The organism is Dokdonia sp. R86516 (assembly GCF_044596715.1).
Lineage (GTDB): Bacteria > Bacteroidota > Bacteroidia > Flavobacteriales > Flavobacteriaceae > Dokdonia.
This window is the reverse complement of the sequence record NZ_CP138998.1, coordinates 896,029-953,699: the sequence shown is the minus strand read 5'-3', so window position 1 is coordinate 953,699 and position 57,671 is coordinate 896,029. Positions and strand designations below refer to the sequence as shown.

Genomic DNA, 57,671 nt, shown 5'->3' with positions numbered 1-57,671 from the left:
AAGCTTGTAAAACAGAAAAGCGACTTTGATACTATCAAAGTCGCTTTTCTGTTTATTCTTTATAATAAATTAATCCAGATAATAGATATATCCTACATTAATCCAGAAAATCCAGTCATTTACTTTATTGTCAGGTCTTGGATCAGGGTTAAGCCCATCTACCCAGTTAGAAAAGTAGTAGTGCCATCTCAAATCTAAATTAAGATCACTTAGTACGCTTAGCTTATATCGTGTTCCTATACTTCCAGCGATTGCCCAAGTTGTTCCAGGTCGTGTGTCAACTCCGGTACCAAACTCGCCATCACCTACATTAAAGCCTTCGATTATAGCTGGTCCCGTGTCAAAAGGATCCTGAGTGTAAGGGTTGAGTACTTGTCCAAAAATATTTCCATCAGGTCTCAAATCAGTCGTAGCACTAGGATTATAAGAAACAAAGTGAGCACCAAGACTCACATATGGAGCAAATTTAAAAGCTCCTGCTGCAAAATCTCTTATGCTAAGTGGGTAATATTCTAGATGAGAGCCTATTTCTAAAACGCTAGCTTTTCCTTTGTGATTACGTAGTCTTAAACCACCAAAATCGTTGTCGTCTGTTTCTGGGCCAAAGTTGTCGAGATTCGTAAAATGATAATCAATTTCATTACGAACTTTAAAGTGATCATTAAAATAGGTGTATCGAGAGTAACAGTTACAATCTGCTTGATATGAGAAGTTGAGGTAGTGAACGATACCTACTCCAAATCCTGTATTTCCTATGTTTGTTTCTTGATTTCCACGCTCACCATAGTCAGCTTGAAATGCAACTGGTCCCGTAATAACACCAAGTTCATGCGAAAATCCAAATTGAGCATTTAAGCTCTGATGCGCCATCATAAAAGATAGCAATGCCAATAGTAGGTGCTTGGCTTTCATAAGTTAGGTCGTTTGAGTGTGACAAATATATACAATAATGTCAAACATCGAAATTTCTAAGAATATTCTACATTTTCTGTAAGTTTAATCTTACAAACTAATTTATCCATTGTGATATTCTAAAAAAAATGCACATAAAATCAAGGATACCGTATATTTGTACTCAGTAAAAATTGATTTGTAAAATACATTCTCACAATAGATTAAACTTATGTCAGACAGCATTAAAAAATTTGTCGATTATGTTGCTAAGAGCAACCCGAACGAGCCAGAATTCATGCAGGCCGTTCACGAGGTAGCAGAAACTGTAATACCTTTCATAGAAGAAAATCCTAAATATCAAGGGAAGAAACTTCTTGAGCGTATGGTAGAACCAGAGCGTACGATTATGTTTCGTGTGCCATGGACAGATGATGCTGGAGAGATACAGGTTAATAGAGGTTACCGTGTGGAGTTTAACAGCGCCATTGGTCCTTATAAAGGAGGGCTTCGTTTCCACCCATCTGTAAATCTTAGTATTCTTAAGTTTTTAGGTTTTGAGCAAGTTTTCAAAAACAGCCTTACAACATTACCTATGGGTGGTGGTAAAGGTGGATCTGATTTTAACCCAAAGGGAAAATCTGATTCAGAGGTAATGCGTTTTTGCCAAAGCTTTATGAGCGAGCTTGCTCGTCATATAGGTCCTAATACAGATGTGCCTGCGGGAGACATTGGTGTAGGTGGTCGTGAGATAGGATATATGTTTGGACAGTACAAGAGACTTCGTAATGAGTTTACTGGAGTTCTTACTGGAAAAGGATTATCATACGGTGGCTCATTAATAAGACCAGAGGCAACAGGTTACGGAGACGTTTACTTTGCACAGAGTATGCTTAAAACTAAAGGAGAAACTTTTGAAGGTAAAAAAGTAGCAGTTTCTGGATCAGGAAATGTTGCTCAATACGCTACAGAAAAAGTAACTCAATTGGGTGGTAAAGTAATCACTATGTCAGACTCTGGAGGATATATCGTAGATAACGATGGTATTGATGCAGAGAAGCTTGCATTTATAATGGAACTTAAGAATGTAAAACGTGGCCGCATAAGCGAGTACACAGAAAAGTATACTTCTGCAGAGTACCATGAAGGTAAGAGACCTTGGGGAACAAAAGTAGATGTAGCTTTACCTTGTGCAACTCAGAATGAGCTTGACGGTGATGAAGCAAAAACTTTAGTAGATAACGGATGTATCTGTGTTGCTGAAGGAGCAAACATGCCTTGTACACCAGAAGCAATTGAAGTATTCCACAAAGCAAAAATCTTGTTTTCACCTGGAAAAGCTTCAAACGCAGGAGGAGTTGCTACTTCTGGACTTGAAATGTCACAAAACAGTTTACGTTACAACTGGACGGCAGAAGAGGTAGACGAGAAGCTACACAACATTATGCTTGATATACACGAAGCATGTGTTGAGTACGGTAAAGATGAAGATGGTTACGTAGATTACGTAAAAGGAGCAAACGTTGCCGGATTCGTAAAAGTAGCAGATGCAATGCTAGCACAAGGAGTGGTTTAATTACTGTTTCATATATTTTTTAAAAGGGTAGCTTAGGCTGCCCTTTTTTGTTACGCTTTCGCGAAAGCGTACTTCTAGATAATGTCGTACTAGCATATGTGAGCGCCTCATTTCGATTCATAGTGCAATAATTGTACATTTGATCGTTTTAAATAAATAAGATTTTCTTGCTGTGAACATACGTCTTCTTCTTATTGTATTCTTGGTTTCATCTATTGCGGTGGCACAAGATTTTTCTGAAGATTGGACAGCTCATTTTTCTTATAATCAAACCGTAGGTATCACCTCTGGTAATGATAAGGTGTATGTAGCATCTGAGAATGCGGTTTTTATCTATAATACACTAGACGGCACTACCACAAACAGGACTACGGTAAATGGTCTTTCTGGTAATTTAATCTCTTCTATATATTATAGTGAGAGTTTTGACACCCTTTTCGTGGGTTATGAAAATGGAGTGATAGATGTTATTGTAGGTAACACTTCTGGCGTACTTACGGTTGTAGATATTTTTAATAAACCAGCCATTCCGCCAGATCGCAAGCGTATCAACCACTTTGAAGAATATAATGGGTTTGTCTATATAGCTACAGGCTTTGGTGTGTCACTTTATGATGTAGGTAGGCTTGAGTTTGATGACTCCTATTTTATAGGCAATAATGGAGGGCTTTTAGATATAGGTAGTACTGCTGTTCAAGAACCATATATTTATGCCGCAACCCTAGATGGTGGATTACGTAGGGCACTCGTTGCAAACGATAACCTTATAGACTTTAACAACTGGGAGACAACTCGAAATGGCGCTTTTGAGAAGGTTATAGAATTTGACAATAACATTTACTTACAGGAGGATAATGGTCTTCTAATCTCATCTAACGGGTTAGATTTTTCTGTTTTTAAAAACTTTCCCACTTCCATTATAGATGTGCGATCTAGCGCTGAGAATATTATAGTCACACTCAACGCTAGTGTGTTTTTGTATGATGTAAATGGCACCCAAGTTCAAAATTATGGGGCTATAGCAGATTTCAATCCCAAATATGCCACTGCACTTGTAGAAGATAGCGCTGTGTATATAGGTACATTAGGGTCTGGTGTGGCTCTCTTTGATATCGCAACTCCGGGAGACATAACTCGTTTATTACCTAATGGACCGTTAGAAAATGCACATTTTGACGTAGCAGCAAGTACAGGTTCTGTGTGGTCTGTTTTTGGTGATTATACTGTTTCATACAATCCATTCCCACTTAAAAGGCAGGGGATAAGTCGTTATAGTGAGGCAGAGGGATGGAGTTCTATTCCGCAGGAAGATTTCTTTGGAGCTAGTAATTTTGTACATATTGCTATTAATGATCAAGATCCGTCTCGATTATATGCTAGCTCTTTTAATGGAGGACTTGTGGAAATCATAGATGAAACTCCAAGTATTCTCTATGATGAAAATAATAGTCCGCTTTTACCAGTGGCTACCACGACAAATGATGTGAGAGTAAACGGAGGAGCATTTGATAATGATGGTAATTTCTGGGTGACTAATGCGCGTTCTGTACTAGGTTTACAACGAGTTTCTCCTAGCGGACAGTTTACTCCATTTAATACAGAAGAGATTCTTGCTGGTGAAGATGCAAACTTGGATGCTATTGCTATTACCCCAGATGGTAATATTTTTGTGGGAACAGATAGAAGAGGTGTTATTGGTTTTAATCCAAGTACAAATACATTTGCTCGTCTAGCAGGCGAAGATGGTGCTGGAAACTTACCTATAGATGATATACGATCACTAGCGGTAGATAGAAACGGAGCACTGTGGATAGGCACAAGATTAGGTTTGCGAGTGCTATTTGGTCCTTCACAACTCTTTGAAGATCCTCAGGTAAGTGCAAATGCTATTATAATATTACAAGATGGTATTGCTCAAGAATTGCTTAATGACCAGGTGGTAACAGATATTATTGTAGATGGCGCAAATAATAAGTGGCTTGCTACTGCAGATTCAGGAGTGTTTTATGTGAGTCCGAATGGGCAAGAAACAATTTTTCATTTTACTACAGATAATTCGCCGCTTCCTTCAAATACGGTGCAATCTGTAGCAATTGATCCAGAAACGGGTAGTGTGTACTTTGGTACGATAAGAGGAATGGTAGCTTTTGATGGCTCCTCTACTGCACCAGCCGAAGATCTTGAAGAAGTGCTCGTGTACCCAAACCCGGTAAGGCCTGGGTTTAACGGTAATGTGCGTATAGAAGGGCTTACTGCAAATACTAATGTGAAGATTACAGATCTAGTGGGCAATCTTGTCTATGAAGAAAACACCACGGGGGGAAGCATTGAGTGGGATACAACTGCTTTTGGGCGACATAAGGTTGCATCTGGAGTATACCTCATTATAATAACGGGACCACCAGAAGAGCTGCAAGAAACTACCATTAAGAAAGTCATGATCATTAGATAATGCTAGTAAAAACAGAAGCCATTGTATTTTCTGCTCTTAAATATGGAGAGGCAGATCTCATTGTGAAAGCATTTACACAAAGTAGCGGACTCAAATCTTATCTCATTAGAGGAGTTTTAAAATCAAAGAAAGGTAAGCTTCGAGTTGCCATGTTTCAGCCGCTCACACATTTAGAGATTGAAGCAAATCATAAGGATAAAGGCACTCTAGAAAGTATACGTGAGGCAAAAGTGGTCACTCATTACACGAGTTTACATACGGAAGTGGCAAAAAGTGCCATTGTTTTTTTTATTGCAGATGTACTTAGATCTTCTGTGCAAGAGGAAGAAGAAAACGTTCCTCTCTTTGATTTTATAGTGAACGCTAGCTTATGGCTAGATTTAAATAATACGATTGCAAATTTTCATTTACTATTTCTTTTGAAGCTAAGTGGCTACTTAGGTTTTTATCCAGATGACTCAGAGGTTCAGCATGAGTACTTTAACTTGATAGACGGAATGTTTGAAAATGCTGAGACAAGTATTTACTGCCGTTCTGGGCAGGATATCGAGTTGTTAAAGTTATTCTTGGGCACAAATTTTGATGCATTAGTTTCTATCAAACTAAACCAAAAACAGCGCACCTCTTTTCTCAACATGCTATTACAGTATTATGAGTTACATTTACACGGTTTTAAAAAACCTAGATCACTAGCGGTGCTCAACTCAATTTTCAGCTAAATGCGCATACTTTTTACCCTACTCTTATTAGTAGCTGTCTCTGTACAAGCCCAGAAAATCACGGTGCTTGATGTAGACACGCGCGAACCTATAATAGGAGTTGCTATTTTTAATAAAGATAAGAGTAAGAGTGCCCTCACAGATTTTGACGGGAGAGCAGATGTGACCGCTTTCGCGAAAGCGGAAATCCTTTATTTTCAAGAAGTCGCACATAAAGATGCGCAATACAGCAAAGCTCAGATAATAGCGCTTTCTAATAGAATCTTCTTGAAGCAGAAGGATAATCAGCTTACAGAAATTGTGCTCTCTGCAAGCAAATTTGCACAAAGCCGAAAAAATGTACCGCAAAAAATAGTAGGGATCTCATCTGAAGATATACAGCGCGCAAACCCACAAACAGCAGCAGATTTACTACAGGCAAGTGGCTCTGTATTTGTTCAAAAAAGTCAGCAAGGTGGAGGTAGTCCTTTGATAAGAGGATTCTCTACAAATAGGTTACTCATCACGTTAGATGGCGTTCGTTTTAATACCGCAATCTTTAGAGGTGGAAACGTACAGAATGTAATCTCAATAGATCCATTTACTATAGATCGCACAGAGGTGCTACTAGGTCCAGGGTCCGTAATTTACGGTAGTGATGCCGTGGGAGGAGTAATGAACTTTTATACAAAGCAACCCAAGCTTTCATTTACAGAAGATCACCTAGTTACTGGTACTGCTGTCGCACGTGTAAACACTGCAAATAATGAAAGGACAGGGCATTTTGATATCAATATAGGGAAGCGCAACTGGTCTTTTCTTACTAGTGCAAGCTACTCAGATTATGATGACCAGCGTCAAGGGAAGCATGGCCCAGATGATTATTTACGCACTGATTTTGTAAAAATTATAGATGGTGTAGATACCGCCGTGGTTAATGATAATCCTTTAATACAAGAAGGCTCAGCTTTTAACTCATTAAACTTGATGCAAAAAGTGCGTTTTAGGCCTAACGATACTTGGGATTTTAACCTAGGTCTTATTTATGCCACTACATCAGATTATGATCGTTATGATAGATTAACGAGAAAAAGAGATGGAGAGTTTAGAGCAGCAGAGTGGTTTTATGGTCCGCAACAATGGTTTATGACTAACCTGCAGATTGATAAAGAGGGTTATGGGAGTTTTTATAATCGTGCAAGAGCAACCATAACGTACCAAAACTCTAAGGAAAGTAGAAATGATCGCGATTTTGGCGGAACAGATTTTTTTGAAACAGATGAGAATGTAGATGCTTTTTCTGTAGGCTTAGATTTTACAAAAAACCTGAAGTCAAAGCGCAATAAAGTCTTTTATGGACTAGAGTATGTACACAATAAAGTAGGATCTAATGGTCAAGTAACAGATATCACTACAGGAACTATAAGCAATCAGGCTTCTCGTTATCCAGACGGATCTACATGGCAGTCTCTTGCTGCTTACGGTACTATACAATTAGAACTTACAGAGAAGACACGCCTGCAATCTGGATTGCGTTATAACCACATATTTCTTGCAGCAGACTTTTCTGATAATAATGAGTTTTTTGCACTGCCTTTTGACAAAGCAGATTTAAGTACTGGAAATCTTACAGGAAGCATAGGTGTCACTCATGAAATTTCTAAGGCAGTAAGCCTCAAAGCAAATCTAGGAACAGCGTTTAGAGCACCTAACATTGATGATGTAGGTAAAATATTTGATAGCGAGCCAGGATCTGTAGTCGTGCCTAATCCTAATCTTAAATCTGAGTATGCATACAATGGCGAGCTAGGATTTAATTTCAATTTTTCTAACGCACTAAGGTTGGATGTAAACGGTTATTATACATTGCTAGAGAATGCATTAGTACGTCGTGATTTTGATCTTGATGGCGTGACAGAGATAGCATATCAAGGAGAATTAAGCAATGTACAAGCGATACAGAATGCCTCAAAAGCTGAGGTTTATGGTATAGAAATAGGTGCAGATGCAAAGCTTTCTAAATCTCTAAAGCTTACAGGGCAGTTTAATTATACGAGTGGTGTAGAAAAAGACGAAGATGGTAGTTACATACCTTTTAGGCACGTGGCACCGCTTTTTGGTAATAACCATTTAATATGGACTAGTAATAAATGGACGCTAGATGCTTCGGTGGCATATAGTGGTTCATTTGATTTTGATGAGCTCGCTCCTAGCCAGCAAAGTAACTCACACCTTTATGCACTAGACGGTGATGGTAATCCTTACTCGCCTAGCTGGTATGAACTTAGTTTAGGGAGCCGTTATGTGCTTTCAGATAGTTGGTCTTTTACGGCAAATCTTGATAATATTACAGACCAGCGTTACCGTACATATTCATCTGGAATAGCTGCTGCGGGAAGAAATCTAATACTGGCGGCGACTTATAATTTTTAATGTTACGCTTTCGCGAAAGCGTAAAAAACCATTTAACTACTTGCTTTTACCACCTACTATGATGACAATCTCACCCTTAGGAGGTTTATTTGTGTAATGGGCAAGTACTTCTGTAGCAGTCCCGCGCACGGTTTCCTCATGTAATTTTGTAATCTCTCGAGAGACAGAAACCGGGCGATCCTCTCCAAAATATTCTATAAAATGGCCTAAGGTCTTTACTAGCTTGTGAGGAGACTCATAAATAATCATCGTGCGTGTCTCTTTTTGAAGAGCTAGAAAGCGAGTTTGGCGCCCTTTCTTTACAGGAAGAAAACCTTCAAAAACAAACTTATCATTAGGGAAGCCGCTATTTACAAGTGCAGGTACAAATGCTGTTGCACCTGGTAAACAGTCTACCTCTATACCTGCCTCTACACAAGCTCTAGTAAGTAAAAAACCAGGGTCAGAAATGGCAGGTGTACCTGCGTCACTTATACAAGCTATGGTCTCACCAGCTGCAATGCGTTGTACGATAGCATCTACAGTTTTATGCTCATTGTGCATATGGTGACTCATCATCTGCGTGCCTATTTCGTAATACTTAAGTAGTTTGCCGCTGGTGCGTGTATCTTCTGCAAGAATAAGATCTGCTTCCTTAAGTATGCGAATAGCACGGAAGGTCATATCTTCAAGATTACCAATAGGCGTAGGAACTAAGTAGAGTTTTGACATGCCGCAAAGTTAGTGATTAATGATAGTTTGTAGTTGTAAAACTAGCGATACATGGGTCTCACTTCTTTCCCAAAAAAGTAAGAAGCAAGAAGTAATACTAATGCAACGAGCGTCAAAGTAATATCATGATCTGCCTTGTAGTGGGCGGCAGCTGCGAGAACTACGTCAAAAAATATTCCAGCATAAGCCCACTCCGTAAGCCAGGGTATACCTCGCCACAATAACATGAGGATTGCACATATTTTCAATACCGCTAGCGGTATTACAACGTACGTAGGATAATTAAGAGCCTTAAAAAAACCTTCAACCATCTCTGTATTTCTAAAATACATTTGAGCAGAGTAGAGCATGATAGCACAAATGCCTATTGTGGTGATCCAATAAATAATACGTTGTACTTTCATGGTAAGCTAGTTTTGATTTTAGAATTGAAAAGGAAGCGTTGAACGATGAACTTTTGCGCATTTGTCGCAATCCTTAATCAAAACTTAATATGTTTTACTGTAATCTGTCGTTAACTGCTTTATTTACGAGCAGTGTGAAGTTTTTAAGAATACCTTCCTTCCACAATTTCAAGAAAGCGAGTTTCTTGAGCTTCTTTACCTTCCCAGTTATTATAATCAGGTTTTACCATTTGAGATATAAAAGTGTTAGCTTCTGCTGCAGAGCCAAAAGTTTCTAGTTGGCTTAAAACTCTATTATAGTCAGAGGTGCTTCCAGCGAATAGATGTTTTATGAAGGAGAGCTTGTCGTTAAGTCCAATTTTTAAACCGGTTTTTAAACGGTCATTAAGATTCTTAGGCTTATCATTTGCACTTTCTTTGTTAGAAGTTTCCTTAGGTTCAAAAATGGGCATTTGGCCATATTCATTCCCAATTTCAAAACTATCGGCCTTTCCTACTTCAGGTTGAGGTGGTATGATTGCATCTATTACTTTATCAATATCTGCAGCTTCAGGAGTCATTTCTGGCCACATATCTTTTATTTTTTCAATCACAGGCTCATGTACAGGCTCATCATCATCATTGTATTGAGTGCCATCTGGTCTGTGATGATCGTCTGTTCCTTTTGCTTCGGCATATCTAGCTTGGTTATCTGCTAGTATCTCGGCAGGCGTTCTTGTAGGTGATGGAGTCGTCGTGGTTTGAGTTTCTAGATTAGTTAGTGACGCTTCGCTTGCTGGCGCAAGTTCCTCATTTACCATTACTTCCTCTAGTTCTCTTAGTCCCAAGGTAGGTTTTCCTGCATTTTCAAGTTGTTCTGCATAAGCTAGAACAGTGAGCTTTTCGTGCAGTTTTCTAGTTGTATCTGCCAGTTGTTTATAATCTGCATTGTCGCGTAGTTGTAGAATTTTATGAGCTATGCTTACGAGTTCTGCCTTGATAGTTTTCTTCATAACTTTGAGATATGTGGAGCGGTTTCAACGTAATTTTGATACATTTACCTCTGCCTTAATCATTGGGATTAATAAAACGGAATTATTACCGTTTTGGTCTAGAAAAGTACAAAATGTTTCTCGAAAATACAGTAAATCATAAAGAGCAATTTGGCTGGATTGAAGTCATTTGCGGATCTATGTTCTCTGGTAAAACAGAAGAACTCATCCGTAGGCTCAAACGCGCACAGTTTGCAAAACAAAAAGTTGAAATCTTTAAACCTGCGGTAGACACCCGTTATGATGAGGAAATGGTGGTCTCTCACGACTCAAATGAGATACGATCTACTCCAGTTCCAGCGGCTGCAAACATCCCGATGCTTGCAGATAATTGCGACGTTGTAGGCATAGACGAAGCACAGTTTTTTGACGATGAGATCGTAAAGGTTTGTAATGATCTTGCAAACCGCGGTATACGAGTAATCGTAGCTGGACTTGATATGGATTTTAAAGGAAACCCCTTTGGGCCTATGCCTAACCTTATGGCAACAGCAGAGTATGTGACTAAGGTACACGCAGTATGTACTCGCACAGGTAACCTAGCTCAATATAGCTATAGAAAAGCACAGAGTGAAGATATCGTTATGCTAGGAGAGACCGAGGAGTATGAGCCCTTATCACGTGCAGCATATTATAAAGCTATGCTGAGAGATAGATTACGTAAAATGGATGTTGAAACTCCTGAGGAAATCACAGTAAATAACTCGAGGCAAACCCCTCAAGACCCTAACTAATGGCAATTACACGCTTAGAAATAGATCTAGCTGCTTTACGCCATAACTATTCTTATTTAAGAAAAAAGGTAGCCCCTTCTGTTAAAGTGATGGCAGTAGTAAAGGCATTTGGGTACGGGAGTGATGCCGGAGCTGTGGCTCAAGAATTAGAAATTCAAGGGGTAAATTATTTTGCTGTGGCATACGTTTCAGAAGGCGTCGCCTTGAGAGATGCAGGTATTACAACTCCTATTTTAGTACTGCACCCACAACCAGATAATTTTGAAACGCTGCTAGAGCGCTGTTTGGAGCCTAATATTTATAGCAGGAGAATGCTAGAAATGTTTTCCGCTTTCGCGAAAGCAAAAAAGCAAACAGCATATCCCATTCATCTTAAGTTTAATACAGGACTTAATAGACTAGGTTTTTTAAATACAGATGTGCCATGGATTCTTGACCGCTTAAGCGAAAATATGAGCCTAAAAGTAGCATCGCTCTTCTCACATCTAGTAGCAAGCGAAGATCCCACCGAAGAAGAATTTACCTTAAATCAAATCCTTCAATTTACAAACATCTCAAAAGAACTCTTGCAAGGGCTAGATTATGTGCCATTTATGCATATGACTAACACTTCTGGGGTTATTAATTATCACAGAGCTCATTTTGATTGTGTACGTATAGGTATAGGTTTATACGGATACGGTAATAATAAAGAGGAGACAGAAAATTTAAAGCCTGTAGCTAGATTAAAATCTGTAATCTCACAGATACATCATATTAAAGCTGGGCAAAGTGTAGGATATAATCGTGCTTACAAAGCCACCGAAAATATAATTACCGCTACAATACCTATAGGTCACGCAGATGGTATTTCTAGAGCTTACGGCAATGGCGTAGGTTACGTAACGATTGCGGGAGAAAAAGCTCCTTTTGTTGGAAACGTCTGTATGGATATGATTATGGTAAACGTTACAAACATTGCCTGTGAGGAGGGAGATGATGTAGAGATTTTTGGAACACAAACTGGTGCAGATGCTTTAGCTCAAGAAGTGCAGTCTATCTCTTACGAATTACTTACAATGGTTGGTCAGCGTGTAAAACGTGTCGTTCTCCGAGACTAGTGTTTTTAACATTAAAAAAAATTAACGTTTCTTTAGGCTTTGTTTTTTTTTATTACCTTGCTTAAAAATTAACCTTAAAATACATTAAAATGTTAAAAGAATTTAAAGAGTTTATTATGACGGGTAACGTCATAGATCTTGCTGTCGCTGTTATCCTTGCTGGTGCAATTGGATTAGTAATCAACGGTTTTGTAGGAGATATTATGATGCCTATCGTAGGTCACTTTGCAGGAGGAGTAGACTTTGCAGATCTTAAAGTAGTACTTGATGAGGCTGTTGTAGCAGCAGATGGTACAGTTACTACTGCCGAAAATGCAATTATGTATGGTAAGTGGATCAATGCAATCATAAACTTAGTAATCGTAGGATTTGTATTATTTATGATGGTTAAAGCTTATAACAAAACTAAGAAGCCAGTTGTAGAAGAAGTAGCAGCAGATCCAGGACCATCTGAGATTGATTTATTAAAAGAGATCAGAGATTCTCTTAAGAAGTAATTACTAGTAGCAACCGCTACACTATTATATTCTAACTTAAACCACCTTGTTTATCTAACAAGGTGGTTTTTTTATACAATTAAAACAAAGTTTGATGTATTGTTATATATCTAACTAACTTTTAAGGTTTCAACGGCTTATAAATCGTTAATGCGTGCTAACTTTGACGTTCTATAAAGTTTTCGCGAAAGCGAAGCTCATTTTTAAAACAACCTCTTTAAAACGATACTATGAAAGTAGCGGTAGTAGGAGCCACCGGGATGGTAGGCCAAGTGATGTTAAAAGTTCTTGCAGAACGTGATTTCCCAATTACAGAGTTAATACCTGTAGCCTCAGAGCGCTCTGTAGGTAAAAAGGTTACTTATAAAGACAAGGAGTACACAATTCACTCTATGGAAGATGCCATTGCAGCAAAGCCGCAAATAGCAATCTTCTCTGCTGGAGGAAACACCTCAAAGGAGTTTGCACCTCAGTTTGCAGAGGTAGGTACAACAGTAATAGATAATAGCTCTGCCTGGAGAATGGACCCTACAAAGAAGCTTGTAGTACCAGAAATAAACGCTACCTCACTAACTAAGGAAGATAAAATTATTGCAAACCCCAATTGCTCTACTATACAGATGGTGCTAGCAATGTCTCCTTTACATAGAGAATACGGTATTAAGAGATTAGTCATATCTACTTATCAATCTATTACTGGTACAGGAGTAAAAGCAGTAGAGCAACTAGAAAATGAATATGCGGGTGAAAAAGGTGAGATGGCATACCCATACCCTATTCACCGCAACGCCATACCAGCGTGTGATGTTTTTGAAGAAAATGGATACACAAAGGAAGAACTTAAACTGGTAAACGAAACCCAAAAAATACTAGATGATCGCTCTATAGCTGTTACAGCTACGGCAGTACGTATTCCAGTAGTAGGAGGACATAGTGAATCTGTAAATGTAGAGCTGCGTGCGCCTTTTGAAGAGAAGGACATTCGTAAGGTTCTTAATGAAACTTCTGGAGTAACTGTACAAGACAACCCAGATACAAATACGTACCCTATGCCTATTTATGCAGAGGGTAAAAATGATGTTTTTGTAGGTCGTATACGTCGTGATTACTCACAAGAGAATACGGTTAATATGTGGATTGTGTCTGATAACCTTCGTAAGGGAGCAGCAACAAATGCGGTACAAATAGGTGAGTACCTCGTAGCAAACGGACTGGTGTAAATCCAGCTTTAACATATCTTAGTGTATAAAAAGTCCCTCATCGCGAGGGACTTTTTATATTTGTGATAAATACCTCAAGCATTGAAAAAAATAGACATCACCACCTGGAAACGTAAGAAGCATTTTGAGTTTTTCTTACAATTTGAAGAGCCTTACTTTGGGATCACCTGGCAAGTAGATATGACACTTGCAAAGCAGCGAGCAAAAGAGCAGGGTATCTCACTTTTTGTGTACTACCTGCATAAATCTCTTGAGGCGGCTATGGCTATAGAAAACTTTAGATACCGCATTAGGCCTAATGGAGAGGTGGTGTTGCTAGATACTATAAGCGCTAGCGCTACGCTTATGAGAGACAATGAGACGTTTGGATTTAGTTACATTCCTTACGATGCAGATATGACGGTTTTTACAAAATCTGTAGAGCGTGAGGTGGAGCGTGTAAAGGAATCAGATGAGCTTTTTCCGCCTATTAATACAGATGATGTGATGCATTGCTCTGCCATATCTTGGATGGATTTTACAGCAATCACACATTCAAGACTCTTTAAAGCAAAAGACAGTGTTCCAAAAATTTCTTACGGCCAGATTACTCAAAAAGAGCCAGGAGTTTACACAATGCCTGTTGCCTTATATGTACACCACGGTCTTATAGATGGTTTGCATCTCTCTAGGTATAAGATCAAATTTCAAGAGCTGCTAGACGGTAAAGAGTAGGTCTTGTAATTAAGTGCTGCTCACTTCGTCTAAGGTTAGGAACAATAAAACCAACCATAATGAAATTAGCACACACAATTATAAGAATAGGCCTAGGACTTATGTTATTTGTCTTTGGTCTGAACAAATTTTTCTGGTTTATGCCAGATTTTGAATTTGGTGATAACGTAGGCGCAGCAAATCTTTTTCAGGCATTTACAGATAGTCGTTATATGTGGCCACTTGTGGGAGGGCTTGAAGCGATTATTGGAGTACTATTTATTACTAAAAAAGCATTTCCTGCTGCATTACTAGCGCTCATACCTATTTCGGTAAATATTGTGCTCTTTCACGCAGTGCTTGATCCGCCTAATATTGCGCCAGCTTTACTAGTTGCTATCCTCAATGGTTACTTCATTTATCGCAACTGGTCTTATTACAAAGATTTAGTGTAGGTCGTGCGCACCATAACATATTTATACCCACTTATTTGAGTGGGTTTTTTTATGCTTTCGCGAAAGCGTAATAACTCGTATCTTGAATCTCCATTCAAACACCCACACGTTATGAAAAAACTAGTTCTATTTGCACTGGCTACAACCGCAATAATAAGCTGTAATCAAGACGCCGAAAAACAATCAACATCGATGGCTGTAACTTATACTGAAACAAAAAAAGTAGATACGGTAGACACCTATTTTGGCACAGAAGTGCAAGACCCTTATCGCTGGCTAGAAGACGATCGCAGTGAGGAAACAATGGACTGGGTAAAGCGTGAAAACAACACTACGCAAGACTACCTCAAGAATATTCCTTTTAGAGCAGAGCTTAAAGATAGACTCGCTACTTTATGGAACTATGAGAAAGTAGGTTCCCCTTTTAAAGAAGGTGATTATACATACTTCTATAAAAACGACGGACTCCAAAATCAATATGTAATTTATCGCTACAAAACAGGTGAAGATCCTAGTACAGCTACGGTATTTCTAGATCCAAACACCTTTGCAGAAGATGGTACTATTTCCTTAGGAGGAGCTAGCTTCTCTGAGGATGGATCTATTCTTGCTTATGCCATTTCTGAGGGAGGAAGTGACTGGCGCAAGATTCTGGTAATGGATACAGAGAAAAAAGAAATTGTAGAAGATACCCTAGTAGATGTAAAATTCTCAGGAATGTCTTGGTACAAAAATGAAGGTTTTTATTACTCTAGTTATGATAAGCCTAAGGGCAGCGAACTATCGGCAAAAACAGATCAGCATAAATTATACTATCATAAATTAGGTACAGCACAATCTACAGATAAGCTCATCTTTGGCGGCACAGCTGCAGAGAAACATAGATATGTAGGTGGTAGTGTTACAAAAGATAACCGCTATCTGCTTGTGAGCGCTCGTAGCTCTACCTCTGGAGGAAAGTTATTTATGAAAGATCTTACTAAACCAGGTAGTGACTTTGTAACCATACTTGGTCACGAAGATTCTGATAGCTACGTGATGGAAAACGTAGGAAGCAAGCTTTTTATAGCAACTAATCTTGATGCGCCTAATATGCGTGTTGTAACGGTAGAAGCATCTAACCCTACACCAGAAAACTGGGTAGATTTTATACCAGAAACAGAAAATGTATTGAGCCCAAGTACTGGCGGAGGATCATTTTTTGCACGTTATATGGTAGATGCAGTTTCAAAGGTAAAACAGTATGACTATAGCGGTAAGCTAGTGCGCGATGTAGAATTACCAGGAGTAGGAAGCGTAGGAGGTTTTGGCGCAGAAAAAGATGAAAAAGAACTGTACTATAGTTTTTCAAACTATAAAACGCCAGGGAGCATTTATAAATACGACATCGCATCTGGTACCTCAGAATTATTTATCAAGCCAGATATAGATTTTGACCCAGAAGCTTACGAGAGCAAGCAGGTGTTTTATAACTCAAAAGATGGTACGAAGGTGCCTATGATTATCACATATAAAAAGGGAACTGAGCTCAATGGTAAGAACCCTACTATTTTATATGCTTACGGAGGTTTTAATGTAAGTCTTACTCCTAGCTTTAGCATTGCAAATGCTGTGTGGATGGAGCAAGGTGGAGTGTATGCAGTGCCTAACTTAAGAGGTGGTGGTGAATATGGTAAAAAATGGCACGATGCAGGAACTAAGATGCAAAAGCAAAATGTCTTTGATGATTTTATTGCAGCTGCAGAGTATCTTATTGATAACAAATACACCTCAAAAAAGTACTTAGCAATACGCGGTGGTTCTAACGGAGGTTTGCTTGTAGGAGCAACAATGACACAACGTCCAGATCTTATGCAAGTAGCATTACCAGCAGTAGGTGTAATGGATATGTTACGTTACCACACCTTTACAGCAGGTGCAGGATGGGCATATGATTATGGTACAGCAGAGGATAGTAAAGAAATGTTTGAATATCTCAAAGGGTATTCTCCAGTACACAATGTAAAAGCGGGAACGTCATATCCAGCAACAATGGTTACTACGGGAGATCACGATGATCGTGTAGTACCTGCTCACTCTTTTAAATTTGCGGCAGAGCTTCAAGAAAAGCAAGCAGGAGATGCCCCAGTGCTTATACGTATTGAGACAGACGCTGGTCACGGTGCTGGTACGCCAGTAGCAAAAACCATAGAGCAGTATGCAGATATCTTTGGCTTCACATTATACAATATGGGCTACGAGGTACTACCAGAAAAGGTAGGCAACGTGATGAAAAAGTAACTAGCATAATTAAGACATAAAATACAGATGATGAGTAAACCCACATTTGGAGTTATAGGAGGAGGAAGCTGGGCAACCGCTATTGTAAAAATGCTATGTGAAAACCTAGAAACTGTAGGTTGGTATATGCGCAGTAACTATGCACTTGAGCACATCAAACGCGAAGAGCATAACCCAAGTTACCTAAGCTCTGTAGAGTTTAAGCCAGAACAGCTTAAGTTAAGTAATGATATAAACGAGATTGTTGCTTATGCAGATGTAGTCATCTTTGCAGTGCCATCTGCTTTTATAGGCGGTGAGCTAGCAAAGCTCACGGCTTCTTTAGAAAATAAACTCATTATTTCTGCTATAAAAGGTATAATGCCAGAGAGTGGTAAGCTGGTGGGTGATCACTTTCACAATGTATATAATATACCTTTTGAAAATATAGGCGTTATTGCTGGCCCTTGTCACGCAGAGGAGGTGGCCCTTGAGCGCTTGTCATATCTTACAATAGCTTGCGCAGATAAAGAAAATGCAAAGCTGGTGGCAAAAAACTTATCTAGTGATTATATAAAATGTACCACTAGTGATGACATTATTGGGATTGAGTATGCTGCTACGCTCAAAAATATTTATGCCATCGCGGCTGGTATTGCACACGGTTTAGGCTACGGAGATAACTTTCAAGCGTTGTTAATGAGTAATGCTATACGTGAGATTAAACGTTACGTAAAACGTGCTCATAAGATGAAGCGTGACATTAATGGCTCTGCTTATTTAGGAGATTTATTGGTGACGGGTTATTCTGTCTTTAGCCGTAACAGAATGTTCGGTAATATGATAGGGAAGGGCTACACGGTAAAAAGCGCACAGATGGAAATGTCTATGATAGCCGAAGGCTATTATGCAGCAAAAAGTGCTTTAGAACTTAATGAGTCTCGCGAAAAACAAGCCAAAATCCCAATTATCGAGGCCGTGCATTGTATTCTCTATAAAGGAAAAGATCCTAAGAAGGTATTTAAAAAGCTTACAGAGAAGCTTAATTAAGGTATGAATTGTAAGAACTGTGGCACAATATTAGAAGGAGATTTTTGCAGTAATTGTGGGCAAAAATCCCGTACTGATAGAATAAACGGCACATATGTTCTGCAAGAGATACCTAATAGTTTATTCCAAGTTGACAGAGGTTTTCTTTATACCATAAAGCAACTTTTTACTCGGCCAGGTCATACCATTAGAGAATATATAGAAGGAAAGCGTGTAAACCATTTTAAGCCGATTTCCTTTGTACTGTTACTGGCAACTATATACGTGTTTTCATCTCTGTTACTGGATAAAACTACAGTGATGGGACAAGCCATTTCAGTATTTAGTCAAGCCATGAGAGATGCTTCAAAGAATGAAAACGCTTTATATGTTGAAAAAAATGTTGCGCCAGCTATTATTTCTTTTCTAGAAATTGTAAAAGACAACTATGCCTATGCAACTATAATACTTTTACCATTTACTGCATTAACTACTTATATATCCTTTTTAGGAAAAGGATATAATTACTTTGAGCACTTAATTATTAATCTTTTTGTAGAGGGGCAAAAGTTGATTATTTACCTTATATGTGCACCCTTTCTTCTTCTTGATAGCAACGAGTATATAGCGTTTGCTTTAGAAGGGGCCTTGATCATTATGCCATTAATATTTGCAGGATGGACATTTGTGCAATTTTTTAATGAGAGTAAAACAATAACAACCATTTTGCGATTAGTATTAAGTTATATGCTCTACTATATCTTGTTTATTTTGATAATGGGTTCAGGAATTATCGTAATAACAGTCTACTATTTTAAGTAAATAAGGTATTTTTCTCTTAAGTACGCTTTCGCGAAAGCGTAATAATAAGCTACACTGCTAGTACACCATCTTTATCCATTACAGGAAGCGCTACGGCGCTTTCTCCTTTTATGGTATGTGCAGGAAACTCAAAACGCTTCTCATACATCTTGTTATCTAGAAAATATGTAACCGAGTAGAAGTTATCTAGCTTAAAGATGTCTTCTTGCATAAACTCAATCTTTGCAAACCCCTTTGCTGGTAGCACTTTTATGGTGTGACGCGTGTGCGTGGTCATTTGCTTATCATTATAGCCTTGTACGGTAAGAAGTACCATCTCGAGTGGTGCTAGGCCATCGTTTATGATATATGCATTCCAGTCTAGTGTTTTAAACTCCTCGTGCATTTCTTGCACAGCAGCGATATAAACGTCTTTTACTTCTGGTATGATAATGTCTTTGCGCATAGCTCTAATCTGGTCAAGCGCAGTAAAGACCTATTTAATAAAGAAATGATGTTTCCCACGACTGCGCTCGAGGGGATAGTATGACTTTAAAAAGCAGATTTAAACTGCTCTAAGAAACGAGCATCGTTCTCACTAAGCATTCTAATGTCTGAGATCTGGTGTAGTAATAGTGCAATACGATCTATACCCATACCAAATGCGAAGCCACTGTACTCTTTTGAGTCAATACCACAGTTTTCAAGTACATTAGGATCTACCATACCACAGCCCATAATCTCAAGCCATCCGGTTCCTTTTGTCATTTTGTAATCTGTCTCTGTCTCAAGACCCCAGTATACGTCTACCTCTGCACTAGGCTCTGTAAATGGGAAGTATGATGGACGTAAACGTATTTTACTTTTCCCAAACATCTCTGTAGTGAAGTACTGCAGTGTTTGTTTAAGATCTGCAAATGATACGTCTTTATCTATGTATAATCCTTCTACCTGGTGAAAGAAACAGTGTGAACGACCACTTATAGCCTCGTTACGATATACACGACCTGGAGAGATTGTACGTATAGGTGGTTTGTTATTTTCCATATATCTCACCTGTACAGATGAGGTATGCGTGCGTAATAATACGTCTGGATCTGTTTGTATAAAGAAGGTATCCTGCATATCACGTGCTGGGTGATACTCAGGAAGATTTAAGGCAGTAAAGTTATGCCAGTCATCTTCTATTTCTGGACCTTCAGAAACGTTGAATCCTATGCGAGAAAAAATATCAATAATTTGATTTTTTACAATAGAGATAGGGTGGCGTGCTCCTATTTCAATAGGTTCACCTGGACGTGATAAATCTCCGGTAGCTGTTTCTTCTTCGGCGCCTTCTAGCTTTTCTTTAAGCTCGTTTACTTTTTCAAGAGCACTTGCTTTAAGGGTGTTAATTACCTGTCCATACTCGCGCTTCATCTCATTAGGCACATTGCGAAAATCTGCCATAAAATCATTCACAAGCCCATTTCTCCCAGAATACTTAATTCTGAACGCCTCTACCTCTTCTAAAGTTTGGGCATTAAAGGCCTTTACTTTTTCAATGTGTTCTTTGATTTTATCTAACATAATGGATGATTTTACCCTCTAAAAGGAAAGCGCAAATTTAAGAATAAAATTGGGGTGTAGCCTTAAAAAGAGCGTGCGAAAATAAACACCCACAAAATCTGAGTTTGCTATTAGTAAGATTTAAGAAATAAGTCCTTTTTCTAAAAAGTACTGCACGATGGCATCCTTCATAAGTATTTGTTGCTCACCAGCTTTAAGTGGTGGTAAGGCTTCTAGTACTTTGTAATGTGGCCATCCATCTGGATCATCATAATCGTACTGGTAGTACCCAAAAGGTTCTAGTAAACGGCATATGGCTATATGCATCAAGTTCATCTTTTCATCCTTCTTAAAGGTTTTATCTAGTTGCCCTAGCTCTTGTATACCTATGAGGTATATAATGCTGTCTAGATCCATCGCTCCCGTATCTCCCTCTGCAAAGCGGTCGGCTAGTTTTTGTACTACCGCTTCATATCTCTCTTTAAGTTGCTCGTCTCTTGCCATAAATGTGCATCATCGGGAGTTTAGTCCCGCAGTTGTGATCCTATTTTATTAAGAAAATAATGATGGGTCTTACAAGTTAAGATATCCATCAAGTGTAAGATAACAAAGATACAATGCGTAGGTGAGCTACTTGCACAATATCAAAATTCATTAATCTGTAAAAAACTTATCTTAGCCATATGAACACAATAGACATCGTTTTTGGGATCATTTTGATTCTAGGTTTAGTACAAGGGATACGTAAAGGCTTTTTTGTAGAACTTGCCTCACTGGTAGGTCTTATTGCAGGTATTTATGGAGCCATACATTTCTCATATTATGTGGCAGACTGGCTTGTTGAGAAAACGGCGTGGGGAGAGCAAATTATAAAGCTTACCTCATTTGCAATAACATTTGTAATTATTATTTTGGTTGTCTCGCTCGCAGGAAAACTGCTTACTAAAGTTGCAAATTTTGCAATGCTAGGTATTGTAAATAAGCTACTAGGCGCTGCATTTGCGGTTATAAAATTTGCCTTTTTACTAAGTGTGGTTCTTATGTTTATAGATGCAGCAGACCGCCAGATAAGTCTCATAGGTGATGATAATAAAGAAGAGTCTATTTTATATCCTATCGTACAGCCACTTGCTCCTGCATTACTTCCGGCAATTATAAAAACTGCCAAAGACGAGGATATCTATAACCCAGATAAAGAAAAAGAGCCGACTGAAACAGACGACTCTTCTAGTATTTAGCAATATTGATAGTTACGCTTTCGCGAAAGCGTAATTACTCCCCACATCATCTATTTAATATCTGTCTTTTACCTGCGTGTTAAGAGAATTGATGCACTCTTCAAAAGTGTCATAAACCTCTGTTTCTGGTATTAACTCAGGGATGATTTTAATACGTTCTAGCATATACTTAGGCTGTTTTCTAAGGCCTACAATATGCACATTAATTCCGCCTTGGTTAAGTTGGAGAATCGTGTCTTCTATCGCATATACACCAGACTGATCTACATAAGGTACACGCCCCATACGCAAGATAACATCTGATGCTGTTGCAGGAATTTGCTTAGTAAGTGCAGAAAAGTCACTCGTATACCCAAAGAATAACGGCCCACGAAGGTGCTTTATAAATACCTCCTCCTTGAGATGATCTGGAAAAATAAGTTCATCACTCCATAATACTTTATTCTTTTCGGCGGCGCGTAGGTCAAAAACTTTAGACTGTCTAGCGGTGAAGTTACCCATCTTCTTCATAAACATAAGACACGATAACACAAGACCAATTCCTACTGCAGCCACTAGGTCCCACACTACAGATAGCACAAGCACCACAAGCATTATAATTACCTCAGAACTTAGTTTAATAGGACCCATCTTTAAATCCTTAGGAAGGTTAGGGATGGCTTTAAGACCTTTGTAATCCATCACTCCTATACCTACGGTAATGAGTATACCTGCAAGTACTGCTGCTGGTATTTGTGAAGCGATAGGGCCTAGGGCTAGGAGTATAAAAAGGAGTAATACACCAGCAATCATTCCTGATAACTTGGTTTTACCACCAGAGTTAATATTTACTACCGTCCTTATGGTTGCTCCTGCTCCAGGAATCCCGCCAAAGAACGAAGCAATAGTGTTACCTATACCTTGGCCTATAAGTTCTTTGTTAGGCTTATGTCTAGTCTTCGTCATATTATCGGCTACAACAGAGGTAAGCAGCGAATCTATTGCTCCAAGAAACGAAAGCGACAGTGCCGTGAGTATATATGGGGATATGATGCTAAACTTAAAATCTGTTATAATAGAAAGCTTAGGTACGGGAAACCCACTTGGGATTTCTTGAATTGCTCGGTATTCAAAAGGTGCAACATATGCTACTCCAGACACTACGAGCAGAGCGACAAGCGTACTAGGTACAACGGTTGTTATGCGTTTAAAACCGTAAATAATAAAAATCGTGGCAAGCGCTAGCGCAAGCTCTATCCAGTTTATGTTTTGCAAGGCGCGTCCCATTACTTTAAAAGTACCTACCACCCCAGAAGAAGATGCTTTTGCAAGAGTTACGGCCTCCTTGTAAATGTCGGTATCGTCTGTAAGTTTTGCTCTGCGTATGGTTTCTTCAAAGTTTTCTAAAACCAGAAGACCTTCACCTGCTTCGTCTTGTAAAATCTTATCGAGCACAATTTCTTGCGCCTGTGGTTTAAAACTATCTACATAACTTTCATCTTGATTAGGATAATACCCCACAGCTGGTAAAAGTTGCGTGATAAGAATCATCACACCTATAGCGGTCATAAATCCAGATACAACAGGGTAGGGGATGTATTTTATGTATTTACCTATGCCCATTACTCCCAGTACAATCTGGAAGAGACCTGCAAGTAAAAATACGGTGAGTATAGCCGGTAGTGCCTTATCTACATCGCCATCAAAAGTTGCAATAATACCCGCGATAACCACCATACTCACTGCGGTCATAGGGGCAGTAGGTCCAGAGATTTGAGTAGGAGTTCCTCCAAAAAGTGCAGCAAAAAATGCTATAAAAATAGCACCATATAATCCGGCACTTGGCCCAAGTCCAGAAGACACACCAAAGGCGAGTGCTAGTGGTAAGGCTACAATACCTGCTGTAATTCCTCCAAAGGCATCGCCTTTAAGGTGTTTAAAGAAGTTTTTCATAATGGTTAGGTTGGTGTCAAAATAGAAAGTTAATTCTTTGCATAAAAATAGGGTGGCTTCTTAACGGAACCACCCTACTAATTTAACATTTTAGTTTGTATGAAGCGTATACTGTTATTAGTTACGCTTTCGCGAAAGCGGTTTTACTACATAAATGTAACTCTACCGTCAGTTATATCATACATAGCGCCTACAATCTTGATTTCGCCATCTTTTTCCATCTCATTTAAAACAACACTTCTAGATCGGATGTTATCAATAGCAATTTTTACATTTTCACGAGAAACTGTGTCTACAAAGTCTAAGTTTGCAGAGGTTCTCATACTTTCCTCTTTAGGTTCTTTTACAGCTGCTACGGCAGGCTCAATTTTATTAATAAGAGCCGTAAGGTTTCCTAATCTTACGTGGTCACAAGCACCTTTTACAGCACCACAACTTGTGTGTCCTAAAACGACGAGAAGTTTTGTGCCTGCTACTTTACAAGCAAACTCCATACTCCCTAGTATATCTTCGTTTATAAAATTTCCTGCAATTCGAATACTAAAGATATCTCCGAGACCTTGATCAAAAACTAACTCTGCAGATACTCTAGAATCTATACAACTTAAGATAGTTGCAAACGGATACTGTCCGTCAGAAGTGTCATTTACTTGCTCTAGTAAATTACGATTTGCTTTTAAATTTTTTAAAAAACGTTCATTTCCTTCTTGTAAAAATTCTAATGCGGTATCAGGCGTCATTTTTGCCTGTGTAATTTTTGTGTGTGCTTTCATAATTTATGCTGTTTTAGGTCTTAGTTTAAAGAATTCAATATAACTAGGTGGGTTCTCTACAATACCACGTTCTGAGATAAGCTTGATGTTGATGTTTCGGCTCTTTGCTTTAAGAGCAAAATCTTCTAGTATCTCTATAATATCGTTATCTAAGAATCTCGTTTTACGTACATCTAGTTCAAGGTAAGAGTTTTGTGGAAGGTTGTCAAGTTCCTTTAATATAGCTCCTTTGTTAAAGAAAGTAACCTCCTCGGCAAGGGTCATTTTCATTTTTTGAGAACCGTTACTTATATCTTCTTTGTTTAAGAAGTGCGAGTTCTTGTAACTCTTGTAAAGTACCACTACGATACCTACGGCAAGACCAAGTCCTATACCCCATAATAGATCGATAAAGAAGATACCTACTACGGTTACAATAAATGGCACAAATTGTTTCCATCCTGCTTTCCACATTGCTTTAAAAGTAGCTGGTTTTGCAAGTTTATACCCTACAATAAGTAATATAGCCGCAAGTACAGAAAGAGGTATTTTGTTAAGTAAGGTAGGGATTAGAATCACAGAGATTAATAATAAAAAACCGTGTATAATAGCTGCCATCTTTGTCTTACCACCAGACTGTATGTTTGCAGATGATCTTACGATTACTTGTGTTACTGGTAGTCCTCCTATCATACCAGATAAAATGTTACCTGTACCTTGAGCAAGAAGCTCTCTGTTAGTAGGTGTTACTCTTTTTTCTGGATCTAGTTTATCTGTTGCTTCTACACATAGAAGTGTCTCAAGACTCGCAACAAGTGCTATAGTAAATGCTGTTACCCATATAGCTGGGTTTGTAATTGCGCCAAAGTTTGGAAAAGCAAATTGCCCTATAAAGCTGTCTACACTATCTGGTACAGGTACACTCACTAAGTGCTCTGCACTAATAGCATAATCTGTTCCCATTGTGCTTACATAATAGATGATCCCAACGGCTACGGCAACAAGAGGTCCTTGTACTAGCTGGAAAAACTTTCCTTTTTTAGAAAGCACGTTGCTCCATAAAATAAGAATAGCGAGTGCAATAACTCCTATAAGTGTAGCTCCTATACTTATAGAGCCTGCGATGTTTCCTAGTTCAGATAAGGTGTTTTCTCCATCCATTTGCGAGAAAGCAAAGTCTCCCTCAGGATCTGCATCATACCCAAAAAAGTGAGGAATTTGCTTGAAAATAATAATAATACCTATACCCGTAAGCATTCCCTTAATTACAGAAGACGGAAAGTAATAGCCAATAATTCCTGCTTTTAAGAATCCAAAAACAAGCTGTATCACACCTCCTAATACTACGGCTACCAAGAAGTTTTCATAACCTCCTAGAGCGCCAATAGCAGTAAGTACAATGGCAGCCAGTCCTGCTGCAGGACCACTTACACCTATTTGAGAGCCACTCAAGGCTCCTACTACAATACCTCCTATAATACCGGCGATAAGACCAGAAAATAGTGGAGCGCCACTGGCAAGTGCAATACCAAGACATAATGGTAAAGCAACAAAAAATACAACGACACTAGCGGGTAAGTCGTTTTTTAAATATTTGAACATAATTAATAATTTGAACACTTCTATTAAGGTAGAGGTGCAGTTTTAAAATAAAAATTTGGGTTTGCTTACGCGAAAATGAAACGTAAGATTACGCCTCTACAAGTACCTGATAAAGAGCCAGGATTAAAGTAAACTATAGTCCGGCGGTGGAATATTAATATCTTGGGTATGATCATAAGTGCTCATGAAGTAGGAATAGCTACACAGATCTGCAGTTTCATCCACTTCAATCGAGTATAAAACAAGGTCGCTTAAGAATTTTTCATACTCTTCAAGCTCTTTCTTGGTCTCGCTTTTCTCTTCTTCAATGTCTTGTACGACTTCAATATCTGCTTCATTATCAAGTAGCGCAAGAAATGCTGGTCCCAAAATTGAGAAGGACAGCGTGAGCGCTAGTGAATACAGAGTAAAAGCCTTAAGCATTGTTTAATTTAATTAATGATAAAGATAAATAAATTTAATACCTCTTAAAAGATAGATATAGTTTTTATAAATCACATGCGTGTTTCTATGGAAAATTCTGATAAACGAATTTTTACTTTAGATAAGTAACGACAAAAGACAGCTATTATATCTCTAGGTAAAATTTACTATGCATGTTTCATACAACCTATCTCTGCTGAGAAGGGTTTTGCAAATAGATGTAGAAGTAGGTGTTGTTTTACAATTCCCTAATGTCTGTAGTGGGAATCCAACCAGTTCTTCCGTCTGCGAGAAGTATTTTTCTCCAATTGTCTACAGTTTCAAGTACCATTACTTTAGTGCCTTCATGCAATAAAAATGCTTCTTGACTTGATAAAGTAGGCTCTCCTTTTACTTGGGATTCTTTGGCAAAAACGATGGCTGGGTTATCCTTGGATATTTTCGCGAAAGCGGAATAAGCAAACAGCAAAGAACATATAGCAAGCACGAGACTAACTAATGACGACACAAATAATGCGCGCTTCTTAGTGGAACTAGCGGTAAAGTAGTATCCTAAAAATAGTAATGTACAGAGTATAACAAAAATCACCGTGGTGTATGCCCACCCGTCTGTTGTGAGTAGTGTAAGGACGCTATTGTACCAGGTTTTAAAGGTGTTTTCTGGTAGCGGGGTGATAGCGTCTATGGTCATCTTCTCTGCAAAAGATGCGTTATTTTTTATCTCTTGATCTGCAGGAGCTAGTTGCTTTGCTTTCTCATAATAATAGATGCTTGGAGCAACATTGTTGAGTTTAAAATGTGCGTTTGCTAGATTATAATAAATAGCAGCGCTTTCTTGATTTGCGTCTAGTACCTTTCCGTAAGCATCTATCGCTTCTTGAAACTGCCCATTTGCATAATGACTATTGCCTTGCTCAAAAAGTTGTTCTGGTGTTTGTGCAGTGGTAAAAATGGCCGTTAGCATAAAAACGGTCACTACGAGATAATTATTTAAGTTTCTCATGTTACAGTTGTTTATCTAAAGTGCTTATTACTCGTACAGCTTTATCATAATCTTGCTGCATGGCTACATCACCAGTAGGAGTGTATCTTGCAAACTCACAGCTTTCTAATAAGCTTATGAACTCTATAGTAGTAGCTTTTTCTACATTTCTCTCCTCTAGGAGTCTTGTGATGCGGTCTTTAGACATCTCACTAGTAGTAATGTTTAGCTTTGCTTTGAGATAGTTATGCAGTGCCCGTTCCATTGCGATATAAAACTCTTTCTGGTTACCTAGATTTTTCTTTGCTGTACTTAAAAATTTGCGAGCTAGCTTGTCTGCTTTTCTAATTCTATTTCCTGTGACATCACTGGCATAAGCATCTCGCTTTTTACGAACAATCATCGCAAGCGGAATCAAAAGAAAAGGAACAATTACTAATGTCCAGAACGTATTACTTTTAAAAAACTGTTCCTTTAAAACAGGAGTTAAGTTGGCTTTTGTCTTAATATATTGAAACTGATTTTGAGCAGCAACTGCTTCTTCACCACTTGGAGCATTGCTATCTGTGGCTGCCGAATTTTCTAAAGGTCCATTACTTACAGTAACAACGATATCATCAGATGTGAGACGCTCGTATGTTTTAGTCTTAGGGTTAAAATAAGAAAAAGAGAGTGGTGGTATTGGATAGGTACCCTTAAATTGAGGAACTACCGTGTACGTATTTTTTTTCATACCACTCATCCCTGCCAGATTAGTGCGTATTCGGTCGCCATTTTCTGGTTCGTATACTTCTAGGGAGCTTGGTAATTTAGGTTCTGGGAGCTCAAAAAGTTTTAAGTTTCCTTTTCCTTTTACTTCAACACTCATCTGTAATGCTTCGCCAGCATCAAGTGAGTCTTTATCTGTAGTAACGGCAAATTCAAATTCTCCTACGGCTCCACCAAAATACTCGGGTTTCCCCGCTTCTGGCAGTGGTTTTACATTTACAGTTCTCTTTGCAGCACTTACTGTAATATTTGCACTTTTACTGAGTGGTCTCCCAAAGATATCTCTTCGATTAGTAGGCACACTCACGGCCACGCTGAGGCTAAGGGGTTCTATCTCTAGCTTTCCTGTTTTTTGAGGGTAGAGCACAGTACGTCTTAAGATAACATATCTATATGGTTTCCCTTGGTAGGTGCCATCGTATATTTTAAACTGTTTCTCATCTGCACTTTGATTCCAGAAATCGGCAAATTTTGGTGATTCAATTTCGCGCCAATTGTTTACAGATGTAGTTTCAGAGACGTAAAGTTTATATACTACCGTAAAGGCTTCATTGAGGTAAGGGCTTGTTTTTGAAACTTCGGCTACCAGATGTACATTTTCTTTGGCTAGGTAGGTAGGGTCATTTGGGTCTTTAGGTATTTCTACAGCGGCAGTGACTACTACAGGTACTGCAGGTGACTTATAAACCTGGCCATCTACAGTTATTTCTGCTTGGCCTATTTCTAAATTCCCCTGCCTTGTAGGGGTTAAGAAATAAGAAAATGTTTTTGAAAAACTACCTTTCCCATTAATATACTGCCTGCTTGTAGTCTGGCTAGGACCACCCACCACAGTAAAACCATCAAAATCTGGTGACTTAAAGTTGTCGCCATCTTGATTCATGGTAAAATCTACACGTAAACGTTCGTTTACGCCTAGTCTGTTTTTACTCAGTTTTGCGTTAAACTGTACATCTTGTGCAACGGTTGTTATTGTTGCGAGTAAGAATAGAATTAGTATGTTTAATTTCATCTTCATTACCAGTCTTTCTCTGTTTTGACTTTAGCACCTTTTACCTTCTGTGCGTTCATCTTTTCTTGGGTTTTCTTCTCTTGATCCTGCATAGCTTTTAGTAAGCTTTGCACTTGTTGAGGTGATAACTGTCCTTGTTTAGGCTGTGGTGGAGGTTGTTTTTTATCTTCTTCACCCTCGCCACCATCTTGCTTTTTATCCTTGTCTTCAGGCTTTCCATTGTCATCTTCCTTCTTTTCTCCATCATCCTCTTTTTCCTCTCCTTTATCATCGGTTTCATCTTTGTCACCATCTTCTCCTTCTTTCTTATCTCCGTCGCCTTCTTCGTTTTCCTTCTTCTCGTCTTCTTTTTTGTCCTCGTCTTGATCTTCCTTGTCGTCGTTATCACTACCGCCGCCACCGTCGTTTTCCTTTTCTTTTTTGGCTAGTTGGAGATTGTAACGAGTTTCTTCATCTGTAGGGTCTGCACGCAACGCATTTTTATAAGCCTCTACTGCGCCATCCCATTGCTTTTGTTGGAATAAAGCATTCCCAAGATTGTGAAACGCTTTATGTTTCTCTTTCTTAGTTTGAGCAACTGCAGTGGCTTTAACCAGCGCATCTGTGCTTTCTTCCCATCTTTTGTTCTTGTAGTAATTGTTACCCGCATTATACTTTGCTGGAACACTCTCTGGTGTCAATGAAATTGCTGCTCTTAAATTTGATTCCGCTTTCGCGAAAGCGTTAAAATCAACCACGCCACCTTCTTGATTAACCATAGCTTCTGTTCCTTCTACAATGAGCTCTCGAGCTTGATCTGCGTAAGGATTTTTTATGGCTACAGCTTTCTTGTCTTGGGCTGTTGTGGTAAACGAAAGGAGCAAGGCAACTATAAAAAGTATGTCCTTAGCACCTTGTAAAGGAGCCATCGTTATGTGTGATATGTTAGTTATAAACTGTTTCATTGTACATTTCACTATTACTTCACTCTTGTTATGGAGTGGATTGGTGAGGATGTTTAATTATCGTTGAATAGGTTTAGTTTTTTAAGCCAACTAGTCTTACGGTCTAGTAAAAAGATGTCTAAAAACAATAGTAATAATCCAGCTCCTAAAAACCATTGAAACTGATCTTCAAAGTCTGCAAATTGCTTTGCCTCAAACTCTTTCTTATCCATTCCGTTGAGCAAATTCTGTACCGTTTCTACTACCGTGGCAGTATTGCTCCCATCAATATATTCCCCATTTGCTCCCGAGGCAATCTCTTTTAATGTGGTGTCATCTAGACGAGTAATTACAGTCTCGCCATTTTGATCTTTTTTATAAGACTGTACGATACCATTTCGTTTTAATGGAATAGGGCCACCTTCTTGTTTACCCACACCTATTGTAAATATGCGGATACCTTCATAGTTTGCTTGCTCTGCTATATTAGAAGATTCACCTACGTGATCTTCACCGTCAGAAATGATAAATAATACTCTATTGGTTTGTTCTTCGTCGTTATAGTAGGTTTTGGCAAGTTCTATGGCTTCACCTATAGCTGTTCCTTGACTAGATAGCATATCTGTGTTCATCTGGCTTAAGAAGAGTTTTGCACTGCTATAATCTGTCGTGATAGGTAGCTGTGGGTAAGCACTGCCAGCATATGCGATGATACCTATACGATCACTGCCTAGATTATTAATAATCTGAGTAACGAGTTGTTTTGATTTTTCTATTCGATTAGGAGCGATATCCTCTGCAAGCATAGATTTTGATACATCTATGGCAAACACAACATCTACACCTTCTCTTTTTACCGTTTCTAGTTTAGTTCCTATTTTAGGATTTACAAGCCCTACGACTAGAAATAATATGGCAAAACATACTACCAAGACTTTAAGACCAGTCTTAAAGTAAGACCTGTTTGGACTTAGTTTCTTAAGTAACTTAGCATTGGCAAATTTCTTCTGTGCACTGCGTTGCCAAATAATTACACCCAGATACAAGAGTATCACCGCCGGAATAGCGAGCAGTAACCAAAACCATATTTTTTCTTCTAATAGATACATAGTTGCTTTCTTGAAGCGCTATTTATATTTAAACAAAACTCTTGAAGACTGTATATTTCAACAGTAATTCTATGAGTAGTAGTAACCCAGCAAGTAAAACCAGCGGGCGATATTTTTCTTCGTAGTTCGTGTATTTGAACTCCTCTACATCTGTACGTTCAAGCTTATCTATCTCATTATAGATTTCTTGTAGCTTCTCATTATTAGTTGCTCTAAAATATTGCCCACCTGTAGTAGCTGCAATTTCTTCTAGTAGCTCCTCATCAATAGTTACTTGGATATTCTCATACACAAATGTTCCATTGGCATTACGAGCGTACGGTGATAATGCCATCCCGTTTGTTCCCATCCCGATGGTATAAACTTTAATTCCAAACTCTTGAGCAAGTTCTGCAGCAATACGAGGGTCTATTTGCCCTGCATTATTCTCACCGTCTGTCATTAAAATAATAACCTTACTCAGTGCCTTACTGTCTTTAAGGCGGTTTACACCCGTAGCAAGACCCATACCTATAGCAGTTCCTCCTTCTATAATGTTATTGTATTCAATGCTTTTAAGGGCGCTAAGTACAATGCTTTTATCACTGGTAATAGGAGTTTTTGTAAAACTCTCCCCTGCATACTCTATAAGACCTATACGATCATTAGGGCGTCCATTTATAAAGCTGGCCGCTACTTTTTTAAGAGCTTCTAGTCTATTAGGGCGCAAATCTTTTGCAAGCATACTGGCAGATACGTCTATTGCGATTACAATATCAATACCCTTTGTAGTCTTTGTCTTAGTAGATACCTCTACATTACGAGGCCTTGCTAGTGCGATGATTATTAAGCTTAATGCAGCAAGGCGTAATATGAATAATAACGGTCTAAGCTTAGGTAGTAAGCTGCTTCCAGTTTTAAAACCTTTGATGCTTGAAAGCTTTACCGCTGGGGTTTGCTTCTTGCGTTTCCATATGTACCAAGCAATGGCAACTGGCAGTGCTAGAAACAGCCAGAAAAACTCAGGATTAGTAAATTCAAAATTGCTTAGCATTAGTTCTCTTCTTTTTCTTTAGCCTGGAGTTCGATACTTTGCATCACGCGCTCTGCGATTTCTTTTCCGTAGGGATCTTCATCGTGCCAACTAATAAATAGTTGCTGAATCACATTTTCTGCTTGAAATGTTATGAACGCATACTCTCCAGCATCTACAGTTCCTTTTTCTTGATCAATTACTTGAGATCCACTACCAAAAGTTTTGATACCTTCTGCACCATTCGGTGTTGCAAACTTCTCACTCTTAAGAATATCTGCAGAGAATCCATTTGCTTCAAACATAGCAAGCTGGCTAGATATTAGTTGTTCCACTTTTACGTCGGCTCCTTTTGGGAACTTAAATTGGTACACACCAATTGTCACATTTGCAGGAAACGTTTGCCATCCAAATGCCGTTGCTTCAATCTTTCCTTGAGCCTCTGGTGGTAATGGAACTTCTTGACGTGTAAGAACTTTTGGCGTACTTACTACCATAGAAGGGATACCATATTCACTCGTGATCCAGTTACCTTCGGCAAGCTCTCTTGTCATGTTTCCAAAAACAAAATCCTTCACTTCACTATATCCTTTAACAGCGATACCTATTCCTGTAGCTAGTAGTAAAATTGCGAGGATACCGCCTATTCCAGAAAGCCAAAGTTTCCTTTTACGCTTTCGCGAAAGCGCCTCTCTATAATCCTCCTGCATCATTAATTCCTCAACAGTAGGAGGTGGTAATGCTTCTCTGGTTTGTTTTACAATATCTTCTACAGCAAGTCTATCTGCTTGTGCCTTTCCTTCTGGCGGATTCACACGCGCAAATTTTACAAGGTCTGCACGTTTAAAAATATCTTTTATACTAGCGATAGTATGCTTGCTGAAATCTATGTGACCACTAGCACGTTCCATCTCAAGACGGGCAATAAGCTCGTCTGTGGTGCTTTCCATAGAGCGGTCATACACCTTTTCTTCATAATAGCGGCGTATAGCGTCTGTGAGTACAGAGTAGTATTCTTTGTATTTAGCTTCGGCAATAAGGTTTTTACTATCTAGCTCTGTAAGCGTAGCCATCGCCTGCTCAAAAGGAGGAATGTATTGCTCTGCTTCTTTTTGTTTCTTGTTACGACGTAATAACCACCATAAGAATAATGAAATCGCTACCACTACTGGTATAATCCATAACAGATATTTCCACCAGTTGCTGTAGTCTCTTGGTAGTTCTATGATAGGTTTAATGTCATATAATCCTTGATTTACGGTATCAAGAATCACATTGTTTACTTCAACAAGAAAGGTGTCTGTCTCAACCGTTCTTGTGCCTATAATTACTTTTTGTTTAGGGATTACATAGCGACCACTGTCAAACTGTGTCAGGCCATATTTCTTTATAAGCTTCATCCTAGCAGAGGTAGAACTTGCTGTATCAATTGCGTAACTCTCAATAACCTCCAGCGGACTAAAAGTCTGCCCTTCTGGAAAAATAACAGCTTCACCATCATTTGCAAGCGCCTCAATGGTGTAATTGATTTGCTGGCCTATAAGAATATTTGTAGAATCTATTTTTGCACGTACATCATCTTGCGCTCGAACCTGAAGTGAAAGAATAAATAGCAATAAGAATAACGATAACGCACGAAGAATCGCATTCTTAGGAGTTGTTATGTATGTTATGTTGTTATTCATTAATTGTTGTCATCTAATGCGAGATCATTTTTAATCTTGCTTTTTTTAACCTTATCCTCTTCTCTTGAAATAGCCTAGTAACTTCTTTACATAGCTCTCATCTGTCCTTACGTCTATCACTCCTGCACCACTACGTTTAAAGGTTTCTTTAAAATAATCTACACGCTCACGGTAATAAGTAGTGTAATCATTGCGTACTTTTTTTGAACTTGTATTTACAAGCATGAGTTCACCAGTTTCCTCATCTTCAATCTGTACAATACCTAAACTCGGTATGCTTTCTTCACGCTGATCGTAAATGCGTATACCTGTGATATCATGTTTATTTGCAGCGATTTTCATCGTTTGCTCGTAACCATCTGTAATAAAGTCTGAAAGCACAAAAACAATTGCTTTCTTCTTCATTACATTACTCAAGTACTTAATAGCTTGAGAAAGGTCTGTTTTCTTAGATTTTGGCTTAAACTCTAGTAGTTCTCGTATGATGCGGAGTACGTGGGACTTTCCTTTTTTAGGAGGTATAAATAATTCTATCTCATCTGTAAAAAGGATGAGACCTATTTTATCGTTATTCTGCATGGCGCTAAAGGCTAGCGTCGCAGCAATTTCTGTCACAATCTCGCTTTTAAATTGCTTATCTGTACCAAAAAACTCTGATCCAGACACATCTGCCACTAGCATCATGGTGAGCTCGCGCTCCTCTTCAAATACTTTAATGTATGGTTCGCTATAGCGAGCAGTTACGTTCCAATCGATGTTACGCACATCATCGCCAAATTGATACTGGCGCACCTCAGAAAAAGTCATGCCACGTCCTTTAAACGTAGAGTGGTACTCACCACCAAAGATATGATCAGACAGTCTACGTGTCTTTATCTCAATCTTGCGTACTTTCTTTAAGAGTTCCTTAGTATCCAATGGTTCTTATTGCCTTTTATGTAATAATATGAGGGTTACAAATGGTCTTTTAATCTAAAGACTATGGTACTTCAATCTGATTTACAATCTTGTTGATAATATCTACAGAGGTGATGTTTTCTGCTTCTGCCTCGTAGGTGATTCCTATACGGTGGCGTAAGATATCATGTACTACGGCTCTTACATCTTCTGGAATTACATATCCTCTACGCTTAATGAAAGCATAACACTTTGCAGCAGTGGCAAGGTTAATACTACCACGAGGAGATGCTCCAAAATTAATAAGAGGTTTAAGATCTGCTAGTCCGTAATTTTCTGGGTAGCGAGTTGCAAAGATGATATCAAGAATGTACTTCTCAATTTTTTCATCCATGTATACTTCTTTTACAGCTTCTTGTGCACGTAAAATTTGTGCTACTGTAACTACAGGTTTTACTTTCTCGTAAGACCCTTTTAAGTTTTGACGCACTATAAGTTGCTCGTCTGCTATTGTAGGATAATCAATTACCGTTTTAAGCATAAAACGGTCTATTTGTGCTTCTGGAAGTGGGTATGTACCTTCTTGCTCTACAGGGTTTTGAGTTGCCATTACTAAAAATGGCTTGTCAAGAACAAAGGTTTCATCACCTATGGTTACTTGCTTTTCTTGCATCGCCTCTAGGAGAGCAGATTGCACTTTGGCAGGGGCACGGTTAATCTCATCTGCAAGCACAAAGTTTGCAAAAATAGGACCTTTCTTGATGCTAAAATCTGCAAGCTTCATATTATAGATAAGTGTTCCCACTACATCTGCTGGAAGTAAATCTGGAGTAAACTGTATGCGAGAGAAAGACCCGTCTACGGCTTGTGCAAGCGTATTAATCGCTAGCGTTTTTGCAAGTCCTGGAACTCCTTCTAAGAGAATATGACCACGACCTAAAAGACCTATAAGTAAACGCTCGATCATGTGTTTTTGACCTACGATTACCTTGTTCATTTCCATTGCGAGAATGTCTACAAAGGCACTCTCTCTTTCTATCTTCTCATTGATAGCCTGTATATCAATAGCAGTAGTATTTTCTTCCATAATTTCAAATTCTATTAAGCAGATACTTCTAACGTCGCAAAATCACATTTTATTCCAATAAAGCTTGTTAACATTTGGTTAAAAATAAAGGAAAATAAAGGGCTTCGCACACATTTAGCTAGTTTTAGAAGCAGTAATTTTATTCTGAACGCAAATTAAAAAACGATAATGAAATTTTCAAGAATTATTCAAGGTTGCATGACGTGGGGCGTGTGGGGTAAGCAATTCAATCAGCAGCAAATGATTGAGACTATGAACCATTGTTTAGAGAAAGGCATTACCACTTTTGATCACGCAGATATCTATGGTGATTACACGACAGAGGGAGAATGGGGTAACGCTTTCGCGAAAGCGAATATCTCCAGAGACACCATACAAATCATAAGCAAATGCGGTATCCAGATGAAAGGCGATGCACGAGCAGAAAATACCATCAAACATTATCAATATGACAAAGAATACATTATCTCAAGTGCCGAAAGGTCACTGAAAGAGCTGCGTACTGAATATCTAGATTTATTCTTATTGCACAGGCCAAGCCCACTTCTAGATCCAGACGAAGTGCAAGAGGCCGTGAGCCTATTGCAGCAGCAAGGGAAGATTAGAGATTTTGGGGTATCTAATTTTACACCGCGTACTATTGATTTATTGGCTACAAAATGTGAGGTAACCGCAAATCAAGTTGAGATTTCTATTACCGAGCGTTCTTCACTTACAGATGGAACGCTAGATTATATGATGACTCACAATATAACTCCTATGAGTTGGAGTCCGCTGGGGTCTGTTTTCAGAGAAGACACACCCCAAAATGTACGTATCAAGAATAAATTGAAAGAACTGGGTGATAAGTATAACGCAACCGAAGACCAACTACTACTAGCGTGGTTACTTAAACATCCAGCAAATATTCATCCAGTTATAGGAACTACAAGTAAAGATCGTATCACAAATGCTGTCGAAGCAGTAGCGATTAATCTTGAAAGAAAAGATTGGTTTGAGCTACTGGAGGCCAGCACAGGAGAAGAGGTGGCGTAGATTATAAATAAAAAAATTCTCAAAAGAAATGAAAACAGCACTTATAACAGGCGCAACCAGCGGGATAGGTAGAGCCACAGCAATACGCTTTGCAAATGAATCTATAAATCTTATTCTATGTGGGCGACGTCAAGAAGAACTAGATACGCTCAAAAATGAACTAGGTAAACTTGTTCAAGTACAGACACTCAATTTTGATGTGAGAAATAATGAGGACGTACAAAAAGCAATTTTAAACCTGCCTGAAAATTTTAAGCAAATAGACATACTAATTAATAATGCAGGTAATGCTCACGGACTCGATCCTATTCAAACAGGTTCTGTAGAGGATTGGGACGCCATGCTTGACATTAACGTAAAAGGATTGCTTTATGTGAGTAAAGCTGTCATCCCACAAATGACCGAACGTAAAAGCGGACATATAATCAACATAGGATCTACCGCTGCCAAAGAAGTGTATCCTAACGGAAATGTATACTGTGCAAGTAAGCATGCCGTAGATGCAATTAACCAAGGGATGCGCATTGATTTAAACAAACATAACATTAGAGTAGGAGCAGTACATCCTGGAATGGTAGAAACTGACTTTAGTAAAGTTCGCTTTAAAAATGATAACGAGCGAGCAGATAAGGTGTATCAAGGTTTTGATTGCCTACAGCCAGAAGATATTGCAGATATTATTCACTTTGTAGTATCAAGACCTTATTATGTAAATATTGCCGATCTCGTGGTGCTTAGTACAGCACAAGCATCTAGTACAATTGTAAATAAAAGCTAACGGCAAAGCGGTTAATTAACTAAAGCGATGATCAATAAACGCCTTCTCGTAAAGAACTTACTCGCTCATCATGACGAGAACAGTTTTTATGACAAAAAGCGTAAGATTGACATCAGTAACAAAGAAGGGAAAGCAAAATTTTTAAAGCACATTTGTGCGCTTTCCAACAGTAACCCAAAGAACAATTCTTTCATAGTAATAGGAGTAGATGACGGCGAAAATGCCATTATAGGTGTGCCATTTTTTGATGACAGCAAATTGCAGAATCTCATAAATGCATACCTAGATAATCCTCCTATAATATCTTATGAGAATATACCTTTTCCTACGTTGCCGCAGGATAAAGTAGTGGGACTTGTTACCATACGAGCACAAGATAAGCTTACCGCATTACGGCGTAATATATGGAAATACTGGGGCGGCACGGTCTTTTTTAGAGATGGGAGTATGTCTATGCCTAAAACGTTTAAGTCGGATATTGTAGATGTAAATAGTGAGATTGTTGCAGCAATAGAAAATCACGCAAAAAATAGCATAGGTCTTACGCTAGATGGTGTAATGGATTTTGTAAACCACCGTCACAAAGACATGGAGAGCACTTATAAAGTGTTTAAAGAGCAGTTTGTGTTGTGCTGGGCTGGAAATAAAAAAGTGGTTAAAGGTCAGGCATATTACTCGCGGGTGGATATAGAACTCATTAACGAGCAGGTAAAGCTATTTTACTCTGCACTAGATGAGGTAACGATTACTTATGATGAGGATTTCTTCAAAATTCAAGAGTTTGTACACTTGGGAGTACAAGAACAGTTTAAATATTACCCACTTGAGGAGGTGGTGATACGCTTTCGCGAAAGCGGTACTTATACCATTGACACTAAGCTAGTTTTTGAACCACCAGTATTTGATAAAAAGACGTTGTATCATATTTTTAATAACAACAATGTTATTTTTTATAAGCTGAAAAGGGGAATACACCTTAATCAAGAGGAGTGGAATGATTTATATAATCTAGCTAATACCTATTTAATTTGTTATTTAAATGGTTTTGAAACCGCCATACAGAAGTTGGTAGATTTAAAACCTTATTTGAAAGCGTTAGACGGCGCTGTCTACGGCAGATATAAGGAGGCAATGCGTATTTTAAGAAAAGTACGTTATGAATAAAAAAAGAAAGAAAAGAAGTATGAGAACATTAGTTTTCGGAGATATACATGGAGGTTACAGAGCATTAGTGCAGGTTTTGGAGAGAGCAAATGTCACACAAGATGACCATCTCATTTTTTTAGGAGATTATGTAGACGGCTGGAGTGAGAGTGATGCAGTGATAGATGAGTTAATGCGCCTTAAAAAAGAACACAAAAAAGTCACTTTGATACGTGGCAACCATGACGACCTTGTACAGCAATGGCTAGAAGGAAAAACGATGTCTCCTAAGTGGTTACAGCATGGCGGGCAAAGTACAATAGATTGCTATGAGAAGAGATCTGCTCAAGAAATTAAAGAGCATATAAAATTTTATAAGACTTTTGAGGATTACTATTTAGATGATAAAAATCGCTTTTTCTGTCATGCGGGTTTTCAAAATTTAAACGGTCCAGAGTACGAGTGGCATAGTACCGCATTTTATTGGGATCGTACACTCTGGGAGATGGCTTGTGCCATGAGAGAGGATCTCAAAAAGGAAGACCCATTATATCCTAAACGGTTACAATTATTTGAAGAGATTTATATAGGTCACACACCCACTACGCGTATTAATTCCTTGGTTCCTGTAAATAAAGCAAACATCTGGAATCTTGACACTGGAGCAGCTTTTAAAGGGTCACTTACAGTAATGGATGTGGACACGAAGGAGTTTTGGCAAAGTGATGCACTTCCATCATTATATCCAGATGAAACAGGTCGAAATTAAGAGTTGTTATTGCAAGAAGCAATTAATAAGGAGGTCCGGCGTTTTTAATTTCTCCCGTATCTTTAACACAAAGAATACTTTATGAACTTTAGCGCCCAGCCGCACATTGCGAGATGGTTTATTATCATCGCTTCGCTTATCATTACCACACTCATCTTGTGGAATGTGTCGCTGTTTTTTGATCAGCTCAAGGATGCAGAGCGTTCTAAGGTAGAGATCTATGCCGCTGCCTATAGGGCATTTGCAAATACGAGTGATGTAAACCTAGAAACTAGAAATAGGGACACCCGCATTCTTTCTGACGAGCTTATATCCTTACAGCAATTTATAATAGGAGATAATAGAACGATCCCTATACTTTTATACAGCATAGAAGAAAATCACTATACACCCAGAAATATTAAGAGAGAAGATAAGCTCACTCAAGAAGACTTTAAGCGACTTGCAGAGGAGTATGCACTCATAAACGAGCCTATTGTGATAGGTTATGACGGAGTAGATAGCCAGATTTTGTACTACGGGAACTCATCTGTTATTAATCAGCTTAAGTATTTTCCTATTGCGCTTATTGTGATTGTCATTCTCTTTGTGGCATTGATTTACTTCTATTATTTAACCTCAAAAGCAGGAGCTCAAAATCTGCTTTGGGCAGGTATGGCAAAGGAAACTGCGCACCAGATAGGTACACCACTTTCATCCCTTGTAGGCTGGACAGAAATTCTCAAAACAGAAAATGTAGATCCGGATTATATTGCAGAGATGACAAAGGATATCAATAGGCTAGAGACGATTACAAATCGTTTTAGTAAGATAGGCTCTGTCCCAGATCTAGAAGAAGTAGATATTATAGCAGAGACACAAGAGGCTTATGATTATCTAAGTAAGAGAAGTTCAAAACTCATAAACTTTACTTTAGACGTTCCTCAAGGGGAGTTGCCTGTAATGCTCAATAAAGAGCTTTATGGATGGACTTTTGAGAACCTCATTAAAAATGCGATTGATGCCATGAAAGGTAAGGGAGCATTGACCATTGCTATATCACGTGACACGAGATTTGCCAAAATACTAATTACAGACACAGGTAAAGGAATCCCAAAATCTAAGTTTAATAGTGTCTTTGAACCAGGCTTTACTACAAAAAAGCGTGGTTGGGGTCTTGGTCTTTCCCTCGCGAGGCGTATTGTTGAGGAGTATCATGACGGACGCATTAAAGTATTAGAATCTGAAGTAAATAAAGGAACCACTATGCAAATCTCCCTACGACTAGCCGAATGAATACACGTATAAAAAATATAAAGGAAGAGGTCATAAGTGACCAGTGGGCAACGCTTAAAAAAGTCCATTTTGATTATCAGAATGAAGATGGCTCCTGGGATCAGGTGCGCCGCGAAGTTTATGATCGTGGTGATGGGGCTTGTGCGCTGCTTTATAATGTGGAAAGGCAAACGGTATTGCTCATAAAACAATTTAGACTGCCAGCATATCTTAATAAACACGATGGTTTTCTCACTGAAGTATGCGCAGGCATGATAGAAGATGAGACTCCAGAGCAAACGATCATTAGGGAGATAGAAGAAGAGATGGGATATTGTATTGATAGCCTTACTAAGGTGGGTGACTTTTTTATGACTCCTGGCGCAAGCACAGAGCGCATTCATATGTTTCTTGCATCATACGAGGAGCAACAAAAAGTAAGTAATGGTGGTGGTTTGGCAACAGAACATGAAGATATCACTGTGGTTGAGTACGCTTTCGCGAAAGCGTTAAAAGCATTAAAAAATGGAGAGATAAGAGATGCAAAAACCGTAATCTTGCTGCAAAATTTGGCGCTTTCTGGAATCATGGAAAGATCTAACTAGCCAAATACATCGTACTTCTTTTATGACAACCGAATTAAAGACTATACAAACGACTATTTTACAATGTAACTGCCCAGAATGCTACAGTAATAGTGGACTTGAATTAAGTTTCAAACAAGAGTGGAAAGACACTTTCTGGGTAAAAAAAGCGACAGATGTTGTACGTGAAGAGATATACTGCAAGCACTGTGAGTTCCCTATTTATCCCGTAAAATGGACCGAAGATATTGAGCGTCTCTATGAGTACAACCTAAAACGCGCCGAAAAGGAAATCTTCTTTAAAGTAAAGTCACAAACCTATGTGATAGGGGCAATAGCTGTAGCAGTTATCGCTATTGTGGTTTTTGAGTTGGTTAGTAGTTTGTAAATTTAAAATCCATAAGCTATTTTAAACAGTACCGTACGTTCTTGTATAAATGTACGAGTGTCACTTATGAGAAATTGATTAAAGCTATTTTCGTTTTTAAAACGAGTATCAAATATATTATCTACATCGATAGTAAACGTCCAGGGGCTGTCTTCTTGAGCATATAGCAGAGAGGTATTCCCTAATGAGAACCTATTAATCTGACTAAGTGATTTATTTTCGTAGTATGTAAAGTTATAATCTGCATCAATCACAAAGTCCTTAAAAAATCGATACTCTAGATGTACAGATGGATTGATCTGAGTAAAGTTTGTGCTCGTAGTTGCAGACTCAAATATATTAAAACGCTGGTTCCAATTGAATTCAACGTTTGGTGCATTTTTAAAGCGGGTTTCTAAACCTAAAGAATACGAATAGCTTTGCGATTCAAAATCTTGAAGTACCGTGTTTATCACACGCGAATAATCTGATAAGGATGCGGTGCTTCCTACTTTTAGTTTATAATCTCCTAATAATTTTGTGTATTGAAAATTACCGCGATAGCTATTTTCTGGTAGTGAAGTATAGACAAGTGTATTGATTTGATCTATACCTTCTATCACAGTATTGTTTCTAATGGATTGTAGCCTGTTTGTATAATTAAAACCAGCATTTAAGAAGGTTCCCTTAAATAGACTAAATTTACTATAGGTAATCCTGGCACTATGATATAACTCATTTTCTAGCCGCTCATTACCTGTAAATACTTGATTAAAGGAGCTAAGCCTCAATCTATTTGCAAACTGGCTTGCTTCTCCAAAACGTGAGTTGAGATTGTAGCGCAGCTTCACTTTATGAGAGCTATTAAGTTCCCAGTCTACGCTGAGCTCTGGAAGTACTACAGTTTTTCCAGTTTGACGAAGCTCGGTGTCTAGCTGCTTTATTTTCCAATCATAATAGTGATAGAAGATACCAGGTTTAAATATAAATTTACCTGCTTTTGCTTTGTATTGCATCCCTGCATAGGTGTCAGAAAGGCGATAGTCTAGGTCATTATTAAATCCAGCAGCGGTAAAGTTATTAGTATTATTTTCTAGCTCTTGAGAGTCGCTAGTATCATATTGCTGATCAATGTAGCGTATGCCAGCTTCTGGGTAGATGTGGTGAAAACGGTGTAACACCCAGTAGTGCTTTACATTAAAGTTGAGGTCATGCCCCTTGTTTTTGCGCACTTGGTCAAGCAGGATAGCATCACCAGTGTTTTCTATAGGAATGATACCTGTAAAAATAGGTCTATTAAAATTCCAATCTCCTCGAGTATCAGTATCTACATATTTATGACTTAGATTTATAGATGTAGTATGCTTGGGAGTAAATTGTTTATTGACACTTAATTTTTGCGTAATATCTGAAGAGCTTGGAATGTTTTTTTGATTTAAAAAGGTGCTCTCTGTAGCTGTAAATGAATCCAAAGAAGAGTTTCCCTCACCACTATTAGTTTTTAAGAATACTTCATAGTTCATATCAAGGTTTTCTTCTCCCATGTAGCGTAAAGAAGCTTTAGTAAGACTAAAAAACAAGCTGTTTTCTTGAGTTGTCGTGCGCTGTTCATCTACGGTTTGTCCAGACAGATAGGTGATGCTATTTTCTTGACGCGTTTGTAAGTCACCACCAGAAAGGATGGTGTAACCGCTAAGGTCAAGTTGAGGAGTTAAGGTCTGGTTTATAGATAACGCGCCAAAGTTATTTCTATTAAATGTAAAATCACGTTGTGATAAGAATCTTGCAAACTCATCATTATATAATTTAAAATAGGCACTAGGATCTTCTGCTAGGCGAGAAAAGCCTCCCTCAAAATCTATATAATCTTGAGTGGTAAATGACTTCTTACCTATATTATTAATGTCACCTATGACGTTCACACTCGTTTTTGGACTATAATAAAATAAGGTAGGGTGTAAGAGATAGCGGTCTTCTATACCTCCACCCGCTTCTAGTTCTCCAAAGGCAAATTTCTTCTTACCTTCTTTGAGTTTAATGTTAAGAGCCAGTTGCTCGCTATCACTTAGCCCCTTTAAGAAGGAAACTTCGTTATAATTATCTAGTGCTTCTATCTCATCTATTACGTCTGCCGGGATATTATTAACACCAAGTTTTTCATCACCCGTAAAGAATTCTTTGCCGTCTACAAGAAGTTTAGTTACTTCTTTCCCATTTACAGTAACATTTCCCGCGCGGTCTACATCTAGCCCTGGTAATTTTTTAAGCACGTCACGTAGTTTACGTTCTTCACCCGTTAAGAATTTTTCTGGGCGGTACGTGATGGTGTCTTCCCGTATTTTAATGGGTGTGCGCTCTGTGAGAATGATTTCTTCAAGGCTTTGGGTAGAGGATTCAAGGGTGATGTTTCTCGTGGTATCTTGTGATAGCTTTATAGTGTCTTTATAAGTATTAAATCCCAGATAGCTTATCTCCATTATATACGATATGTTCTCCTTAAGAGTAACTTGATAAAAACCCTCTTGATCTGTAATGGAGAAACGTACTTTATCTTCGTTTTGAATAGTAGGGAAGAAGAGGATGTTTGTATTAGGTAAAGGACTTTGCAAGGTGTCTAGTGTTTTACCATTCAATACAACTGTTTGAGCAAATGAAGAAAGTCCCACTAGTAAAAGTAGGACCGTAACTGAGGAGTTTTTTAAAACTTGATTGAGCAAATTAGATTTTAATTTTATTGATTGTTAATATATCCTAATTAGCTGATTCATTGAAAGCTTCTCTCTTATTGAGCAATATGCTGATAAACTATTTTTTATTATTCAAGCGAGATAAAGGATTATTAGCACTAAAATAGGCGACAAATTCTTTGTGTGATTTTATTTTTTTATTTTTTAGGTTTACCTCTCTTAGTGTGTTTTTATTTTCTTCTATACTAATCGCGGTGAATTTCATTTTCTTATTTTCTAGCTCTAATATAAGTCCAGGCAAAGTAGCATATGCGGTTGGACCACCTTTCAAGGATAATTCGGGACAGAACCAGGCAATTGTGGGTACTGCGAGTCTATATTCTTCATCTAGAGACACTATATTACCTAGTGCTTTATAGCATTTATATCCAAGGATATTTTTAACGTCATCAAGAATCTCCCATTCTATATTACTTGTTGAAACACTTCTCAACATATTATAACTTAATGACTCATAATAGGATGTTTGCCGGCTATAATCTGTGAAGATTTGTTTTCCATTTAAAGCCATCGATAGCGTTAGATTTTTTAGAGTGCCTCCATTAAAATCATTTTCCAATTTTTCTACATAAGAAACGATATTTAAAACACCATTTGTTTTTACTTGAATATCAATGTTTTTTAAGCTGTTGTTTATACGTTTGGTAAGTAAAGTCATATTATTACTATACTCCGAATCAGTAGCTGATTTAAATATTGCAGTTCCTCTATAATTAATAATGGTATGCTGACTTGAAAGATTAAGGCTCCAAACTAAGTTGAAGCCTATGCAAATTAGATTTAATATACGTCTGTATTTCATTTATTCAACATTTGCAGTAAAAGCACTAGTTCCTCCATTTTCATAGGTGCATGTTTCAAAAGTATCAGCATACGCATTTGTAGCGAATTCTTCGCTGAACCCCCAATATAGCGCTGAGTAGTACGACCATTCAGCAAGACCGTCACAGTCTCCGTTATCTGCAGCAGTAAATGAACTCATAGTAATAAAAATTACAGCTAATGGTAAAATCAATTTTTTCATAATATATTGGTTTTTAGATTAATGAGTTTCAAACCTAAAAAAAAAACAAACCAACAAGGAAAAATCTTACAAATAGTTTACGAAGTTAGAAATTTTATTGATTGAAGTACAGCTACTTACACATTTTTGTACTTGTGAAGTCCTTCTCTTATTGAGAAATATGCTGCTTATTATCTTTTGACCTATGACTTATTAGATCTTCCTTCTAAATATAGAAAGGAAGATTTTGCTTATAGTACTATAAGATGAGAAGCAGCAAAGTAAAATCTTAATTACCGTCTATAAACTTACCAGTTAAATCCTTGATTAAATTGTGATACTCATTTGACGTCATAGCCTTAGAATCATCTATCTTATTTATCTCAAGGTTTTTTATATCTTCTAATTTTTCAACAGTTACTATAGCTCCTTTTAATTCAACCTCGGCAATGAGACCAGGTAAACCCATAAATATGTCTGGCCCTCCAGCAATTGGAATTGAAGGTACATACCATGCTATTACTGTGGCTTCCCTGTTTTTAATTGGATCAAAATAGGTTCCAACTGCTTTATAGGCATTAAGGTTTGCTATAGTTTTCTCTTCATTAATTAATTTCCATTTAAAATCAATAAGATCTGTTTTGACAATAAAGTCTTTATCAACCAAGTCTTTAACAAAAGTCATTTTCTTATTTGAATAGTTACTATAGATCTCCTTGTTAAATGAGGTAGTTTTTTTAGCTAAATCAAAATAGATTTGGTCAAGACTTGTACTCTCTCCTATGCTAAAGAAATCATCTGCGCTAAAATAGGAGCTTTTCTCATTTATTGTAAGTGTATAACGTACGCTTTTTGCAGCATCTAAAAGTTTTTGTGACATTTGTTTTGCTTGCGTGCTTAAGTTGTCAATAGAGCCATGAGGTGTCGTCTTAGAGATAAAGTAAGAAACATTATACCCATCTTGAGAAAAGATGGGCATTGTAAACATAACTAAGATAAAAAATATTACATTTTTTTTCATATCTGATGTTGGTTACTGTTGTTGAGCTTCGCAGTAGGCAACTAAGCGATTAAAAGCACCTACATTACTTATGTTAACACCTCCATAATAATATGTGAAAAGACTATGAGCTCCTTCAAAGCAGCTTAGATCTTCTATTGGGAACTGTTCATTTGATACACTCTCATTCAGATTCGTTGTTGTGAAACTACTTAGTGCTAGACAAATTGTTAAGGCAAATAATACTTTATATATTGGTTTTTAGATCAATAAGTTCAAACCTAAAAAAAAAACAAACCAACAAAGAAAAATCTTACAAATGGTTTACGAAGTTAGAAATATTATTGATTGAAGTACAGGTGTGTACGTGTTTTATTTGTCAAGTGTTACTTGTTTTTTATGTTATTATAAGCTAAAGAAGTTATTTTGTTAAATTCATCCTCAGTAACCACTTTTCCATTAGATGGTTTAATTATTGCTTCGGTATTTTTTTTAGAAAACAGGATTTCTTTTAGTGTGGTTGTAGTGCCATTTTTTTCTAATTTCATAATGATTCCAGGCAATCCTCCATAACCGTCGGGTCCAAATGACAATGATATTTCAGGAGAATACCATGCAATAATCTTTATTTGTTGCTCCTTTCCTGAATAAGATATGTTTTCAATAGTTGTGGCCTTATAACAAAGGTAATTGTCAATTTGAAGAGTATCTTTTGACAGTGTCCAATTGATTTTATTTTTTTTTATAATATATTTTTCTCCATCAAATTCTTTAATGTTTAATACAATATCTTGTGCGGTGTCGAAATAAATACTACCTGAAAAATTAGCAAAACCCAAGGTCATAGAATTTATTACCGGATTAGTTTTTATATGGAGGGATTCTTGTTTTGCGTAGCTAGCTTTTTTATTATTAAAATCTAATTGATAATTCCAATTTTGAAGATTCTTCAAAATCTGTTTTCTATATGATTTTTGTTTAAGGCTAAGATTTGATATATCGTTGTTGAGCGATGTTAATTCTTTACTATAGATAGCTTTGCCAGATTGGGCAGTTAAGTATGTTACACAAAAGAATAGAAGTCCTATAAGGCACTTTGATTTCATAGTTGTCAATGTTTAATAAACCAGATACTGTCAGAATTAATAGTAATGTTAGTATCTGGTTTTGAAAAATGTAAAGACTCAAGTATTAGTTTTGAGTTTCATAACAGGCGTCAAATGCAGCTGCGAAAACACGAAAAGAAATTTCAGCAGAGGGTATTGCATGTTGATTTGCCATATTATCAAGGAAATCTTGTTCTGTTTGAGATGCAACAGTAAAACAATCTGCATCAAAAAACTCCTCACTAACAATATTAGCGTTTAGATTAGTAGAAGCTACTATAAGTAGTGCAACAAATTATGAGCTGATAATTTTCTTCATAATATATCGGTTTTTAGATTAATGAGTTTCAAACCTAAAAAAAAAACGAACCAACAAAGAAAAATCTTACAAATAGTTTAGAAAGTTAGAAATATTATTAATTGAATAGCAGGTGTTTATGTTTCTAAAACTCCTCTTTTATAGCCTCTACAAGCTCTTTAAACTCCCCATCGCTAAGCGTCACTTTTTTCTTAAACTGGATATCTTCCATAGTTTGTAGCGGTACAAGGTGTACATGCACGTGAGGAACTTCAAGACCTATTACAGAAACGCCTACGCGTTTACAAGGCACTGCTTTTTCTAGAGCAATTGCAACCTTGCGAGAGAATAGCATGAGGTCAAGATATTCTTGTTCTTCAAGATCAAATACTTTATTTACCTCTTTTTTTGGGATACAAAGCGTATGTCCTTTTGCATTAGGATTTACATCTAGAATGGCGATGTGTTTATCATCTTCGGCAACGATGTGTCCTGGGATTTCTCTATTTATAATCTTTGTGAAAATGCTTGGCATAATTTGAAATTGAAATTGAAATTGAAATTGAAATTGAAACTGAAACTGAACTCGAACAAGCTCCTTATTTACTATTTTTAATTCTGGTGACGATTATTCTTATGAGTTGATCGTTTTCATTCCTGAGCGATGCGAGATTGTTTTCTGATAATATATTTGCTTTAACTTGAATGTTGAGATTGCGGATGCTTTCTCTTAGTTCTTTTAAACAAATTCTGAGTTTATGAACTTTATCGTTAGTAGTTCCCGCCCCTAAGGCTTCTCCATAGTTTAAAGCAGATGAGCAAGATGATCTTATCAATTGTTTTGCGAGATATTCTGCAGCAAATGAAGATGGTTTTTTACTGTAAAGTATAATAACCGCAGCAGCAAAATCTTCCAGTCGCTCACTCAAATCGAAACGTTTGTCGTTCATATTATAATTATTTAGCCAACTTCATTTTTCAAATTCTAGTTCAATTTCAACTTCAATTTCGAGTTCTACTTAGTCCCTTGAGATAGAAACAACGTCAAATTTCATCACGCCACTTGGCACTTGAATCTCAGCTACTTCGCCTACTTCCTTGCCTAGGAGTCCTTTACCTATAGGTAAGTCTACAGAGATCAGTCCCTTTTTAATATCGGCTTCATTTTGAGCTACAAGTTTGTAGGTCATGGTTGCACCATTAATTTGATTTTTAATTTTTACCGTAGAGTGCACAAGTACTTTAGATGTATCTAGTTGTGACTCGTCAATGATACGTGCATTTGAGGCTAGGTTTTCTAGTTTTGCAATACGCATTTCAAGCATACCTTGTGCTTCCTTTGCAGCATCATATTCGGCGTTCTCACTTAAATCTCCTTTGTCACGAGCATCTGCAATATCTTGTGACGCCTTAGGGCGCTCCACATCACGTAGGTGATTGAGTTCGTCCTTGAGCTTCTTTAAGCCCTCTGCTGTATAATAATTTACCTTACTCATAATAGATCCGGTTTAAGTATAATTAGTTTAAAAATGTTGTCATTTTATGCATACACATAAAAAAAGTCCCTCTTCGGGACGTGTCTCACGAATATACAAAATATTTTAAATCCTTTACCGTTTTATGGTACCTTGCGAGCCTAAATTGTTGAAATCACGCTTTCGCGAAAGCGTAAAAAAAATCCTTCTATGCGTCAGATATTGACCTTTGTTATTCTTACTACTATTTGTCTTTCATGTACAAATAGTGATGATGGAAACCAGCGTAATCCTTTCTTACTAGATGTGAGCTTTTCTACACAATTGAGTGCTATACAGGTACTAGATTTAGAAATTCCAAGTAATCCTATCTATGTTCAAAACGGAGGTATACGTGGTCTTTTTGTTATTAATACAGGTAGCAGTATTGTTGCATGGGAAGCATCAGATCCTAACCATGCACCTAACGATTGCTCACTTATGGTTATAGATGGTATCAATGTAAAATGCCAGTGTGATGATGATAATAGTTACAATCTCTTTACTGGGCAGTCTAATAATGAAGTGCTAGAATATACAATGCTTAATTACCGAGTAAATTCTTCTGGTAATAGCATCACCGTATTTAACTAAAAGTAAAAAAAGAAGCCGACTCAAAAGAGGCGGCTTCTCACTTACAATTTGTAGTTCAGTCCCCCAACTGATTACATATTGTTTATTTTTAGCGACTTAAATATAGCGAAAATTAAATAATAAGACCTTTTATCCCTTAAAATTTAAGAGTAGCTCCTACTAAGAAGTTAATTCCCGCCTGCGGATAATAGCCCGCTCCTTCAATGGTAGTAATCTCATTAGGCACTGAGAAATCATCATTATAGGTGAAGAAGTATCCATTTGAGATATATTTCTTATTAAAGATATTATTCACAAGTCCATTGAGGAGAATAGACTTAAATACCGGAACCTCCTTAATCTCGTATTGAATACTCAAATCATTTAAGAAATAAGAATCAAGTTTAGAAAGTTCGCTATCTATATTACCCATATATTGCTCTCCTACAAATTTCGATAAGAAACCTATGCTAAAATCTGCATTAGGCTTATAGGTAAGCATATTACTAGCTACGAGATTAGGCGAGTATGAAATATTTGTATTACCTAGGTTTGTAATCGCACCATCTAGATTAAAAAGAAAATCTCTATTCTTATTTGTGCTTAATGCAATATTAGGTTGTAAAGTAAACTTAGAACTTAGCTTTATAGCAGCATCTATTTCTATACCTGCTCTATAGCTATTACTATTAATTCGGATAGGCGCTCCTACATTATCAAGTTCACCAGTAGGGACTAACTGCCCGTCATAATCCATAAAATAACCATTCACATTTAAGGTGACGGTCTCTGTATTTAATCTCCATCCTAGCTCAAAGTCGTCTAGTTTTTCTGCGCGTGGATTGCCGTCTTCAAAATCTCCACGGTTGGGCTCACGGTTTGCACGGGCATAAGAGGCATATAACTGATTTTCTGCATTAATCTTATAGCTCAAACCTAATTTTGGATTAAAGAACTCATAGTTTTCATCTACCAAAAATTCATCAAGGTCAGAATTGATTCCGTCAGTTTTATAAGTGATAAATCGACCTTGAATGTCTGCATAAAATTGCCATTGATCATTTAATTTAAAGTTCGCTTTCGCGAAAGCAGAAAACTCATTCTTACTTCCCGTTCCAAAATAGTAATTATCTCCTAGCTCAGAATCACCAGCAAATCGTGCCCATATCACTTCGCCAAAATGGTCTCCTCTATAAATGCTACCCAAAGCACCACCTACAAAGTCAACCATGTTGTCCTTGTAATTTGCCGTTGCACTTGCCACATAGAAGTCGTTATCTAGCCAGCGACGTCTTATAATATCTGATGTTTCTATGGTTTCACTACCTATAACTACAGGGGAAATACTGTAAAAAGCAAGATCTTCATCCTCTTTATATTCTTCAAAAAAGCCTCTACCATAGGTGTAGTTTAAACTGAGCTGTGTGCTCCAGTTATTGTCATAACGCTGGTTCCAGTGCAATTGGTAATGATCTTGCTTGTAATCATCTACTTGATTCTCGTGAAAGCGTGTCTCACCATTCTCATCTGTAAACTGTCCTGCTGGGTTAAAGGTTCTATCCTCGGCTAGCGTCTCTGCATCTATCCCAAACCAAGATTGGTATGTGACCTCAGATCCTGCAAAGTTGATAAGCTTGATAAGCGTATTATCATCCTTATAGGCTGCTTGCAAAAAGTAAGATTTAAGATCAGACGATGCACGGTCGATATAACCGTCAGATTTAATTTGTGATAAACGACCAGATATCTCAATATGGTCATTGAGTAATCCAGTACTAAATTTCACATTATGACGTCGCGTCCCAAAAGATCCGAAAGAGTTAGAAATCTCACCATATGCCTCATTAGAAATTGCATCTGTAAGAATATTAAGACTTGCTCCAAAAGCTCCAGGTCCATTCGTAGAAGAACCTACTCCACGCTGTAGTTGTAAACTTTCTACGGATGATGTAAAATCTTGAAGATTTACAAAAAAGGTAGTAAGACTTTCTGAGTCATTATAGGGAATTCCATTTATAGTAACGTTAATCCCTTGGTTACCTGTACCACGTACTCGGAAACCAGTGTAACCTATGCCAGCACCAGCGTCTGAGGTAGTCACTACGCCTGGTAAAAAGTTAAGCTGCGTAGCAATGTCTTGTCCTAAGTTGCGCTCTGCAATTTGTTTTTTTGTAAGGTTGGAATGCGTAATAGGTGAGTCGGCTTTTACTCGTACAGAACGTACTAAAACTTCATCAAGTGACTCTACTTTTGTAGTGTCTACCACTGTTTTCTCTTGTGCACTAGCTGTAATTCCTGCAAGCGCAATCATACTCAATAGGATCTTTTTCATCCGTATATGGTTTAGTTACGAATACAAAGGGCAAATATTCTAATAAGTTAGCATTTATATACCTGTGCCGTGAGCACATATTGAAGAGGGTGCACCGTAGTGCTTCTCAAGAGAAATATGGTAACACTAGAAAAGCTAATTTGTATAGCGTTATCTGGAAAAACAAGTTCCTCATTCCTAAACAGCATTACCTGTTCTAGGTTCAATGGGTATAATCTCAGCTTCGTATAAAAGCACCCCTTTGAGATTTTGCAAAGATATACTAGAGTTTTTAATTAAGATATTATAAAGAAAAAATAAATCCGCTTACTGTACTTTTAAACTGACTAGCATTCTCTAGTTCTTATAAAATTATAAAACAATGCATATTTTAATTTACGGATCCGGTGGCGTGGGAGGATTCTTTGGAGGGAAACTCGCGCTTGCTGGAAATAAAGTAACCATGATTGCTAGAGGAGAACACCTTAAGGCCATACAAGAAAACGGTATTGAGGTAAACAGCATAACAGGAGATTTTAAAGCGACTCCGTATCTAGCAACAGATGATCTTAGTAAGATTGAAACACCAAATTTAGTCATCTTTGGAGTGAAGTCGTATCAGATAGAAGGTGCTGTAAAAGATATATTGCAATATTGTGATGAAAATACATTGTATTTGCCTTTACAAAATGGAGCAAGTAACGTAGAGGTTCTCAATATGGTGGTGCCTAAGTCACAGGTGCTGGCAGGACTTTGCCGTATGATTAGTTTTATTGAAGCGCCAGGAGTGATTTCTAATCCAGATATAGCGCCTGCAATACTCTTTGGAGAGCAGGATAATAGTAAGACAGAGCGCCTAGAAAAAATAGTGTCTGTATTTACAGATGCAGGAATTAATGCTGCTGTGCCAGATAATATTCAAGTAGCCATCTGGCAAAAGTTTCTTTTTATAACAACCATAAGCGCCATAGGCGGACTAACAAGAGTGCCTATAGGCGTGATGAGAGAGCAACCGTATATAAAAGAACTGATGCGCAAGACCGCGCAAGAAGTATTTGACGTGGCAAAAGCAAAAGGAATTGTACTTCCAGAGAAAACCATTGAAAATATGTTTGAAGCCATTAGCAAGCAAGCGCATGAGACCACAGCTTCAACACAACGCGATATCATGGCTGGAAAACCTAGCGAACTAGAAAACTTTAATGGTTATATCATGAGGGAAGGTAAACGACTTGGTGTGCCTACACCAGTAAACGAGATGATTTATGAACTACTATTACCTCAAGAACAACAGGCAAGAAAATAGTCATTTCGACAGCGCGCAGCGACAAGAAATCCCATTACAGTTAGTATACAAAAGTGAGTATTATAATGATAACCAAAGCATGTTGTTAGCTACTTTATAATTCCCCATAATTAATTGTAAATTTGCCCCCTTAAATGAGGAAGAGCACGCTTTCGCGAAAGCGTATAAATAATACATATACAATGAAATACCACTTTAACGAGATAGAAGCCAGATGGCAACAATACTGGGCAGATAAAGGCACTTTTCACGCGTCAAATAACAGTGATAAACCTAAATATTATGTGCTTGATATGTTTCCTTATCCTTCTGGGGCAGGGCTTCACGTGGGTCATCCGCTTGGGTATATTGCAAGTGATGTGTACTCGCGTTACAAGCGTTTAAAGGGGTTTAATGTATTGCATCCACAGGGATACGATTCTTTTGGATTACCTGCAGAGCAGTATGCAATCCAGACCGGGCAGCATCCTGCAGTGACTACAAAGGTGAATATTGAGGGCGGTGTAGATAATCAAGGAAATGTGATTGCTGGGTATAGAAAACAGCTGGATAAAATTGGCTTTTCTTTTGATTGGAGTCGTGAGGTGCGTACCTCAAATCCAGAGTACTACAAATGGACGCAGTGGATTTTTACAGAGCTTTTTAACTCTTGGTATAATAAGGATACAGATAAAGCAGAAGCGATAGAAACGTTGGTTTCCGCTTTCGCGAAAACTGGAAATGCAGAGGTAAACGCTGTTTGTGATGATAATATCACACCATTCACTGCAGAGCAGTGGAATGCATTTACAGAAAAAGAACAACAAGATATATTTTTACAATATCGCCTTACCTATCTCGCCGAAACGGAAGTAAACTGGTGTCCAGCACTTGGAACCGTACTTGCAAATGATGAGATCGTAAACGGGGTTTCTGAGCGTGGTGGTCACACAGTAATACGCAAGAAAATGACACAATGGTCTATGCGTATTTCTGCTTATGCAGAGCGTTTAATCCAAGGACTTGAAGGAATAGACTGGAGCGAATCAATAAAAGAAACACAGCGCAACTGGATAGGAAAATCTGTAGGAGCGATGGTTACATTCCCTCTTAAAGATCATGCCGAAAGTGTAGAAGTATTTACAACTCGCCCTGATACTATTTTTGGAGTGTCATTCATGACACTAGCGCCAGAACATGAGTTAGTAGCTCAAATCACTACTCCAGAGCAAAAAGAAGCTGTAGAAGCATACATTGAAAAAACTGCAAAGCGTTCTGAGCGTGAGCGTATGGCAGATGTAAAAACCATCTCTGGTGTATTTACTGGAGCTTATGCAGAGCATCCTTTTACAAAGGAGCCTATTCCAGTATGGATAGGTGATTATGTACTTGCTGGTTATGGTACAGGAGCCGTGATGGCAGTTCCTTGTGGTGATCAACGTGATTATGACTTTGCAAAGAAATTTGATATTGCAATTCCTAATGTTTTTGAAGGTGTAGATATCTCAGAAGAAGCTTTTTCAGATAAGGCAACTACGGTTATCACAAACTCAGATTTCTTAAACGGATTAAAATATAAGAAAGCCGTAAAACTTGCGATTTATGAGTTAGAAAAAATAGGCGCAGGAGCAGGTAAAACAAACTATAGATTGCGTGATGCGGTCTTTAGCCGCCAGCGATACTGGGGAGAGCCATTTCCAGTGTATTATGAGAACGGAATCCCAAAGATGATTGACGTTGCTCATTTACCTATTAAACTTCCCGAAGTAGAGAAATACCTGCCTACAGAAGAAGGCGAGCCACCACTAGGCCGTGCAGATGTATGGGCATGGGATACTAAGAATAATAAAGTTGTTTCAAACGACCATGTCCGTTCGAGCGCAGTCGAGAACTCCGAGGATAATGGGATTTACCCGCTAGAACTCAATACCATGCCAGGCTGGGCAGGAAGTAGTTGGTATTTCTTTAGATATATGGAGAAAGCACAGCGCGATGAAGTCTTTGCTTCAAAGGAAGCAATGGATTACTGGGGTAATGTAGATTTATACATAGGAGGATCTGAGCACGGAACGGGGCACTTGTTGTACTCACGTTTCTGGGTGAAATTCTTAAAAGATAGAGGGCACGTAGGTGTAGATGAACCTTTCCAAAAGATGATTAACCAAGGGATGATTTTGGGGACGAGTGCTTTTGTGTATAGAGAGGAAGGAACGAGTAAATTTCTTTCTGCTGGGTTGTTAGAAGGAAAATCTTATCAAGCAATCCACGTAGACGTTTCCTTAGTCAACGCATCTGATGAACTAGATGTAGAAGCTTTCAAGAACTGGCGTGAAGAATTTAAAAATGCTGAGTTTATCTTAGAAGATGGTGTTTATAAAGTAGGCCGCGAGGTTGAAAAAATGTCTAAGTCTAAGTATAACGTCGTAAATCCAGATCAAATCTGTGAGCAATACGGAGCAGATACGCTTCGTATGTATGAGATGTTCTTAGGGCCACTGGAGCAAGCAAAACCTTGGAACACGGCAGGAATTACAGGAGTACATAACTTCTTAAAGAAATTCTGGAAGCTTTACCACAATGGAGCAGACGAAGCTTTTAATGTAACAGATGAGGCGCCAAGTAAAGACAGCCTCAAAACTCTACATAAAACAATAAAAAAGGTAGAAGAGGATATTGAGAACTTTAGTTTTAATACTTCAGTATCTACATTTATGATTGCTGTAAATGAGTTAGGAGCACAAAAGTGTACTTCTCGTGAAGTGCTGGAGTCTCTTGTAATACTCATCGCTCCTTATGCTCCGCATATCGCAGAGGAGCTTTGGAGCAAGCTTGGACACTCAGAAAGTATCTCTGAGGCTGCTTTCCCAATATTTGATGCAAGTCATCTTGTAGAAAGTGCAAAGAACTATCCTATCTCTTTTAATGGGAAGATGAAGTTTACGCTAGAATTACCACTAGATCTATCTAAAGATGAGATAGAAAAAGTAGTCATGGCAAATGAGAAAACACAAATGTATCTAGATGGTCGTACGCCTAAAAAGGTAATTATCGTGCCTGGTAAGATTGTAAATATAGTAGGGTAACACCTAGCTGTAATATAAAGCTTGCTTGTGTTCTAATAGCTCACGAGCAGGCTTTTGTTTTGTAATTACATTAATAATACGTTGTTGCTATGGCAGGAATTGATAACATAGAAATTATAGGTCTGGTTGCAGCTACACTAACTACGGCGGCTTTCTTGCCTCAGGTGTATCAAACTTGGAAAACTAAGGATGTCTCAGGCCTGAGTCTTCCTATGTTTACTATGTTTTTTGTAGGGATTGTATTCTGGCTCGTTTATGGAGTTCTTAAAGAAAGTCTCGCCATTATATTAGCAAATGCAATTACTGTAGTCTCTTCTTTCTTATTACTCTATTTTAAAATAAAATACGGTAAAAAATAACATTTCCAGATTGCTAGAAATCCATAGGTATTTTTAATAATATCATTGTGATAGCCCTTGATTTTTAGGATTTTATAATCTGCATTTTTTCGTGTTGCTGTTACCTTGACGCCAAAATTCAAGCAATGGTAATAGGTGTTCCTACAGAGATTAAAAACAATGAAAACAGGGTGGGTATCACCACCGGCGGAGTCTATGAACTCGTAAAGAGAGGTCATAGTGTACATATTCAAAAAGCAGCAGGCTTTAATAGTGGTTTTACAGATCAACATTATATAGATGCGGGTGCAACAATCCTTGATACGATTGAGGAGGTCTACGCCAGCGCAGAGATGATTGTGAAAGTAAAAGAACCCATAGAGCCAGAATACAAGCTCATTAAGAAAGATCAAATTGTATTTACCTATTTTCACTTTGCCTCTAGTGAGCCGCTCACCAGAGCGATGATTGCCAGCGAGTCTATATGTATAGCCTATGAAACGGTTGAAGAGGAAGACCGTTCGCTCCC

The 57,671-nt window shown here is 38.0% G+C and carries 55 protein-coding genes, 1 pseudogene and 1 riboswitch (2 of these 57 only partly in view); of the genes and pseudogenes, 28 read left to right on the top strand and 28 right to left on the bottom strand.

The features are described from left to right. A protein-coding gene (locus tag SJY23_RS04365; protein WP_396597591.1) for a cystathionine gamma-synthase crosses the window boundary here: on the top strand, positions 1-2 show a 2-nt sliver of it. It extends 1,141 nt beyond the left edge of the window; only 2 of the gene's 1,143 nt are visible here; its start codon lies off the left edge, out of view; the stop codon is cut by the window's left edge — 2 of its three bases fall inside, at positions 1-2. 67 nt (positions 3-69) lie between these two features. Here SJY23_RS04365 and SJY23_RS04360 read toward each other — a convergent pair whose 3' ends face one another. Then, positions 70-912 carry a THC0290_0291 family protein gene (locus SJY23_RS04360; RefSeq protein WP_396597590.1) on the bottom strand — a complete coding sequence of 281 codons (843 nt, stop codon included), beginning with the start codon at positions 910-912 and terminating at the stop codon, positions 70-72. A gap of 211 nt (positions 913-1,123) precedes the next feature. Between SJY23_RS04360 and gdhA the strand changes: the two genes are divergently transcribed. From gdhA to SJY23_RS04340, 4 genes are all read left to right on the top strand, one after another. Then, complete coding sequence (gdhA, locus tag SJY23_RS04355; RefSeq protein WP_396597589.1) at positions 1,124-2,467, top strand: NADP-specific glutamate dehydrogenase; 1,344 nt, start codon at positions 1,124-1,126, stop codon at positions 2,465-2,467. A gap of 172 nt (positions 2,468-2,639) precedes the next feature. Continuing rightward, entirely contained in the window at positions 2,640-4,919 is a 2,280-nt protein-coding gene (locus tag SJY23_RS04350; RefSeq protein ID WP_396597588.1) for a two-component regulator propeller domain-containing protein, read from the top strand. Beyond that, the gene (recO, locus tag SJY23_RS04345) at positions 4,919-5,638 is read left to right on the top strand and encodes a DNA repair protein RecO (RefSeq protein WP_035335267.1); all 720 of its coding nucleotides are present in this window, start codon (positions 4,919-4,921) and stop codon (positions 5,636-5,638) included. Before SJY23_RS04350 ends, recO begins: the two co-directional genes overlap by 1 nt. Then, a complete protein-coding gene (locus SJY23_RS04340; RefSeq protein WP_396597587.1) occupies positions 5,639-8,050 on the top strand; it encodes a TonB-dependent receptor plug domain-containing protein in 2,412 nt (803 codons plus the stop codon). A gap of 36 nt (positions 8,051-8,086) precedes the next feature. Here the strand turns inward: SJY23_RS04340 and rsmI are convergent, their stop codons facing one another. From rsmI to SJY23_RS04325, 3 genes are all read right to left on the bottom strand, one after another. Further along, complete coding sequence (rsmI, locus tag SJY23_RS04335) at positions 8,087-8,761, bottom strand: 16S rRNA (cytidine(1402)-2'-O)-methyltransferase (RefSeq protein ID WP_396597586.1); 675 nt, start codon at positions 8,759-8,761, stop codon at positions 8,087-8,089. 41 nt (positions 8,762-8,802) lie between these two features. Continuing rightward, positions 8,803-9,165, bottom strand: coding sequence for a DoxX family protein (locus SJY23_RS04330; protein ID WP_035335275.1), 363 nt, complete (start codon positions 9,163-9,165; stop codon positions 8,803-8,805). Positions 9,166-9,308: 143 nt separating this feature from the next. Beyond that, the gene (locus tag SJY23_RS04325) at positions 9,309-10,157 is read right to left on the bottom strand and encodes a hypothetical protein (protein WP_396597585.1); all 849 of its coding nucleotides are present in this window, start codon (positions 10,155-10,157) and stop codon (positions 9,309-9,311) included. Positions 10,158-10,270: 113 nt separating this feature from the next. On the opposite strand from SJY23_RS04325, the gene SJY23_RS04320 reads away from it, so the two are divergent. From SJY23_RS04320 to SJY23_RS04275, 10 genes and pseudogenes are all read left to right on the top strand, one after another. Next, entirely contained in the window at positions 10,271-10,930 is a 660-nt protein-coding gene (locus tag SJY23_RS04320; protein ID WP_396597584.1) for a thymidine kinase, read from the top strand. Further along, positions 10,930-12,030 carry an alanine racemase gene (gene alr / locus SJY23_RS04315; RefSeq protein ID WP_396597583.1) on the top strand — a complete coding sequence of 367 codons (1,101 nt, stop codon included), beginning with the start codon at positions 10,930-10,932 and terminating at the stop codon, positions 12,028-12,030. Before SJY23_RS04320 ends, alr begins: the two co-directional genes overlap by 1 nt. A gap of 89 nt (positions 12,031-12,119) precedes the next feature. Beyond that, positions 12,120-12,527 carry a large conductance mechanosensitive channel protein MscL gene (gene mscL, locus SJY23_RS04310; protein ID WP_396597582.1) on the top strand — a complete coding sequence of 136 codons (408 nt, stop codon included), beginning with the start codon at positions 12,120-12,122 and terminating at the stop codon, positions 12,525-12,527. A 230-nt stretch (positions 12,528-12,757) separates the two neighbouring features. After that, on the top strand, positions 12,758-13,747 hold the full coding sequence (locus SJY23_RS04305) for an aspartate-semialdehyde dehydrogenase (RefSeq protein WP_038598429.1): 990 nt from the start codon (positions 12,758-12,760) through the stop codon (positions 13,745-13,747). 81 nt (positions 13,748-13,828) lie between these two features. Beyond that, a complete protein-coding gene (locus tag SJY23_RS04300; protein WP_396597581.1) occupies positions 13,829-14,461 on the top strand; it encodes a CatA-like O-acetyltransferase in 633 nt (210 codons plus the stop codon). A gap of 59 nt (positions 14,462-14,520) precedes the next feature. Continuing rightward, entirely contained in the window at positions 14,521-14,895 is a 375-nt protein-coding gene (locus SJY23_RS04295; RefSeq protein WP_396597580.1) for a DoxX family membrane protein, read from the top strand. Positions 14,896-15,006: 111 nt separating this feature from the next. Continuing rightward, entirely contained in the window at positions 15,007-17,175 is a 2,169-nt protein-coding gene (locus SJY23_RS04290; protein WP_396597579.1) for a prolyl oligopeptidase family protein, read from the top strand. 30 nt (positions 17,176-17,205) lie between these two features. Continuing rightward, complete coding sequence (locus SJY23_RS04285) at positions 17,206-18,204, top strand: NAD(P)H-dependent glycerol-3-phosphate dehydrogenase (RefSeq protein WP_152023918.1); 999 nt, start codon at positions 17,206-17,208, stop codon at positions 18,202-18,204. Between the two features lie 3 nt (positions 18,205-18,207). Further along, positions 18,208-18,456: pseudogene (locus tag SJY23_RS04280) on the top strand (DUF3667 domain-containing protein); the annotation flags it as partial. Positions 18,457-18,504: 48 nt separating this feature from the next. Then, a complete protein-coding gene (locus SJY23_RS04275) occupies positions 18,505-19,005 on the top strand; it encodes a hypothetical protein (RefSeq protein WP_396598132.1) in 501 nt (166 codons plus the stop codon). Between the two features lie 49 nt (positions 19,006-19,054). On the opposite strand, the gene SJY23_RS04270 is transcribed toward SJY23_RS04275, so the two are convergent. From SJY23_RS04270 to SJY23_RS04260, 3 genes are all read right to left on the bottom strand, one after another. After that, the gene (locus tag SJY23_RS04270; RefSeq protein ID WP_396597578.1) at positions 19,055-19,450 is read right to left on the bottom strand and encodes a hypothetical protein; all 396 of its coding nucleotides are present in this window, start codon (positions 19,448-19,450) and stop codon (positions 19,055-19,057) included. An 86-nt stretch (positions 19,451-19,536) separates the two neighbouring features. Next, on the bottom strand, positions 19,537-20,553 hold the full coding sequence (gene pheS, locus SJY23_RS04265) for a phenylalanine--tRNA ligase subunit alpha (RefSeq protein WP_396597577.1): 1,017 nt from the start codon (positions 20,551-20,553) through the stop codon (positions 19,537-19,539). A gap of 120 nt (positions 20,554-20,673) precedes the next feature. Next, positions 20,674-21,036: a hypothetical protein gene (locus tag SJY23_RS04260; protein WP_035335302.1), complete on the bottom strand. Its 363-nt coding sequence runs from the start codon at positions 21,034-21,036 to the stop codon at positions 20,674-20,676. Positions 21,037-21,215: 179 nt separating this feature from the next. Between SJY23_RS04260 and SJY23_RS04255 the strand changes: the two genes are divergently transcribed. Beyond that, on the top strand, positions 21,216-21,770 hold the full coding sequence (locus SJY23_RS04255; RefSeq protein ID WP_396597576.1) for a CvpA family protein: 555 nt from the start codon (positions 21,216-21,218) through the stop codon (positions 21,768-21,770). A gap of 54 nt (positions 21,771-21,824) precedes the next feature. Here SJY23_RS04255 and SJY23_RS04250 read toward each other — a convergent pair whose 3' ends face one another. From SJY23_RS04250 to SJY23_RS04195, 12 genes are all read right to left on the bottom strand, one after another. Further along, on the bottom strand, positions 21,825-23,702 hold the full coding sequence (locus tag SJY23_RS04250) for a SulP family inorganic anion transporter (protein WP_396597575.1): 1,878 nt from the start codon (positions 23,700-23,702) through the stop codon (positions 21,825-21,827). A 146-nt stretch (positions 23,703-23,848) separates the two neighbouring features. Further along, positions 23,849-24,475 carry a carbonic anhydrase family protein gene (locus tag SJY23_RS04245; protein WP_035335307.1) on the bottom strand — a complete coding sequence of 209 codons (627 nt, stop codon included), beginning with the start codon at positions 24,473-24,475 and terminating at the stop codon, positions 23,849-23,851. A gap of 3 nt (positions 24,476-24,478) precedes the next feature. After that, positions 24,479-26,056, bottom strand: coding sequence for a SulP family inorganic anion transporter (locus SJY23_RS04240; protein ID WP_396597574.1), 1,578 nt, complete (start codon positions 26,054-26,056; stop codon positions 24,479-24,481). A 123-nt stretch (positions 26,057-26,179) separates the two neighbouring features. Then, a complete protein-coding gene (locus tag SJY23_RS04235; protein ID WP_396597573.1) occupies positions 26,180-26,479 on the bottom strand; it encodes a hypothetical protein in 300 nt (99 codons plus the stop codon). Positions 26,480-26,717: 238 nt separating this feature from the next. Further along, positions 26,718-27,482, bottom strand: coding sequence for a tetratricopeptide repeat protein (locus tag SJY23_RS04230; RefSeq protein WP_396597572.1), 765 nt, complete (start codon positions 27,480-27,482; stop codon positions 26,718-26,720). Between the two features lies 1 nt (position 27,483). Continuing rightward, complete coding sequence (locus tag SJY23_RS04225; protein WP_396597571.1) at positions 27,484-29,247, bottom strand: BatD family protein; 1,764 nt, start codon at positions 29,245-29,247, stop codon at positions 27,484-27,486. Further along, positions 29,247-30,185, bottom strand: a complete 939-nt coding sequence (locus tag SJY23_RS04220) for a tetratricopeptide repeat protein (RefSeq protein ID WP_396597570.1) — start codon at positions 30,183-30,185, stop codon at positions 29,247-29,249. The genes SJY23_RS04225 and SJY23_RS04220 overlap by 1 nt, the downstream gene beginning before the upstream one ends. A 53-nt stretch (positions 30,186-30,238) precedes the next feature. Continuing rightward, positions 30,239-31,273 carry a VWA domain-containing protein gene (locus SJY23_RS04215; protein ID WP_396597569.1) on the bottom strand — a complete coding sequence of 345 codons (1,035 nt, stop codon included), beginning with the start codon at positions 31,271-31,273 and terminating at the stop codon, positions 30,239-30,241. A 28-nt stretch (positions 31,274-31,301) separates the two neighbouring features. Continuing rightward, complete coding sequence (locus SJY23_RS04210; RefSeq protein ID WP_396597568.1) at positions 31,302-32,306, bottom strand: VWA domain-containing protein; 1,005 nt, start codon at positions 32,304-32,306, stop codon at positions 31,302-31,304. Beyond that, entirely contained in the window at positions 32,306-33,970 is a 1,665-nt protein-coding gene (locus SJY23_RS04205; protein ID WP_396597567.1) for a hypothetical protein, read from the bottom strand. The genes SJY23_RS04210 and SJY23_RS04205 overlap by 1 nt, the downstream gene beginning before the upstream one ends. Before the next feature lie 51 nt (positions 33,971-34,021). Then, a complete protein-coding gene (locus SJY23_RS04200; protein WP_396597566.1) occupies positions 34,022-34,888 on the bottom strand; it encodes a DUF58 domain-containing protein in 867 nt (288 codons plus the stop codon). 61 nt (positions 34,889-34,949) lie between these two features. Further along, positions 34,950-35,954: a MoxR family ATPase gene (locus SJY23_RS04195; RefSeq protein WP_035335332.1), complete on the bottom strand. Its 1,005-nt coding sequence runs from the start codon at positions 35,952-35,954 to the stop codon at positions 34,950-34,952. Positions 35,955-36,122: 168 nt separating this feature from the next. Here SJY23_RS04195 and SJY23_RS04190 point away from each other — a divergent pair, with 168 nt between their 5' ends. The 7 genes from SJY23_RS04190 to SJY23_RS04160 all read left to right on the top strand — a co-directional run bounded on the left by SJY23_RS04190 (position 36,123) and on the right by SJY23_RS04160 (position 41,905). After that, entirely contained in the window at positions 36,123-36,989 is an 867-nt protein-coding gene (locus SJY23_RS04190; protein ID WP_396597565.1) for an aldo/keto reductase family oxidoreductase, read from the top strand. Between the two features lie 28 nt (positions 36,990-37,017). Continuing rightward, a complete protein-coding gene (locus tag SJY23_RS04185) occupies positions 37,018-37,767 on the top strand; it encodes an SDR family NAD(P)-dependent oxidoreductase (RefSeq protein ID WP_396597564.1) in 750 nt (249 codons plus the stop codon). Positions 37,768-37,794: 27 nt separating this feature from the next. Further along, positions 37,795-38,931, top strand: coding sequence for an ATP-binding protein (locus tag SJY23_RS04180; protein WP_396597563.1), 1,137 nt, complete (start codon positions 37,795-37,797; stop codon positions 38,929-38,931). Between the two features lie 19 nt (positions 38,932-38,950). Beyond that, positions 38,951-39,679: a metallophosphoesterase family protein gene (locus SJY23_RS04175; RefSeq protein ID WP_396597562.1), complete on the top strand. Its 729-nt coding sequence runs from the start codon at positions 38,951-38,953 to the stop codon at positions 39,677-39,679. An 81-nt stretch (positions 39,680-39,760) separates the two neighbouring features. Then, the gene (locus SJY23_RS04170; RefSeq protein WP_035335340.1) at positions 39,761-40,954 is read left to right on the top strand and encodes a HAMP domain-containing sensor histidine kinase; all 1,194 of its coding nucleotides are present in this window, start codon (positions 39,761-39,763) and stop codon (positions 40,952-40,954) included. After that, positions 40,951-41,538, top strand: coding sequence for an NUDIX domain-containing protein (locus tag SJY23_RS04165; RefSeq protein WP_396597561.1), 588 nt, complete (start codon positions 40,951-40,953; stop codon positions 41,536-41,538). The genes SJY23_RS04170 and SJY23_RS04165 overlap by 4 nt, the downstream gene beginning before the upstream one ends. Before the next feature lie 22 nt (positions 41,539-41,560). After that, positions 41,561-41,905 carry a hypothetical protein gene (locus SJY23_RS04160; protein WP_396597560.1) on the top strand — a complete coding sequence of 115 codons (345 nt, stop codon included), beginning with the start codon at positions 41,561-41,563 and terminating at the stop codon, positions 41,903-41,905. Positions 41,906-41,907: 2 nt separating this feature from the next. On the opposite strand, the gene SJY23_RS04155 is transcribed toward SJY23_RS04160, so the two are convergent. The 8 genes from SJY23_RS04155 to greA form a co-directional block, all read right to left on the bottom strand. Next, positions 41,908-44,601 (bottom strand): outer membrane beta-barrel protein, encoded by a 2,694-nt coding sequence (locus tag SJY23_RS04155; protein ID WP_396597559.1) that lies wholly within the window; start codon positions 44,599-44,601, stop codon positions 41,908-41,910. An 88-nt stretch (positions 44,602-44,689) separates the two neighbouring features. After that, complete coding sequence (locus tag SJY23_RS04150) at positions 44,690-45,433, bottom strand: GLPGLI family protein (protein WP_396597558.1); 744 nt, start codon at positions 45,431-45,433, stop codon at positions 44,690-44,692. Beyond that, positions 45,434-45,613, bottom strand: a complete 180-nt coding sequence (locus SJY23_RS04145) for a hypothetical protein (protein ID WP_396597557.1) — start codon at positions 45,611-45,613, stop codon at positions 45,434-45,436. A 310-nt stretch (positions 45,614-45,923) separates the two neighbouring features. Next, positions 45,924-46,655, bottom strand: a complete 732-nt coding sequence (locus tag SJY23_RS04140; RefSeq protein WP_396597556.1) for a GLPGLI family protein — start codon at positions 46,653-46,655, stop codon at positions 45,924-45,926. 365 nt (positions 46,656-47,020) lie between these two features. Further along, on the bottom strand, positions 47,021-47,740 hold the full coding sequence (locus SJY23_RS04135; RefSeq protein ID WP_396597555.1) for a GLPGLI family protein: 720 nt from the start codon (positions 47,738-47,740) through the stop codon (positions 47,021-47,023). A gap of 443 nt (positions 47,741-48,183) precedes the next feature. Then, the gene (locus tag SJY23_RS04130) at positions 48,184-48,573 is read right to left on the bottom strand and encodes an HIT family protein (RefSeq protein ID WP_396597554.1); all 390 of its coding nucleotides are present in this window, start codon (positions 48,571-48,573) and stop codon (positions 48,184-48,186) included. Between the two features lie 64 nt (positions 48,574-48,637). Next, on the bottom strand, positions 48,638-48,988 hold the full coding sequence (locus tag SJY23_RS04125; protein ID WP_396597553.1) for a four helix bundle protein: 351 nt from the start codon (positions 48,986-48,988) through the stop codon (positions 48,638-48,640). Positions 48,989-49,057: 69 nt separating this feature from the next. Further along, on the bottom strand, positions 49,058-49,534 hold the full coding sequence (gene greA, locus SJY23_RS04120) for a transcription elongation factor GreA (protein WP_396597552.1): 477 nt from the start codon (positions 49,532-49,534) through the stop codon (positions 49,058-49,060). 189 nt (positions 49,535-49,723) lie between these two features. Between greA and SJY23_RS04115 the strand changes: the two genes are divergently transcribed. Beyond that, positions 49,724-50,146 carry a hypothetical protein gene (locus SJY23_RS04115; protein ID WP_396597551.1) on the top strand — a complete coding sequence of 141 codons (423 nt, stop codon included), beginning with the start codon at positions 49,724-49,726 and terminating at the stop codon, positions 50,144-50,146. 136 nt (positions 50,147-50,282) lie between these two features. Here SJY23_RS04115 and SJY23_RS04110 read toward each other — a convergent pair whose 3' ends face one another. Then, the gene (locus SJY23_RS04110; protein ID WP_035335376.1) at positions 50,283-52,457 is read right to left on the bottom strand and encodes a TonB-dependent receptor; all 2,175 of its coding nucleotides are present in this window, start codon (positions 52,455-52,457) and stop codon (positions 50,283-50,285) included. A gap of 158 nt (positions 52,458-52,615) precedes the next feature. After that, positions 52,616-52,708: riboswitch (TPP riboswitch) on the bottom strand. Between the two features lie 110 nt (positions 52,709-52,818). Between SJY23_RS04110 and SJY23_RS04105 the strand changes: the two genes are divergently transcribed. The 4 genes from SJY23_RS04105 to ald form a co-directional block, all read left to right on the top strand. After that, the gene (locus SJY23_RS04105) at positions 52,819-53,742 is read left to right on the top strand and encodes a ketopantoate reductase family protein (protein WP_396597550.1); all 924 of its coding nucleotides are present in this window, start codon (positions 52,819-52,821) and stop codon (positions 53,740-53,742) included. Between the two features lie 182 nt (positions 53,743-53,924). Further along, entirely contained in the window at positions 53,925-56,804 is a 2,880-nt protein-coding gene (gene leuS, locus SJY23_RS04100; RefSeq protein ID WP_396598096.1) for a leucine--tRNA ligase, read from the top strand. Positions 56,805-56,893: 89 nt separating this feature from the next. Next, positions 56,894-57,163 (top strand): SemiSWEET family sugar transporter, encoded by a 270-nt coding sequence (locus SJY23_RS04095; protein ID WP_396597549.1) that lies wholly within the window; start codon positions 56,894-56,896, stop codon positions 57,161-57,163. Positions 57,164-57,288: 125 nt separating this feature from the next. Continuing rightward, positions 57,289-57,671: the beginning of an alanine dehydrogenase gene (ald, locus tag SJY23_RS04090; protein ID WP_396597548.1), read on the top strand. 724 nt of this gene lie beyond the right edge of the window; 383 of the gene's 1,107 nt are visible here — the first part of the coding sequence; the start codon lies at positions 57,289-57,291; the stop codon falls past the right edge of the window.

Coding starts and splice junctions, on each gene's coding strand:
- SJY23_RS04360 (WP_396597590.1), bottom strand. CDS start 912: ATGAAAGCCAAGCACCTACTATTGGCATTGCTATCTTTTATGATGGCG.
- gdhA (WP_396597589.1), top strand. CDS start 1,124: ATGTCAGACAGCATTAAAAAATTTGTCGATTATGTTGCTAAGAGCAAC.
- recO (WP_035335267.1), top strand. CDS start 4,919: ATGCTAGTAAAAACAGAAGCCATTGTATTTTCTGCTCTTAAATATGGA.
- SJY23_RS04340 (WP_396597587.1), top strand. CDS start 5,639: ATGCGCATACTTTTTACCCTACTCTTATTAGTAGCTGTCTCTGTACAA.
- rsmI (WP_396597586.1), bottom strand. CDS start 8,761: ATGTCAAAACTCTACTTAGTTCCTACGCCTATTGGTAATCTTGAAGAT.
- SJY23_RS04330 (WP_035335275.1), bottom strand. CDS start 9,165: ATGAAAGTACAACGTATTATTTATTGGATCACCACAATAGGCATTTGT.
- SJY23_RS04325 (WP_396597585.1), bottom strand. CDS start 10,157: ATGAAGAAAACTATCAAGGCAGAACTCGTAAGCATAGCTCATAAAATT.
- SJY23_RS04320 (WP_396597584.1), top strand. CDS start 10,271: ATGTTTCTCGAAAATACAGTAAATCATAAAGAGCAATTTGGCTGGATT.
- alr (WP_396597583.1), top strand. CDS start 10,930: ATGGCAATTACACGCTTAGAAATAGATCTAGCTGCTTTACGCCATAAC.
- mscL (WP_396597582.1), top strand. CDS start 12,120: ATGTTAAAAGAATTTAAAGAGTTTATTATGACGGGTAACGTCATAGAT.
- SJY23_RS04305 (WP_038598429.1), top strand. CDS start 12,758: ATGAAAGTAGCGGTAGTAGGAGCCACCGGGATGGTAGGCCAAGTGATG.
- SJY23_RS04295 (WP_396597580.1), top strand. CDS start 14,521: ATGAAATTAGCACACACAATTATAAGAATAGGCCTAGGACTTATGTTA.
- SJY23_RS04290 (WP_396597579.1), top strand. CDS start 15,007: ATGAAAAAACTAGTTCTATTTGCACTGGCTACAACCGCAATAATAAGC.
- SJY23_RS04285 (WP_152023918.1), top strand. CDS start 17,206: ATGAGTAAACCCACATTTGGAGTTATAGGAGGAGGAAGCTGGGCAACC.
- SJY23_RS04275 (WP_396598132.1), top strand. CDS start 18,505: ATGGGACAAGCCATTTCAGTATTTAGTCAAGCCATGAGAGATGCTTCA.
- SJY23_RS04270 (WP_396597578.1), bottom strand. CDS start 19,450: ATGCGCAAAGACATTATCATACCAGAAGTAAAAGACGTTTATATCGCT.
- pheS (WP_396597577.1), bottom strand. CDS start 20,553: ATGTTAGATAAAATCAAAGAACACATTGAAAAAGTAAAGGCCTTTAAT.
- SJY23_RS04260 (WP_035335302.1), bottom strand. CDS start 21,036: ATGGCAAGAGACGAGCAACTTAAAGAGAGATATGAAGCGGTAGTACAA.
- SJY23_RS04255 (WP_396597576.1), top strand. CDS start 21,216: ATGAACACAATAGACATCGTTTTTGGGATCATTTTGATTCTAGGTTTA.
- SJY23_RS04250 (WP_396597575.1), bottom strand. CDS start 23,702: ATGAAAAACTTCTTTAAACACCTTAAAGGCGATGCCTTTGGAGGAATT.
- SJY23_RS04245 (WP_035335307.1), bottom strand. CDS start 24,475: ATGAAAGCACACACAAAAATTACACAGGCAAAAATGACGCCTGATACC.
- SJY23_RS04240 (WP_396597574.1), bottom strand. CDS start 26,056: ATGTTCAAATATTTAAAAAACGACTTACCCGCTAGTGTCGTTGTATTT.
- SJY23_RS04235 (WP_396597573.1), bottom strand. CDS start 26,479: ATGCTTAAGGCTTTTACTCTGTATTCACTAGCGCTCACGCTGTCCTTC.
- SJY23_RS04230 (WP_396597572.1), bottom strand. CDS start 27,482: ATGAGAAACTTAAATAATTATCTCGTAGTGACCGTTTTTATGCTAACG.
- SJY23_RS04225 (WP_396597571.1), bottom strand. CDS start 29,247: ATGAAGATGAAATTAAACATACTAATTCTATTCTTACTCGCAACAATA.
- SJY23_RS04220 (WP_396597570.1), bottom strand. CDS start 30,185: ATGAAACAGTTTATAACTAACATATCACACATAACGATGGCTCCTTTA.
- SJY23_RS04215 (WP_396597569.1), bottom strand. CDS start 31,273: ATGTATCTATTAGAAGAAAAAATATGGTTTTGGTTACTGCTCGCTATT.
- SJY23_RS04210 (WP_396597568.1), bottom strand. CDS start 32,306: ATGCTAAGCAATTTTGAATTTACTAATCCTGAGTTTTTCTGGCTGTTT.
- SJY23_RS04205 (WP_396597567.1), bottom strand. CDS start 33,970: ATGAATAACAACATAACATACATAACAACTCCTAAGAATGCGATTCTT.
- SJY23_RS04195 (WP_035335332.1), bottom strand. CDS start 35,954: ATGGAAGAAAATACTACTGCTATTGATATACAGGCTATCAATGAGAAG.
- SJY23_RS04190 (WP_396597565.1), top strand. CDS start 36,123: ATGAAATTTTCAAGAATTATTCAAGGTTGCATGACGTGGGGCGTGTGG.
- SJY23_RS04185 (WP_396597564.1), top strand. CDS start 37,018: ATGAAAACAGCACTTATAACAGGCGCAACCAGCGGGATAGGTAGAGCC.
- SJY23_RS04180 (WP_396597563.1), top strand. CDS start 37,795: ATGATCAATAAACGCCTTCTCGTAAAGAACTTACTCGCTCATCATGAC.
- SJY23_RS04175 (WP_396597562.1), top strand. CDS start 38,951: ATGAGAACATTAGTTTTCGGAGATATACATGGAGGTTACAGAGCATTA.
- SJY23_RS04170 (WP_035335340.1), top strand. CDS start 39,761: ATGAACTTTAGCGCCCAGCCGCACATTGCGAGATGGTTTATTATCATC.
- SJY23_RS04165 (WP_396597561.1), top strand. CDS start 40,951: ATGAATACACGTATAAAAAATATAAAGGAAGAGGTCATAAGTGACCAG.
- SJY23_RS04160 (WP_396597560.1), top strand. CDS start 41,561: ATGACAACCGAATTAAAGACTATACAAACGACTATTTTACAATGTAAC.
- SJY23_RS04150 (WP_396597558.1), bottom strand. CDS start 45,433: ATGAAATACAGACGTATATTAAATCTAATTTGCATAGGCTTCAACTTA.
- SJY23_RS04145 (WP_396597557.1), bottom strand. CDS start 45,613: ATGAGTTCATTTACTGCTGCAGATAACGGAGACTGTGACGGTCTTGCT.
- SJY23_RS04140 (WP_396597556.1), bottom strand. CDS start 46,655: ATGAAAAAAAATGTAATATTTTTTATCTTAGTTATGTTTACAATGCCC.
- SJY23_RS04135 (WP_396597555.1), bottom strand. CDS start 47,740: ATGAAATCAAAGTGCCTTATAGGACTTCTATTCTTTTGTGTAACATAC.
- SJY23_RS04130 (WP_396597554.1), bottom strand. CDS start 48,573: ATGCCAAGCATTTTCACAAAGATTATAAATAGAGAAATCCCAGGACAC.
- SJY23_RS04125 (WP_396597553.1), bottom strand. CDS start 48,988: ATGAACGACAAACGTTTCGATTTGAGTGAGCGACTGGAAGATTTTGCT.
- greA (WP_396597552.1), bottom strand. CDS start 49,534: ATGAGTAAGGTAAATTATTATACAGCAGAGGGCTTAAAGAAGCTCAAG.
- SJY23_RS04115 (WP_396597551.1), top strand. CDS start 49,724: ATGCGTCAGATATTGACCTTTGTTATTCTTACTACTATTTGTCTTTCA.
- SJY23_RS04110 (WP_035335376.1), bottom strand. CDS start 52,457: ATGAAAAAGATCCTATTGAGTATGATTGCGCTTGCAGGAATTACAGCT.
- SJY23_RS04105 (WP_396597550.1), top strand. CDS start 52,819: ATGCATATTTTAATTTACGGATCCGGTGGCGTGGGAGGATTCTTTGGA.
- leuS (WP_396598096.1), top strand. CDS start 53,925: ATGAAATACCACTTTAACGAGATAGAAGCCAGATGGCAACAATACTGG.
- SJY23_RS04095 (WP_396597549.1), top strand. CDS start 56,894: ATGGCAGGAATTGATAACATAGAAATTATAGGTCTGGTTGCAGCTACA.